The organism is Acidovorax sp. GW101-11A03 (genome assembly GCF_059424825.1).
This window is the reverse complement of the sequence record NZ_JBWKZU010000005.1, coordinates 55240-110742: the sequence shown is the minus strand read 5'-3', so window position 1 is coordinate 110742 and position 55503 is coordinate 55240. Positions and strand designations below refer to the sequence as shown.

52 protein-coding genes (2 of these 52 cut by a window edge) are annotated in these 55503 nt (G+C 66.8%); 25 read left to right on the top strand and 27 right to left on the bottom strand.

What is annotated here, in order from left to right:
* Both AC07Z7_RS04280 and AC07Z7_RS04275 read left to right on the top strand, forming a co-directional pair.
* On the top strand, positions 1-34 hold the 3' portion of the coding sequence (locus tag AC07Z7_RS04280; RefSeq protein ID WP_494765425.1) for a GyrI-like domain-containing protein. The gene continues 458 nt to the left of window position 1, outside the view; 34 of the gene's 492 nt are visible here — the last part of the coding sequence; the start codon falls outside the window, past its left edge; its stop codon occupies positions 32-34.
* 65 nt (positions 35-99) lie between these two features.
* Positions 100-834, top strand: a complete 735-nt coding sequence (locus AC07Z7_RS04275; protein ID WP_094290100.1) for a helix-turn-helix transcriptional regulator — start codon at positions 100-102, stop codon at positions 832-834.
* A gap of 10 nt (positions 835-844) precedes the next feature.
* Here AC07Z7_RS04275 and AC07Z7_RS04270 read toward each other — a convergent pair whose 3' ends face one another.
* On the bottom strand, positions 845-1816 hold the full coding sequence (locus AC07Z7_RS04270; RefSeq protein ID WP_494765424.1) for a LytTR family DNA-binding domain-containing protein: 972 nt from the start codon (positions 1814-1816) through the stop codon (positions 845-847).
* A gap of 166 nt (positions 1817-1982) precedes the next feature.
* Here AC07Z7_RS04270 and AC07Z7_RS04265 point away from each other — a divergent pair, with 166 nt between their 5' ends.
* The 7 genes from AC07Z7_RS04265 (at position 1983) to AC07Z7_RS04235 (ending at position 13375) form a co-directional block, all read left to right on the top strand.
* Positions 1983-3215, top strand: a complete 1233-nt coding sequence (locus AC07Z7_RS04265) for an acyltransferase family protein (protein ID WP_494765423.1) — start codon at positions 1983-1985, stop codon at positions 3213-3215.
* Positions 3216-3531: 316 nt separating this feature from the next.
* Positions 3532-6081: a type VI secretion system tip protein TssI/VgrG gene (gene tssI / locus AC07Z7_RS04260; protein WP_494765422.1), complete on the top strand. Its 2550-nt coding sequence runs from the start codon at positions 3532-3534 to the stop codon at positions 6079-6081.
* A 66-nt stretch (positions 6082-6147) separates the two neighbouring features.
* A complete protein-coding gene (locus AC07Z7_RS04255) occupies positions 6148-6579 on the top strand; it encodes a DcrB-related protein (RefSeq protein ID WP_422848388.1) in 432 nt (143 codons plus the stop codon).
* A gap of 143 nt (positions 6580-6722) precedes the next feature.
* Positions 6723-11540 carry an RHS repeat-associated core domain-containing protein gene (locus AC07Z7_RS04250; RefSeq protein ID WP_494765421.1) on the top strand — a complete coding sequence of 1606 codons (4818 nt, stop codon included), beginning with the start codon at positions 6723-6725 and terminating at the stop codon, positions 11538-11540.
* Positions 11533-12039, top strand: a complete 507-nt coding sequence (locus AC07Z7_RS04245; protein ID WP_494765420.1) for a hypothetical protein — start codon at positions 11533-11535, stop codon at positions 12037-12039. Before AC07Z7_RS04250 ends, AC07Z7_RS04245 begins: the two co-directional genes overlap by 8 nt.
* A 445-nt stretch (positions 12040-12484) precedes the next feature.
* Positions 12485-13039: an RHS repeat-associated core domain-containing protein gene (locus AC07Z7_RS04240; protein ID WP_494765419.1), complete on the top strand. Its 555-nt coding sequence runs from the start codon at positions 12485-12487 to the stop codon at positions 13037-13039.
* Positions 13040-13108: 69 nt separating this feature from the next.
* Positions 13109-13375, top strand: a complete 267-nt coding sequence (locus AC07Z7_RS04235) for a hypothetical protein (protein ID WP_494765418.1) — start codon at positions 13109-13111, stop codon at positions 13373-13375.
* A 417-nt stretch (positions 13376-13792) separates the two neighbouring features.
* On the opposite strand, the gene AC07Z7_RS04230 is transcribed toward AC07Z7_RS04235, so the two are convergent.
* The 6 genes from AC07Z7_RS04230 to lplT all read right to left on the bottom strand — a co-directional run bounded on the left by AC07Z7_RS04230 (position 13793) and on the right by lplT (position 18803).
* Positions 13793-14263 carry an OmpA family protein gene (locus AC07Z7_RS04230; RefSeq protein ID WP_494765417.1) on the bottom strand — a complete coding sequence of 157 codons (471 nt, stop codon included), beginning with the start codon at positions 14261-14263 and terminating at the stop codon, positions 13793-13795.
* 278 nt (positions 14264-14541) lie between these two features.
* Complete coding sequence (locus tag AC07Z7_RS04225; protein ID WP_494765416.1) at positions 14542-15042, bottom strand: hypothetical protein; 501 nt, start codon at positions 15040-15042, stop codon at positions 14542-14544.
* A complete protein-coding gene (locus AC07Z7_RS04220) occupies positions 15027-15587 on the bottom strand; it encodes a hypothetical protein (protein ID WP_494765415.1) in 561 nt (186 codons plus the stop codon). The genes AC07Z7_RS04225 and AC07Z7_RS04220 overlap by 16 nt, the downstream gene beginning before the upstream one ends.
* A 271-nt stretch (positions 15588-15858) precedes the next feature.
* Positions 15859-16344 carry a glutathione peroxidase gene (locus tag AC07Z7_RS04215; RefSeq protein WP_094290110.1) on the bottom strand — a complete coding sequence of 162 codons (486 nt, stop codon included), beginning with the start codon at positions 16342-16344 and terminating at the stop codon, positions 15859-15861.
* 67 nt (positions 16345-16411) lie between these two features.
* Positions 16412-17317 (bottom strand): DMT family transporter, encoded by a 906-nt coding sequence (locus tag AC07Z7_RS04210; RefSeq protein ID WP_494765414.1) that lies wholly within the window; start codon positions 17315-17317, stop codon positions 16412-16414.
* Positions 17318-17498: 181 nt separating this feature from the next.
* On the bottom strand, positions 17499-18803 hold the full coding sequence (gene lplT, locus AC07Z7_RS04205) for a lysophospholipid transporter LplT (protein WP_252660209.1): 1305 nt from the start codon (positions 18801-18803) through the stop codon (positions 17499-17501).
* A gap of 156 nt (positions 18804-18959) precedes the next feature.
* On the opposite strand from lplT, the gene alr reads away from it, so the two are divergent.
* Together alr and AC07Z7_RS04195 are read left to right on the top strand one after the other, a co-directional pair.
* Positions 18960-20075 (top strand): alanine racemase, encoded by a 1116-nt coding sequence (gene alr, locus AC07Z7_RS04200; RefSeq protein ID WP_494765413.1) that lies wholly within the window; start codon positions 18960-18962, stop codon positions 20073-20075.
* 126 nt (positions 20076-20201) lie between these two features.
* Complete coding sequence (locus AC07Z7_RS04195; RefSeq protein ID WP_494765412.1) at positions 20202-21068, top strand: hypothetical protein; 867 nt, start codon at positions 20202-20204, stop codon at positions 21066-21068.
* 95 nt (positions 21069-21163) lie between these two features.
* Here the strand turns inward: AC07Z7_RS04195 and AC07Z7_RS04190 are convergent, their stop codons facing one another.
* Positions 21164-21655: a MarR family winged helix-turn-helix transcriptional regulator gene (locus AC07Z7_RS04190; RefSeq protein WP_494765411.1), complete on the bottom strand. Its 492-nt coding sequence runs from the start codon at positions 21653-21655 to the stop codon at positions 21164-21166.
* A gap of 71 nt (positions 21656-21726) precedes the next feature.
* On the opposite strand from AC07Z7_RS04190, the gene AC07Z7_RS04185 reads away from it, so the two are divergent.
* Positions 21727-22536 carry a siderophore-interacting protein gene (locus AC07Z7_RS04185; RefSeq protein ID WP_494765410.1) on the top strand — a complete coding sequence of 270 codons (810 nt, stop codon included), beginning with the start codon at positions 21727-21729 and terminating at the stop codon, positions 22534-22536.
* Between the two features lie 33 nt (positions 22537-22569).
* On the opposite strand, the gene AC07Z7_RS04180 is transcribed toward AC07Z7_RS04185, so the two are convergent.
* Positions 22570-23457, bottom strand: a complete 888-nt coding sequence (locus AC07Z7_RS04180; RefSeq protein ID WP_494765409.1) for a LysR family transcriptional regulator ArgP — start codon at positions 23455-23457, stop codon at positions 22570-22572.
* Positions 23458-23534: 77 nt separating this feature from the next.
* Here AC07Z7_RS04180 and AC07Z7_RS04175 point away from each other — a divergent pair, with 77 nt between their 5' ends.
* Together AC07Z7_RS04175 and AC07Z7_RS04170 are read left to right on the top strand one after the other, a co-directional pair.
* A complete protein-coding gene (locus AC07Z7_RS04175) occupies positions 23535-24143 on the top strand; it encodes a LysE/ArgO family amino acid transporter (RefSeq protein WP_252660216.1) in 609 nt (202 codons plus the stop codon).
* 86 nt (positions 24144-24229) lie between these two features.
* Positions 24230-25810 carry an ABC transporter substrate-binding protein gene (locus AC07Z7_RS04170; protein ID WP_494765408.1) on the top strand — a complete coding sequence of 527 codons (1581 nt, stop codon included), beginning with the start codon at positions 24230-24232 and terminating at the stop codon, positions 25808-25810.
* A 76-nt stretch (positions 25811-25886) separates the two neighbouring features.
* Here the strand turns inward: AC07Z7_RS04170 and AC07Z7_RS04165 are convergent, their stop codons facing one another.
* From AC07Z7_RS04165 to AC07Z7_RS04155, 3 genes are all read right to left on the bottom strand, one after another.
* Positions 25887-26510 (bottom strand): glutathione S-transferase family protein, encoded by a 624-nt coding sequence (locus AC07Z7_RS04165; RefSeq protein WP_494765407.1) that lies wholly within the window; start codon positions 26508-26510, stop codon positions 25887-25889.
* Between the two features lie 75 nt (positions 26511-26585).
* Positions 26586-27563 (bottom strand): 2-dehydropantoate 2-reductase, encoded by a 978-nt coding sequence (locus tag AC07Z7_RS04160; RefSeq protein ID WP_494765406.1) that lies wholly within the window; start codon positions 27561-27563, stop codon positions 26586-26588.
* A gap of 47 nt (positions 27564-27610) precedes the next feature.
* Positions 27611-28444: an aldolase/citrate lyase family protein gene (locus tag AC07Z7_RS04155; protein ID WP_494765405.1), complete on the bottom strand. Its 834-nt coding sequence runs from the start codon at positions 28442-28444 to the stop codon at positions 27611-27613.
* 162 nt (positions 28445-28606) lie between these two features.
* Between AC07Z7_RS04155 and radA the strand changes: the two genes are divergently transcribed.
* The 7 genes from radA (at position 28607) to AC07Z7_RS04120 (ending at position 34960) form a co-directional block, all read left to right on the top strand.
* Positions 28607-29986 (top strand): DNA repair protein RadA, encoded by a 1380-nt coding sequence (radA, locus tag AC07Z7_RS04150; protein ID WP_494765404.1) that lies wholly within the window; start codon positions 28607-28609, stop codon positions 29984-29986.
* Positions 29987-30035: 49 nt separating this feature from the next.
* On the top strand, positions 30036-30455 hold the full coding sequence (locus AC07Z7_RS04145; protein ID WP_094290123.1) for a glycerate kinase: 420 nt from the start codon (positions 30036-30038) through the stop codon (positions 30453-30455).
* Between the two features lie 115 nt (positions 30456-30570).
* Positions 30571-31509 carry a branched-chain amino acid transaminase gene (locus tag AC07Z7_RS04140; RefSeq protein ID WP_094290124.1) on the top strand — a complete coding sequence of 313 codons (939 nt, stop codon included), beginning with the start codon at positions 30571-30573 and terminating at the stop codon, positions 31507-31509.
* 5 nt (positions 31510-31514) lie between these two features.
* A complete protein-coding gene (locus AC07Z7_RS04135; RefSeq protein ID WP_056057299.1) occupies positions 31515-31721 on the top strand; it encodes a zinc-finger domain-containing protein in 207 nt (68 codons plus the stop codon).
* Positions 31722-31724: 3 nt separating this feature from the next.
* On the top strand, positions 31725-32540 hold the full coding sequence (locus AC07Z7_RS04130; protein WP_094290226.1) for a glycosyltransferase family 2 protein: 816 nt from the start codon (positions 31725-31727) through the stop codon (positions 32538-32540).
* Complete coding sequence (locus tag AC07Z7_RS04125) at positions 32537-33793, top strand: O-antigen ligase family protein (protein WP_494765403.1); 1257 nt, start codon at positions 32537-32539, stop codon at positions 33791-33793. The genes AC07Z7_RS04130 and AC07Z7_RS04125 overlap by 4 nt, the downstream gene beginning before the upstream one ends.
* A gap of 192 nt (positions 33794-33985) precedes the next feature.
* On the top strand, positions 33986-34960 hold the full coding sequence (locus tag AC07Z7_RS04120) for a glycosyltransferase (protein ID WP_094290127.1): 975 nt from the start codon (positions 33986-33988) through the stop codon (positions 34958-34960).
* A gap of 84 nt (positions 34961-35044) precedes the next feature.
* On the opposite strand, the gene AC07Z7_RS04115 is transcribed toward AC07Z7_RS04120, so the two are convergent.
* Together AC07Z7_RS04115 and AC07Z7_RS04110 are read right to left on the bottom strand one after the other, a co-directional pair.
* The gene (locus AC07Z7_RS04115; RefSeq protein WP_494765402.1) at positions 35045-36142 is read right to left on the bottom strand and encodes an NAD(P)H-dependent flavin oxidoreductase; all 1098 of its coding nucleotides are present in this window, start codon (positions 36140-36142) and stop codon (positions 35045-35047) included.
* Positions 36143-36164: 22 nt separating this feature from the next.
* The gene (locus AC07Z7_RS04110; RefSeq protein ID WP_494765401.1) at positions 36165-37049 is read right to left on the bottom strand and encodes a LysR family transcriptional regulator; all 885 of its coding nucleotides are present in this window, start codon (positions 37047-37049) and stop codon (positions 36165-36167) included.
* 54 nt (positions 37050-37103) lie between these two features.
* Between AC07Z7_RS04110 and AC07Z7_RS04105 the strand changes: the two genes are divergently transcribed.
* On the top strand, positions 37104-38360 hold the full coding sequence (locus AC07Z7_RS04105) for a YbfB/YjiJ family MFS transporter (RefSeq protein WP_494765400.1): 1257 nt from the start codon (positions 37104-37106) through the stop codon (positions 38358-38360).
* Between the two features lie 22 nt (positions 38361-38382).
* Here AC07Z7_RS04105 and AC07Z7_RS04100 read toward each other — a convergent pair whose 3' ends face one another.
* From AC07Z7_RS04100 to AC07Z7_RS04090, 3 genes are all read right to left on the bottom strand, one after another.
* Positions 38383-39642: a HAMP domain-containing sensor histidine kinase gene (locus AC07Z7_RS04100; protein ID WP_494765399.1), complete on the bottom strand. Its 1260-nt coding sequence runs from the start codon at positions 39640-39642 to the stop codon at positions 38383-38385.
* Positions 39643-39646: 4 nt separating this feature from the next.
* On the bottom strand, positions 39647-40369 hold the full coding sequence (locus AC07Z7_RS04095; protein ID WP_094290132.1) for a response regulator: 723 nt from the start codon (positions 40367-40369) through the stop codon (positions 39647-39649).
* Between the two features lie 96 nt (positions 40370-40465).
* Positions 40466-41875, bottom strand: a complete 1410-nt coding sequence (locus tag AC07Z7_RS04090; RefSeq protein WP_494765398.1) for an AmpG family muropeptide MFS transporter — start codon at positions 41873-41875, stop codon at positions 40466-40468.
* Positions 41876-42010: 135 nt separating this feature from the next.
* Between AC07Z7_RS04090 and AC07Z7_RS04085 the strand changes: the two genes are divergently transcribed.
* Positions 42011-42862 (top strand): M48 family metallopeptidase, encoded by an 852-nt coding sequence (locus AC07Z7_RS04085; RefSeq protein ID WP_494765397.1) that lies wholly within the window; start codon positions 42011-42013, stop codon positions 42860-42862.
* 56 nt (positions 42863-42918) lie between these two features.
* On the opposite strand, the gene AC07Z7_RS04080 is transcribed toward AC07Z7_RS04085, so the two are convergent.
* The 6 genes from AC07Z7_RS04080 to AC07Z7_RS04055 form a co-directional block, all read right to left on the bottom strand.
* Positions 42919-44007: a GGDEF domain-containing protein gene (locus tag AC07Z7_RS04080; protein WP_494765396.1), complete on the bottom strand. Its 1089-nt coding sequence runs from the start codon at positions 44005-44007 to the stop codon at positions 42919-42921.
* Positions 44008-44174: 167 nt separating this feature from the next.
* The gene (locus AC07Z7_RS04075; protein ID WP_494765395.1) at positions 44175-44468 is read right to left on the bottom strand and encodes a DUF2218 domain-containing protein; all 294 of its coding nucleotides are present in this window, start codon (positions 44466-44468) and stop codon (positions 44175-44177) included.
* 35 nt (positions 44469-44503) lie between these two features.
* Positions 44504-45289: an ABC transporter ATP-binding protein gene (locus AC07Z7_RS04070; RefSeq protein ID WP_494765394.1), complete on the bottom strand. Its 786-nt coding sequence runs from the start codon at positions 45287-45289 to the stop codon at positions 44504-44506.
* Entirely contained in the window at positions 45289-46386 is a 1098-nt protein-coding gene (locus AC07Z7_RS04065; RefSeq protein WP_494765393.1) for a FecCD family ABC transporter permease, read from the bottom strand. Before AC07Z7_RS04065 ends, AC07Z7_RS04070 begins: the two co-directional genes overlap by 1 nt.
* Positions 46387-46408: 22 nt before the next feature.
* The gene (locus AC07Z7_RS04060) at positions 46409-47368 is read right to left on the bottom strand and encodes an alpha/beta hydrolase (protein ID WP_494765392.1); all 960 of its coding nucleotides are present in this window, start codon (positions 47366-47368) and stop codon (positions 46409-46411) included.
* Positions 47368-48543: an ABC transporter substrate-binding protein gene (locus AC07Z7_RS04055; RefSeq protein WP_494765391.1), complete on the bottom strand. Its 1176-nt coding sequence runs from the start codon at positions 48541-48543 to the stop codon at positions 47368-47370. Before AC07Z7_RS04055 ends, AC07Z7_RS04060 begins: the two co-directional genes overlap by 1 nt.
* Before the next feature lie 248 nt (positions 48544-48791).
* On the opposite strand from AC07Z7_RS04055, the gene AC07Z7_RS04050 reads away from it, so the two are divergent.
* Positions 48792-49787: a helix-turn-helix transcriptional regulator gene (locus AC07Z7_RS04050; protein WP_494765390.1), complete on the top strand. Its 996-nt coding sequence runs from the start codon at positions 48792-48794 to the stop codon at positions 49785-49787.
* Between the two features lie 448 nt (positions 49788-50235).
* Complete coding sequence (locus AC07Z7_RS04045; RefSeq protein ID WP_494765389.1) at positions 50236-52407, top strand: TonB-dependent receptor; 2172 nt, start codon at positions 50236-50238, stop codon at positions 52405-52407.
* Between the two features lie 166 nt (positions 52408-52573).
* Here the strand turns inward: AC07Z7_RS04045 and AC07Z7_RS04040 are convergent, their stop codons facing one another.
* From AC07Z7_RS04040 to AC07Z7_RS04025, 4 genes are all read right to left on the bottom strand, one after another.
* The gene (locus AC07Z7_RS04040) at positions 52574-53212 is read right to left on the bottom strand and encodes an MBL fold metallo-hydrolase (RefSeq protein ID WP_494765388.1); all 639 of its coding nucleotides are present in this window, start codon (positions 53210-53212) and stop codon (positions 52574-52576) included.
* A 99-nt stretch (positions 53213-53311) separates the two neighbouring features.
* A complete protein-coding gene (locus AC07Z7_RS04035) occupies positions 53312-53926 on the bottom strand; it encodes a hypothetical protein (protein ID WP_094290141.1) in 615 nt (204 codons plus the stop codon).
* A 1-nt stretch (position 53927) separates the two neighbouring features.
* Positions 53928-54290, bottom strand: a complete 363-nt coding sequence (locus tag AC07Z7_RS04030; protein WP_494765387.1) for a response regulator — start codon at positions 54288-54290, stop codon at positions 53928-53930.
* 23 nt (positions 54291-54313) lie between these two features.
* On the bottom strand, positions 54314-55503 hold the 3' portion of the coding sequence (locus tag AC07Z7_RS04025; RefSeq protein WP_494765386.1) for a sensor domain-containing diguanylate cyclase. 463 nt of this gene lie beyond the right edge of the window; 1190 of the gene's 1653 nt are visible here — the last part of the coding sequence; its start codon lies beyond the right edge, outside the window; the stop codon is at positions 54314-54316.

The window sequence follows — 55503 nt, the reverse complement described above, 5'->3', positions numbered from 1 at the left end:
CAGGGTGGCCATCCATGTGGGTGTTGTGCTATAAATAATATAGCTATAAGTGCTTGATGGACAGGCGGTAGAGCCTTAAAACACTGGTATTCTCCGCCTATGCGCCGTGCCGACCGCCTGTTCCAGATTGTTCAGCTCATCCGTGGGCGGCGCCTGTCCACGGCCGCCTTTCTGGCCGATCGGCTCGAAGTCTCGGCCCGCACCATCTACCGCGACGTGGCGGACCTCCAGCACCAGGGCGTGCCCATTGAGGGCGAGGCCGGTGTGGGCTACCGCCTGGGTGCGGGTTTCGAGCTGCCGCCGCTGATGTTCAGCCAGGGCGAGGCCAATGCGCTGGTGGCTGCCGCGCGGCTGGCCCAGGCCTGGCTCGACGCCGGGCTGGCGCGCGAGGTGGAGGGCGCCCTGGGCAAGATTCTGTCGGTGCTGCCCCCGGCCGCGCGTGTGGCGGCCGAGGCCCAGGCGCTTTATGCGCCGTCCGTGGGGCTGGACCCGCGCGCCCAGGCCACGCTGCAGGCGCTGCGTGAGGCGGTGCACAGCCGCCATGTGGTGCAGATCGACTACGCCGATGTGCACGGCCGCCCCAGCCTGCGCCGCCTGCGGCCGCTGGGCTGCTTCTACTGGGGCAAGGTCTGGACGCTGTCGGCCTGGTGCGAGCTGCGCAATGACTTCCGGGGCTTTCGCATCGACCGCATCGTGGACCTGGTGGTGCTCGAAGAGCAGTTCCGCCAGGAGCCCGGCAAGACGCTCGCCGACATGCTGCGCAAGGTGGAGGCCGAGATGGCCGCCTGCCCGCCCGAGTGGGCACCAGCGCGGACACCGGGTCTCACTGCCTGAGGGGCCGCTCTCAGCCCACGCGGGGCGCCAGCCCATCCCGATAGCGGCGGCTGCAGGGCACGGTGCTGCCGTCCTTCATCACCAGGCGCGCATCGCCGCTGTCCAGCGGCTCGATCATGGCGATGGCGTCCAGGTTGACGGCGTAGCTGCGGTGCACGCGCACGAAGCGCGCCGGGTCCAGCTGGGCCAGAAAATCGGTGAGCGTGGAGCGCAGCAGGTAGTCGTGCCCGTTCACATGCAGGCCCACGTAGTTGGCCTCGGCCTGCAGCCAGGCGATGTCGGCGGCAGCGATCAGGAATTCGCGCCGCAGCTTGCGTACCAGAAAGCGCTCGGGCCGTGCCGGGGTGGGCGGTGGCGCAGGGGGGATGTCCGGCTCTGGTGCAGCCGGGGCCACGGGCGGCGGCGCAGGCTGGGGCTCTGCAGGGCCTGGGGCGGTAGCGGCCAGGGCCGGGGCCGGTTCGGGCGCATCCAGCACGCGCGCCTCGCCCTGCAGGCGCAGCAGCAAGAAGCGGTAGCCCACCAGTGTGCTCACGATGAGCACATAGGTGCGCACGTCCTTGAGGTATTCATAGCCCCAGGCGGCCCACCAGGTCCCGGGGCGGTAGGGCGTGTCCAGCATGGCGTAGGCGGCGTGGCGCAGCGCCATCATCCCGGCCAGGTGCAGGGTGCAATAGACCACGCTGCCCAGCACATGCCAGGGCAGGTGGCGCGCCAGGGTATCCCCGTGCAGCCCAAAGCGCCGCTCGAACGCCACCACGGCCGGGATCAGAGCCGCCACCACGACCACGCTGGAGACCTCCCACACCCAGGGCTCCCAGGCCAGCACCTGCCGCCCGGCGCTGGCCAGGTCGAGTGAGGTCACCACCGCGTTGAACACCGCCTGCACCAGCAGCACCGTGGCCCAGAAGCCCACCTCGGCGCGACGGCGCAGCGCCGTGTTGCGCAGGTAGCGGTCGGGCCAGGTGGGTGCGGCAGAGGTCATGCCCTAGTGTAGGCAGCCGGGGTGGGGCGGACCCTAGTGGGCGCCGCCGCTCGTCCCGTGGGGCCACCGCTGGTCCCAGGCAGGGGTGGGGCCATCCCATCGCCGGGCCGCCCGCGCGGTGCCCGGCCCACCATGGCGCATCTTTTGTCCCGGAGCCCCTCATCCCATGTCCCCCCGCCGCCACGACATCGACGCCCTGCGCGCTCTGGCTTTTGCCCTGGTCATCCTGTACCACGTTGCCATGTTTTATGTGGCCGACTGGCACTGGCACCTCAAAAGCCCCCATGCGGCCGAGTGGCTGCAGGCGCCCATGCGCGCGCTCAACCTGTGGCGCATGGATCTGGTGTTCCTCATCTCCGGCCTGGCCTTCGGGCTGGTGGCCCGGGGGCAGACCCCGGCGGGCCTCATCCGTCAGCGCAGCCTGCGCCTGCTGCTGCCCCTGGCCTTTGGCATGGCCGTGGTGGTGCCCTACCAGGCCTATGCGCAGGGCGTGGCCAACGGCCTGATCGCGCCGGGGTTTGGCGCGTTTTTGCTGCGTTACCACCCCGGCAGCCGCTGGCCCGCCGGGGCGTTCGATGGCTGGGAGGTGGGCATCACCTGGAACCATCTCTGGTACCTGGCCTACCTCTGGGTCTACACCGTGGTGCTGGCGCTGCTGCTGCCCCTGGCCGAGTCCGGCGTCGGCCAGCGTCTGCGCCAGGCCTTCACCCGACTGCGGGGCGCGCGGCTGGTCGTGGTGCCCGTGCTGCCGCTGGCGCTGTACTCGGTGCTGCTGTGGCCGCATTTCCCGCCCACCCATGACTTGGTCCAGGATGCCTGGCTGCACGCCGTGTACTTCACCGTGTTCATCTATGGCTACTGGATCGGGCTGGATGCGGGCCTGTGGGCCGAGCTGGTGCGCCAGCGCTGGCGCACCCTGGGCCTGGCGCTGGGCTTGCTGGTGCTGTACCTGGGGCTGCTGGGCCTGGCGCAGCAACACAGCGTGCGCGCTGCACGCCTGCCGCTGCGTGTGCTGGCGGATGCCTACCTCTGGGCTGCGCTGCTGGCCATCCTGGGCTGGGCCCACCACCGGCTCAACCGCCCCTGGTCGTGGCTGCGCTGGGCGAACGCATCGGTCTACCCCTGGTACGTGCTGCACCAGACGGTGATCATCGTGCTGGTGGTGGTTTTTTCACCCTGGCACCTGGGTCCTGTGGCGGAGCCCGTGCTGCTGGTGGCGGGAACGGTGGCGCTGTGCTGGGGGATCACGGCGGTGGTGCAGCGCGTGGGGTGGCTGCGGCCGCTGTTCGGCTTGCCGCGCAACGTCCTGAGCCAGGCCCCTGTAAGCGTGCTGCAGGCACGGGTGGGTGAAGCCAGCGCAGCGATGCGGGTCAGCGCCGCTCGCACAACGAGTCCATGAACCTGCGCATCAGCGATCTGACGCTCTCTGTGGCGCTGCGCCCTGCTGTCTGCGTAGATCGGCCAGGAGCCGGTGCTGCGCTGCCAGGCGGATGGCCGGCGTGAACGAAATCGCTGGAACCTGGGCGCGTGCTGAATTCAGCGGTTCACCCGGCCGTATTAGTTGCAAATAGACTCTTTTATTCCAGCTTGGTTACCACGGTTACTTTTTGCGGTAATTTTGTGAATTTCACAGGAGGGCCTGACCACTGAAAATACTCCTTCGATAGCTATCATGCCCAGCCATCCAAACCAACGGGCTCGATAGTCAGCAGCACATGGAACGCCGCGTCACCATTCAAACGCCCTTGGGCGAACAACTCAAGTTCAGGCAGCTGCAAGGCACGGAGGAAATCAGCCAGCTGTTCGCTCTGGATGTGGATTTGCTGAGCGATAGCAAAAGCATCGATCCCAAGGCGCTGCTGGGCAAGAACGCCACGATCGTGGTCGAGACAGAAGGAGGGGGCAAGCGCCATATCGATGGCATCGTCACCCGGTTCGGCATGCAGGGCCAGGACCACCGGATGTATTCCTACCGCGCCCGCCTGAGCCCGTGGTTGTGGCTGGCTACCCGTAAAAGCGATTTCAAGATATTCCAGAACAAAACGGTTCCGGAAATTATTGAAGAGGTCCTGGGAAAATATGGGCAGCCATTCGATAAGAAATTGACGCGCACTTATCGCACTTGGGATTATTGCGTTCAATATAACGAAACAGATTGCCAGTTTGTGTCCCGGCTCATGGAGCACGAGGGAATCTATTACTACCACCAGCATTCCCCTGGGCAGCATGTGCTCACGCTGGCGGACGACATTGTTGCGTCGCACAGCGCCTTGCCCGGTGCCGCCACCATTCCCTTCTACCCGCCCGAAAAAGCCGCGATTTCTGACCGTGAATGCATCTTCGCGTGGGAGTCGGCGGAAGAGATCAAATCGGGTCGCCACTACAACGACGATTACGATTTCAAGAAGCCCAAAGCCGACCTGTCGAATATGCGCAAGATGCCGGCCGGCCACGCGCACGACAGCCACGAGATTTACGAGTGGCCCGGCGGCTACACCGAGTATGGCGATGGCGAGACGTATGTGCGTGTGCGCCTGCAGGAGAACCTCACCCGCGAGAGCGTCGTGCAAGGCAAGTCCAGTTGCCGCGCGCTGGTGCCCGGCTACACCTTCAGCCTGGAGAACTACCCGCGCGGCGACCAGAACCAGCAGTACCTCATCACGGCAGTCCAGTACCACTTTCAGGAAAATCCGGAAGTGAGCAGCGTTGCCAAACCGACGCCGAAAACCACCAAGGATGAGGTGGGCTCCATCCAGCGCTTCGTGCTGAAGGCTCAGCCCACCAGCATGGCCTTCACGCCGCCCCGTGTGACCCCAAAGCCTCGCAGCCAGGGCCCGCAAACTGCGGTGGTCGTGGGACCGCCGGGAGAGGAAATCTGGACCGACAAGTTCGGCCGCGTGAAGGTGCAGTTCCACTGGGACCGCATCGGAGCGATGGACGAGAACTCCAGCTGCTGGATCCGCGTGTCCCATCCCTGGGCGGGCGCGAAATACGGCGGCATCTTCACGCCACGCATTGGCCAGGAAGTGATGGTCGATTTCCTCAATGGCGACCCGGACTACCCCATCATCACCGGGCGTGTCTACAACGCGGACCAGATGCCGCCGTGGGAGCTGCCCCGGCACAAGACCCAGTCGGGCTTTCAAACCAACTGGAGCAAGGGCGGCGGCGGCAAGCATATGCTGCGGTTTGAAGACCAAAAGGGCATCGAGCACATCGAGCTCTCCACCGACCATGGCAATACGCACCTGCACATGGGTTACCTGATGAACCAAAGCACCGAGGCCAAGCGCAGCTACGGCTTTGAGCTGCGCACCAATGAGTGGGGTGCCATCCGGGCGGACAAGGGGCTGCTGATCACGACGTATACGCAGGATTTCAAGCAAAAGCTGGCGCACGACAACCCGGACGGTTTCGACGGCCTGGGTGAAGGCCTGGCCAACACGGCTTCGCTGATGGAGGAAGCAGGCGAGGCCGTCGCTGCCATGAACGGCGCCATCGAAGCCATCAATGGCCTCAAGACATCGCACATGATGGAGCTGAGTTCGGGAATCGCCGCGATGACCGGTGGCAAGGCTGCCATGGCCACCTTGTCGAAAGCGGCGGCTGCCATTGCTGCGCTCGCCGGCGACGGAGGAGGGGGGGGTGCAGGGGCCGAAACGCTCATGCCCACGAATACCGACCCGGCGATGCCGCAGTCGCAGGCGCTGCGAGAGCTTTCCAAGGACATCAGCAAGCCGGTGGTTTCGATCGTGAGCCCCGAAGGGCATTCGATGATCAGCCCCAAGCCCATCGTGATCAGCTCCGGGCAGAGCGCCTCCATGCATGCCAAACAGCACATCACGCTGTCCAGCGGCGCGCAGCTCACCCAACTGGCCAAGAGCGGCATGCTGACCCACGTGTCCGAAGGTGGTCAGCGCAACACCGTGTCCAAGGGCGACATTGCTTCGGAAGCCCAGACGGGCAACATGAACCTCACCGCCCAGCAGAACATCACCCTGGCTTCCAAGCAGGACACCGCCACCGTCGTCGGTGACCAGAACGTGAACATCCAGGCCACGAAGGATTCTGTGCTGGTGAAGGCGGCCAAGCACATCCGGTTGCAGGCGGGCGAGAGCATTACGCTGACCATCGGCGAGGGAGAAGGCGTCGCTTCGCTCAAGCTCACCGACAAAGGCGAAGTCGTCATCAAGGGCAAGAACGGCCTGATCAAGCTGAGCGAGTTGCTGGACGTTCACGGGGCGCCCATCCAGCTCAACTGCTGAATCACCCCCCCTACGCAGCGTACCTTTTCGCCAGCACGACAGCCATCTCCACCAAAGAACCTTCGCATGCAATTCCACCTCAACGAAGGCAGCTTCACGCTGCCCGACGGCCTTCGGGACAACAGCATGAACATGCTGCTGACGGGCCACAGTGGCCTGGACCTGAGCCTGATCATCACCCGGGACAGGCTGGAGCCTGGCGAATCCTTCGAGGCCTTCGTCGACCGCCAGATCAAGGCGGTGACGCTGCAGGTCAGCAAGTTTTCCATCCAGGAAAAACACGCGCAGAAGGCCCCCGACAGGGACCAAACCATTGCCGTGGAACTTGCCCAGCAGTTCACGCAGAACGGCCAAGTCATCTACCAGCGGCAACGCACGTGGCTGTTGCCGGACGCCGCCAGCGTGCTGGTGCTCACGGCGGCGTCTGCCGCGCCCATCACCGACGCGCAGAAGAATGCCTGGCTGGCCATCTGCGCAAGCTTCCAGCCGCGCCACTGAACCAGGCAGCGTCGGGTTGCGAGCCCGCGTCCCGGGAGCCGCTCCGACGCCCATCAACGGACCTCGGCACTCGTTGACGCCGCAGTTCCCCGTAGCGCAACCCGGCAGCCGCCTCACCCCTCGTTCCACGACCCCCTTCGCCCATGAGTCAGTTTCCACCCGCGGCCCGACTGGGCGACCCCATTGCCCACAGCAATGCCAACGCACGCCTGCTGGCCAAGGTGGTGGGCATAGCCGCAGGCGCTGCCGCGCTTGGTGCGCTGTGCGCTGGAACCATCGCGGCCGGGGTGACAGCTGGTGTTGCAGCCGTCGGCACCGTGGTCACGGGAGGGCTGGCGGCGCCGATCCTCGCGGGAGCCATCGTGCTGACCGGAGCGCTGGCCACCCTCGCTGTCAGCATGGCGGGGGGCGCCATCGGAGAAAAAATTGCCGATTGGCTGGTCCCTGAAACCTGGGATGTGACCGGGGCCATCACGACCGGCTCACCCGATGTGTTCGTCAACAGCATTCCCGCTGCGCGGGCCACCAACGCGGTACCCCTGGACGAAGTGGTTTGCGGCAAGCACACCATCACGCCCGTCAACCTGATCGCGCAGGGCGCGGCGGTCGGACCCAAGCAGACCGTCATCAATGAAGCCCTGGCTGCCCGCAAGGGCGACAAGGTCGTGTGCGGGGCCACCATTCATGCAGGCTCGCCCAACGTCTTTATTGGCGGGGCTCCTGAGACGGTGCGTGACTACGACGACGAGGTCAATCCACTGCTGCGGGCGGCACTATTCATTGCGGAGGCCCGAAATCTCCTGAAGAACATCAAATGTCTCTGGAAGCTGGTCAAGGATCCGAAGGCGCTCGTCAAAAACGCGGAATGCATGTTGAAGGCTGCGCAAGCCGCAGGCTCAGCGGCCATGACCATGCCGGCCATCCTGGGCAACCCTGTGCACATCGCCACGGGCGCCAAGCTCCTGGCCGATGGGAGCGACCTGGACTTCGTGCTGCCCGGCGTACTGCCGGTGGCGTGGCAGCGCATCTACAACAGCCTGGACGGGCGCAGCGACGGCCCGCTGGGCCGCGGCTGGAGCACACCCTACACGGTGCAGCTGCACCTGGACCACGATCCGGAGGGCCGGCCCGCCGTCACCTACTACGACGCGGATGGGCGCGACATACAGTTCAGCCGCCCGGCGCCGGGCCAAGGCTTGTTCAGCGTTGCCGAGGGGATCGGCGTGCTGTGCAGTGAAGGCGGCGACTACGTCGTCGTCACAGCTGAAGGCATGTACCAATGGTTCGGACAGGCGCCCGCCGGGAGCGTGGGTGATGCTGCGGCGGTGGGCGTATTGCACCTGCAGCGAATCGAGGACCGCAACGGCAACTACCACGCGTTGCGCTACGGTGACCACGGTGTGCTCACCCACGTGACAGACAGCGCAGGCCGGCTCCTGGAGTTTCTGTATGTTCCGGGCACCGCCCGGCTGCAGCAGATTCATCTGCGCGTGGGCGCGAGCGGTGAGGCTGCGCACGCGCTGGTGAACTACCGCTACGACGCCGAAGGCCAACTGGCCGAAGTGAGAGACCGCGCAGGGCAGACGACCCGCAGGTTCACCTATGCAGACGGCCGCATGGCGAGCCACCAGCTGCCCGGCGGCTTGCTGTGCAGTTACGAATGGCAGGAGTATGCCCAAGGCATCGGCAATCGCCCCGGCCCCCATGCGCGCGTGGTGCGGCACTGGACGGACGACGGCGAAGCGTATGCCTTTGAATACGGCCTGCATGGCGACGGCAGCGGAAGCACCCAAGTCACCGACGGCCTGGGCCGCCGTCAGCAGTGGCACTGGAATGCCGACCACGAAATCACCCGCTACACAGACGCTTTGGGCCACACCACCACGCAGGTGTGGGGCACCACCAAGCAGCTGCTGGGCCATACGGATGCGCTGGGGCGATCCACCACGTACACCTACGACGACGCTGGCAACCTCACCGCAGAAACGGACGCCCTGGGACGCACGCACCGCCAGCGCTGGAGCCCCGGCCCGGCCAGCCTGCTGGTCGCGACGGAAGACCCTGGCGGCGGAACCTGGCGCTACCAGTACGACGACCACGGCAATCTGGTGGCGGAGACTGACCCTCTGGGCCACGTGACCCGCTACGCGAACGACGACCGAGGCCTGCCCGTTCTGGTGACCGATGCCCACGGCGGGCGCAAGCAGCTGCGCTGGGATGCCAGGGGCCTGCTGACCGCCTACACCGATTGCAGCGGCAAGACCACCCGCTACACGTACGACGCGCAGGGCCACCTTCACCAGGAAATCGACGCCCTGGGCCAGTCCACCGTCTTCGAGCGCGACCCGCTGGGCCGGCTGTTGCAGCTGACCCTGCCGGACGGCGCGCAGCACCAGTACCGCTATGACGCGGCGGGCCAGTGCGTGATCGCGACCGACGCGCTGGGCCATACCACCAGCTACAGCTACAACCAGCGCGGCCAGCTGACAGGGCGCTCCAAAGCGGTTGGCGCACTCACCAGCAACATCCAGCTGGGGTATGACGCGGCACGGCGCTTGTCGGCGCTGGTCAATGAAAACCGCCAGGCGTACCGGTTCTCGTACGATGCGGCGGACCGCCTGGTGGCCGAGACCCGCATCGACGGCACCCGGCAAGTGCTGCACTACGATGCAGCCCACCAGGTCGTCGGCGTGACCGAACACCCCATGCCCCAGGGCCAGGGCGACGCCGTGCCGGGCCACGCCGAGGTGCAGCCCATCCACACCCAGTTGATGCGCGATGCCGCGGGCCAGCTGGTTCAGAAGAACGTCTACACACCCGGTGCGGCCGCGCAGGCGGGCGCAGCCGCAACTCAGGCGCCGCCCGAGCTGCAAGCCCGGATCGACTATGCATACAGCCCCACCGGCGACTTGTTGACGGCGCAACACAGCACGCCTCTTGGCGAAGTCGTTGCACAGCACACCTGGCAATACGACGCTTTGGGCCAGGTACTGCAGGAAACCGCCGGGCACGCCGTACAAGGTCAGCAGCGCAGCAGCGCGCTGCACCACCAATACGACGCATTGGGCAACCGCATCGGCACCAGGCTGCCGGACGGGCGCGCGCTGAACCACCTGTACTACGGCAGTGGCCACCTGCACCAGATCAACCTGGACGGTGCCGTCCTGGCCGACATCGAGCGCGACGACCTGCACCGCGAGGTGCTGCGCACGCAAGGCCGTCTGGCCAGCCGTTTTGCCTACGACAGTGTTGGTCGCAAAGCGGCGGCCTGGGTGCGGCCAGCCATGCTGCGGGTAGGGCGCGGCATCGGCACCGACCAAGGTGCCGATGGCCCCTGGAGCCCCCACAGCGCAGACTGGAGCCAGCGCTTGCAGCAGCGGCACAACGCCGAAGACGTGCTGCTCAAACGCTACAGCTACGACAGGAACGGAGAACTCATCAGCGTGGAGCACAGCCAGCAGGGGCATACCCTGCACCGCTACGACCAGGGCGGGCGCATCACGCAGACGCTGTCGAACCAGCCCGAGCGCAACGAACACTTCCACTACGACCTGGCGGGCAACCGTATCAGCGCGCTGGAGGAAAGCAGCCTCAGCAGCCAGGGCAGGGGCTGGGTACAAAACAACCGCGTCAAGGTGCTGCAGGACAAGCGCTACGACTACGACGGCTTCGGCCGGCTGATCAGAAAACGCATCGGCAGCCACACGGAGCAGCACTACCGCTACGACCACCAGCACAGGCTGACCCAGGTGGCGGTGGTGCGGGCGGGCAAAGACGGCCAGCCGCAAAGCCAGGTCTTCAGCTACCAGTACGACGCACTGGGCAGGCGCATCGCCAAGACTGACAGCTTTGGCACCACGCACTTCACCTGGGACGGAATGCGGCTGCTGCAGGAAAGCCGTGGCGGGCACACGAGCACCTACGTCTACGAGCCGGGCAGCTACGTGCCCCTGGCGCGCATCGACGGAAGCGGCGACATAGAGCCACACGCTGCGGCGGCGCATGCGCTGGGCGGAGGATCAGACAGTGCACAAGGCAAGCAGGCCAGCGTGCCCACGACCAACCCGGGCTGGAGCGACCGGTTCAACGTGGGGGCGGCTGCGAACGATGGGCTCACCAATGGCTTTGCCAGAGCGGATGCAAAGACCACAGCCGCAGCCGCAACTCCAACGGTGCAGGCAGCGCAGGTGTATTACTTCCACACCCAGCCCAACGGCCTGCCGGAAGAACTGAGCGACACCAGCGGCCACCTGGTGTGGACAGCGCAGTACAGCACATGGGGCAGTACGGTCCGGGAGGAATGGCAAAGCTACGACGAAGCGGGCAGGCCAGTTCAGCGGCCGCAACAGCAGTCAGCGAACCAGACAGTGCAGCTTCAGCAGAACCTGCGGATGCAGGGGCAGTACCTGGACAGGGAAACAGGGCTGCACTACAACACGTTCCGGTACTACGACGCGGACCTGGGGGCGTTTACGACGCCGGATCCGATTGGGCTCGGTGGTGGCATCAACCTGCATCAATATGCACCCAATCCGATCGCGTGGATTGATCCTTGGGGTTTAAGTCCCGTCTGTCGAATGACTGGCGTAGGCCACAGCAAAGCAAGCGATTTGCCTGTTGTTCGGCCTGGAACGAAGCAATGGGATGCTGCGGTGCAATCGCTAAAAAATGGCGGCAAGGGGGATATTCGAGTCGCGAATGCAGCAGATGCGAAAGCATTGCTTACGCAGGCACGAGGCAACATGGATCGAAGAAAAATGTATTCTAATGATGGAGATTACAGCAAGGGCTACCAAGTTCATAAACCTCAGCCAGGAGCTGATCGTGGCGGAAATCGACTGCCTGCGAAACAGCGTTGGAATAAGGGTGAGGTTGACGGTGGTGTAGGGAACGATCGACCTCACATAAAGTGGAAAGATCAAAGTGGGCGAGATCAAGGCCACATATTTTTTGATGACTGATATGCAGTTGCCTGGAGAATTAATCGAGATAGGACAGTCAGTCAGATTGCATAAAGTATTTCTCTATAAATTTTTTAGAGGATCTTATGTGACTAAGAAGAAGTGTTTCGACAGGGCTACTATGAGTCATTCAGGCAAAGAGACCTGGAGTTTTAATTTTTCTGGGCCGTATCTTTATGACAGCTCGATGCGGCTGGTCGGAGATCGCACAGTGCTCGATCAAAACTTTTTTCAAAAGGAAAATCAGGTATTCTTGTTCGAGGGGGGCAGATTTAATAGAAAAACTCCTCCTAAGTTTTATTGCACAAATCCAAAACAAGCCAGTGCCTTCCTGCGAGAAGAGCGTTCAATGGCTTGTTACAGCAGCGATGTGTTGTATGTGGTGGCAGGGAGTTTTGATTGGTTTATTCACGTTCGTGCCTCTTTGAGGGACGAACCGCTCGATGATTCGGATTACGTATATCACATTTGCACCAGAAAGCCGATAAATGTAGGGTGAAAATGTGCTGTTAATATCTGCTATTTGGCATGTAGTCATGTCAATTTAAAAGGCTTGTTTTGAGTCGCTGGCCTTGTGACATGGAGAGGGCAGAAAAAAAGTAGTACCCAACAAGAACGCACAGTAGGCAAATTAGTTCAACTTATCACTCTGTGAATGCAGTCGCTAACGCCGACCCAAACAGAGTGCGAAGTGAACGTGCGCAAGATAGCCGCGAAGCGAGACCGCCGGTACCGAAGTCGCCGGGCGCACAGGGGTACTACCTCCACACCCAGCCAAATACCCCTCGGAAGAGTTCAGCGATAACAACGACAACGTATTGTGGACGGCGCGGTACCCTACCTATGGCTGCACGGTCAGCGAGCAATGGCAAAGTTCTAACGCAGTAGGTGCGTCGCAATTTCAACCCGTAGGCCAGGCGATATCGCTGCAGCAGAACCTGCGGATGCAGGGGCAGTACCTGGACAGGGAAACGGGGCTGCACTACAACACGTTCCGGTACTACGACGCGGATCTGGGGGCGTTTACGACGCCGGATACGATTGGGCTGTCGGGCGGATTGAACCTGCACCAGTATGCGCCGAACCCTGTTGGCTGGATTGATCCTTGGGGTTGGAGTTGCTCTTTTGACTCAAAAGCTAATCGGTGGAGAAATAATGAAACAGGTCGTTTTTCTCAACGTCCCAGTAGTCCGGCTGATCTGGTGAAAAATGGTCGGCTAAATTATCCTGACGTTCAGGTTTGGGCGCGTCAAGGCGGATTGCCTAATATTTTCCATCCTAATCCAACAAAATTTCCCTCTGGTGGATTCAAGCACGAAAACGCGCCTTATGGTATTCATGGGTATGGCGCAAACCCTGTTGCTGCCGCGAATTTCCCGGGTTCAAATGCTGGCGCCGGCCCTGCTGCTAGCATTAAAGGTCCCGGTGGTAATAACTATAGAACTGACGGAACATGGGGCCATTTGGTGTCGATAAAAATGGTGCGCATATTCCTTTAGATGGCTCTCCTTTTTAGCTTGAGATAATTATGATTAATCTCAAAAAAGTACGCAAAATTTCCAACTATTATGGATTACAAGGATGAAATTGCGGCAATTAAAGATTTGATTGATATTGGTGCAATCAATTTGTTGCAGGATGAGGGGGCTGTTTTTGTTCTTCAAAAAATCGATGAAAGTCATCAGGATAACGGTGTTTTTGAATTCAAGCAGACTGATGGGGAGATATTTCGACAGTTTGTTAATTTGTTGCGTGAAATTAAGTCGCTTGACCCCAATGGAAATGTTAATATAGAAAATATGATTTCTACTTTTTTGCGTCCCGGTTTTGATTGAGGCAATTTAATTAAACGTACCGACCGTAGGAGCAATCAGCTAAGGCTGGGCATAGAACAGCGGCTTCGGTCGGCTGATCAGAAAACGCATAGGCAGCCACACGGAGCAGCACTACCGCTACGACCACCAGCACAGGCTGACCCAGGTGGCGGTGGTGCGGGCGGGCAAAGACGGCCAGCCGCAAAGCCAGGTCTTTAGTTACCAGTACGACGCACTGGGCAGGCGCATCGCCAAGACCGACAGCTTTGGAACCACGCACTTCACCTGAGACGAAATGCGGCTGCTGCAGGAAAGCCGTGGCGGGCAGACGGGCACCTACGTCTACGAGCCGGGCATGTGCGCGATCTGGAACAGCAGCGCAATTCAAGGCCGTCTGCGGCCCAGGCTTCATTTGGATCGAGTAGGAGATACCCTGCCCTAGTTCGAAATGATTTTCACCGCATGCAGTGCCTGCGTAGTGTTGAACTTCACCCGGATGGACTTGGCGGGCACGCCTTGCTTGACCAGTTCGTTGCGCACGGCCATGGCACGCATCAATGCGATCTCACGGGCATCGACCGGTGCGTCTTTGCGGTGGCAGTAGCCGGTGATCTCCAAGCGTTCTGTGGGTTCGCGGGTGGCGGCCAGGCGGGTCAGGATGGCCTGTGTCTCGGGCGACAGCTTGACTTGGGTAGCTTTGAACTGGGCCACCATGCCGTCCTCAGGCAGGCGCGGCTCCTCCGGCACCGGTGCGGGCGCGGGTTCAGCCGGGGGGGCGGGGGGTACAGGGGCGGGCGCGGCAGCCACTTCGGGCTCCGGCGGCGGGGGCGGCGTGTCGGCGCAACCTGCTAGCAGCAGTGCGGCGGCGGTCAGCAAACCAACGGGGGCGAAGCGTGTGTGAAAGAGCATGGACATCCCTTCGAGTTGAAAAAATAATGATGGAAACTTGCGCGCTGAAACGATGACTCTTTGAGCGGCCTGGAACTGCCAGTAGGTCCTCGCCAGTCCGCGCGGAGGCCCTCAGAGGGCCACTGGCGCGGCGGCCTGCTACCGGCGGGACACATTTCGCGGCCAGCCAGATAGCGACTGGCGGAGGCGTCACCTTGGTGGCGCAAATCCCGCCACAGACGATCGAAGACGAGACTCGGTGCCGTGGCGGTGGCAGAGCCGCACAGCGGCCCTGTCCGCTATTGCACCAGTTGCCAGAAGGTGACCAGCGCGAATTTGGCGTCGTTGGCCCAAGGGTCCCAGATGGTTTTGTCCCCCCGGCTTTTGGCACCTGGCCACGAGCCCAACGAGGTGGACATGGCCGGCGCGTAACTGCCCCGCGTGCGCAGGGTCTCTGCCTTGCCGTCGCGGGTATAGCTATAGCCGCCCGCCGTCGTGTCTGGCCCAGGGTAGACAACGATCACGTGCCCGTTGGTGGCCTCGGATTTGCCGCCCACCACCAGCACACCTTCGCGCGCCAGACGGCCCACCTGTCCTGCCGGGACGATCTTCCAGTGCGCCTGCCCGCGCATGTGTTCGACCAGTGCGTTGGCGCTCATCCAAGCCTGGTTGGGCAGGTACTGCTTGATCACATGCCAGACGGCATGGCTGCATGAGTTGGGATACAGCGCATAGGCAGCATCGCAAGCCTGCTTGAGCTTGCTGACGGACTGCGTGGTTTCGGCTACGTCTGTGGGCACGAGGTCTTGTCCTGTGAAGGGTTGGTGTTCTTGGGGGTATAGGTCCCCTTGCGAGGATTCCAGTGCAGGCTGGGCAGCGTGGAGTCACCGCCCACGGCAGGGGACTGCACCTTCAGGCGCAGTTCGTGCGGGACACCGCGCTGCCATCGCCCGGCGCTGATGGTCAACTCCTGCGGGGGATCGACTGGGAAGAGGTGCGGGATGCGGCCCAGGCAGCGGCCCGTTGCGTCAACGAGCATGGGCAGAGGAAAGTCGCGCCACGGCGCATCAGCGGGCAAGGTTTTGTAATAGTCGTCGGTGAACACGCTGAGCAGGCGCACACTGGCAGCAACCGGCACAGCCTTGGAAGGGGGCTGCTGTGCGATGGCACAAATACGCACTGCGGCACGGTAGGGCTCCATGTCGGCAGGCAGACCCACGCTGCGGTCCACCGGCACGCACAAGGCTGGTGGGATGTTCACAAAGTCATGGGCTTGAGCAGCGCAGGCGGCGACAAGAAATGACGCAGCGGCAAAGCACGCTCGCCATTCAGCGAAAGCAGACATGAAGAGGGGCCTCCCAAACAGCAGAAGATGCGGCCGAGTGGTCTCTGCCACTCTGAAACGACGCCGAGTGTCGCCGGTGTTTTCTGCTGTTTTGACGTCAATGCGTCTGTAGGCAACTGCTTGATTCAGCTTTCACAAATGCCTACATGGCGCATCAATTGGTAACGCCGGACATGCGTCCGGAGCGTGATGAGATCCGACAAGCCAACCGTCGTGTGTTACGGCACGGCGCAGTGGACGGTGCTGCCCGCACCGACCCCAGGTTGCAGGCTCAGGCCAACGCCGCCTCAATATCCCCCGCCAGCTTCTTCGGCGCATCCTGCGGCGCATAGCGGCGGATCACCTGGCCGTCCTTGCCGACCAGGAACTTGGTGAAGTTCCACTTGATGGCCTTGCTGCCCAGCAGGCCGGGGGCCTCGGCGGTGAGCCATTGATAGAGAGGAGAGGCATTGGCGCCGTTCACATCGATCTTGGCCATCATCGGGAAGCTCACGCCGTAGTTGAGCTGGCAGAAGCTGGCGATCTCGTCGTTGCTGCCGGGGTCCTGGGCGCCGAACTGGTTGCAGGGGAAGCCCAGCACAACAAGGCCCTGGTCGGCGTATTGCTTGTGCAGCTCTTCCAGCCCGCCGAACTGGGGGGTGAAGCCGCAGGCGCTGGCGGTGTTCACGATGAGCAATACCTTGCCCCGGTATTGCGACAGGGGCACGGACTGGCCGTTGATCTGCAGGGCTTCAAAGTCGTAGATGCTGGTGGGCATGCGGGTTCTCCGGGTGGGGATGACGGGCCATCGTAGCCCCAGCCGCCCATGCCTGTGCGCACGCGGGTCAATGACCCGCAGCACCCGGGCGGCGGAACTGCAGCGCCGCCAGCAGCGAGGCCAGCAGGATCAGCGTGCCGCCCAGCACGGTGCGCGTGCTCAGGGTGGAAGCGCCCAGCAGGGCCGAGGACACGCTGGCAAACATCACCTCCGACAGCATCACCAGCGCCGTGGTGCCCGCCGCCAGGCGGGCGGCGCCGAACTGCAGCGCCCAGTTGCCCAACATCAGCACGCCGGCCAGCAGAAGACCGGTGGTGAGCCAGGTGGCGTTCACGGCCGGGAACGGTTCCACCACGCCCACCTGCAGCCCCACGCAGGCCACGGCCAGTGCCATCAGCATGCAGCCACCGAACATCGAGAACATGCGCGCGGGCCCGGGCACGGCGTGCAGGCGGCGCAGCGTGACGTTGGTGAGCGCAAACATGAAGCCGCCCAGCAGCGCCAGCCCATCGGCCAGCGACAGGTTCTGCAGCAGGCGCGATGCGGGCGCGCCCTCGGGCAGCAGCACCAGCACCACGCCCGTGAAGGCCAGCGCCAGGCGCAGCAGCGCCGCCGGGGTGGGGCGCTCGCCCAGCACCTTCCAGGCCAGCAGCACGGCCCAGGCGGGCATCAGATAGAACAGCAGGATCACGCGCACCACGTCGCCAATGGTCACGGCCCAGTTGAAGGCCACGTTGTTCAGGCCCGAGGCCAGCGCCAGCAACCACAGCTCAGGGTGCGCCCGCACCTGCGCCAGGATCCTCGGCCGCCAGGCCAGCAGCGCCAGCAGCGCCAGCAGCACCACCGCATACATGAACGCCGTGGCCCACAGCGGGTGCAGCCCCGCCTGGTGCATGTGCTGGAACGGCCACCACGCCAGACCCCAGACAAAGGCGTTGAACAGCAGGGCGGCAAAGGGCAGGGGCGATTGCATGGAAGAAAAAATGGCCGCTACCGCGCAATAGATAAGCGCTGGTAGCTATGAAAATGATAGTAAATGGCGCAGCGCCAGAAACTGGCACACCGCCCTGCCAGCGCACCCGTGGAACTGGCTCTGCCAGGCCACCGGGTGCGTTCCCCTCCGGGGGAGGCGGCGCAGCCGCTCAGGGGGCTTCTCAGTGGTGTGTGTCGTGCCGCGCAATGTGCAGCAGGTGCTCCACCTCGTCGCGGTGCTGCACGCAGTTGTTCTGGTGCCAGCGCTGGATCAGCCACATCACGCCCGCCACCACCAGCCCGAAGGCCGTGATGGCGCCGAACACTGACAGGCCGAACTTGAGTGACAGGCTGTAGAACGCGCCCAGCGCCAGGATGCAGGCCTGCTCATTGAAGTTCTGCACGGCAATGGAGCGGCCTGCGCCCATGAGGTTGTGGCCCCGGTGCTGCAGCAGCGCGTTCATGGGCACGACCAGGTAGCCGCCCAGGCCGCCCAGGATGATGAGGAAGGGGATGGCCACCCAGATGTTGCTGATGAACACCATCAGGATCAGCAGCAGCCCCATGGCAATGCCCAGCGGGATCACCTTGGTGGCCATGTCCAGGCGCATGCGCATCGAGGCCACCACGGCGCCCACGGCCGTGCCGATGGCCACCACGCCCGTGAGGGCCGAGGCCTGCGTGGTGTTGTAGCCCAGCGCCACGGCGGCCCAGGCCAGCACGATGAACTTGAGGTTGCCGCCCGCACCCCAGAACAGCGTGGTGGTGGACAGCGAGATCTGGCCCAGCTTGTCGCGCCACAGGCGGCTGTTGCAGGCCCAGAAGTCGGGCAGCAGGCTCAATGTGTTGGAGACGATGCTGCGCGCAGGGTCGGCACGCAGCGGGCGCATTTCCACGCCGGTGTGCGGGATGCGGGTGTTGAACCAGGCGGCCACGGCATACACCACGATCAGCGCGGCAATCGCAGACTCGGCGGGCGTGTCCACGCCGGTGTTGATCATCGGGATGTCGATGCCCAGCAGCAGGGCCGACATGTGCTGCCCCACCAGCTGGCCGCCCAGCAGCACGCCCAGGATGATGGAGGCAATGGTGAGCCCCTCGATCCAGCCGTTGGCCTTGACCAGCTGCGACGCGGGCAGCAGCTCGGTCAGGATGCCGTACTTGGCGGGCGAGTAGGCCGCCGCGCCCAGGCCCACCACCGCGTAGGCAATCAGCGGGTGCGAGCCGAACAGCATCATCAGGCAGCCCACCACCTTGATGGCATTGCTGATGAACATCACCTTGCCCTTGGGCAGCGCATCGGCAAAGGCCCCGACAAAGGGCGCGAGCACCACATAGAACAGCGCAAACATGGGCACCAGGGCGGCGCGCTGCCATTCGGGGGCGCCCTCAGAGCGCAGGAGTTCCACGGCGGCCACGAAAAGTGCGTTGTCGGCCAGCGAGCTGAAAAACTGCGCCGACATGATGGTGTAGAAACCGCGCTTCATCGAATGGCTGGTGGTGCATCAGTTGGGCTGATGCACTGTTAATTGTGAGTAACCGTAGCAGGAGACAGGCGGTTATATCACGCGGATAAACGGCTGCAGTGCCAGAATCCTGCAGGTATTCCCCGGTAGATTTCCCCGCCCCAACTGCTTCGTTCCATGCCCCGTCCCATCACCGCCACCATCCACACCGCCGCTTTGCACAACAACCTCGCGCGCGTGCGCCAGTCGGTGCCCGACGCCAAGGTGTGGGCGGTGGTCAAGGCCAACGCCTATGGCCACGGCATCGAGCGCGTGTTTGAGGGCCTGCGCGCCGCCGACGGTTTTGCGCTGCTGGACCTGGCCGAAGCCGAACGCGTGCGCCACCTGGGCTGGCGCGGGCCCATCCTGCTGCTCGAAGGCGTGTTCGAGCCGCGCGACCTGGAGCTGTGCTCGCGCCTGGGCCTGTGGCATGCGGTGCACTGCGACGAGCAGATCGACATGCTGGCCGCGCACAAGACGCAGGTGCCGCACCGGGTGTTCCTCAAGATGAATTCGGGCATGAACCGCCTGGGCTTCGCGCCCGAGCGCTACCGCGCCGCGTGGGCCCGGCTCAATGCGCTGCCGCAGGTGGACGAGATTTCGTTCATGACCCACTTCAGCGACGCCGACGGCCCGCGTGGCATTGCGCACCAGATGGCCGCCTTCAACGCCGCCGCGCAGGACCTGCCCGGCGAGCGCAGCCTGAGCAACAGCGCCGCCACGCTGCGCCACGCGCAGGATGCGGGCGTGCGTGCCGACTGGGTGCGCGCTGGCATCGTGGTGTATGGCAGCGCCCCCGACTTCCCCGAGCACAACGCCAGCCACTGGGGGTTGCAACCCACCATGACGCTGTCCACCCGCCTCATTGCCACCCAGCAGCTGCAGGCGGGCGACACCGTGGGTTACGGATCGCGCTTCACGGCCGACGGCCCGCTCACCATCGGCATCGCCGCCTGTGGCTACGCAGACGGCTACCCGCGCCACTGCGACACTGGCACGCCGGTGCTGGTGAACGGTGTGCGCACGCGCCTGGTGGGGCGGGTGAGCATGGATATGGTGACCGTGGACCTCACGCCCCTGCAGCAGGCGGGTGTGGACGTGGGCTTTGGCAGCGAAGTCACGCTGTGGGGCCGGGCCAGCAACGGTGTGGTGTTGTCCATCGACGAGGTGGCGCAGGCGGCAGGCACCGTGGGCTACGAGCTGATGTGTGCCCTGGCGCAGCGCGTGCCGGTGGTGGTGGACGGCGTGGCCTGACGCCAACGCCTACGGCAGCGGTTCGCGCAGAAGTTCACGCAGCGGGGGCCGACTGCGCGAAGGGTGGCTTGAAACTGGTGTGAAATGGCGCCGTCTGTTTGCCACCACGCGCAGCGCGCTCCTTCCATGGCCACACCCCGCAGCAACTCCTCTGCCTCCAAGAAAAAAAGCAGCTCCACCTGGCGCTCGGTGCGCATGCCGCACCACGGCGCGGTGGCGCGCACCCTCCAGCAGCGCTACAGCCTGCGCTGGCACGGGTTGCTGATCGGCAGCTTCACGCTGCTGCTGATGTGGGCCACCTCGCACCTGCAGATGGTGCTGGGCGTGGATTCGCTGGCGCTGCGGTATCTGGTCACGCTGTCGGTGGGCTACATCGGCTATCTGCTGGTGCTGCGCGCGTGGGCGGCGCGGCTGGTGCGGCGGGACGCGCCATCGGGCGATGGCAGTCTGGATGTGCCCGACATCTCCTGGCCCAGCGGCAATGGCCCCTCCGGGGGCGGCCAGGTGCCCCTGCCGCGCACCGGTGGGGGCGACTTTGGCGGCGGTGGCGCATCGGGGGACTTTGGGGGCGGGTGGACGCAAGGCCTGTCCAGCGGGGGCTCCAGCAGCGACTCCAGTGTGCTGGGCGACATTGCCGGTGGCGCGGCCGATGCACTGGGCAGCGCCGACGAGGGCGCGGTGGTGGTCGTGCCCGTGGTGGCCATCTTTCTCATTGGCGCGGCGCTGATTCTGGGCGCGGGCTCGCTCGCCATGCTGTTCTTTGGCTGGGATGTGCTGCTCACGGTGGCGGTGGAGATCGCCTTCTCAGTGGCCACCGCCCGCGCCGCCGCGGGGGTGGAGCGCGAGGGCTGGCTCAGCGCCGCCGTGCGGCTGACCTGGAAGCCCCTGCTGGGCGCGCTGGTCTGCGCCGTGCTGCTGGGCGCCACCATCGACCATGTCCTGCCCCATGTGCATTCGCTGCCCGAGGCGCTTCGCGTGATCCAGGGGCGCTGATTTGCTCTCTATTTGATAGCTGTCAGGGCATATTGCACTAGCGCTTGGGGCAAAAATCCCTTGAAAAAAGCGTCGGAAGCGTCTCCGAGGGGCTCCTACCGGGAGGATCGACCCTTGCCGTGGCTGCAGTCCTCGCCAGTCTCCAGGGGGGCCAGCGCGTCCAGGTTGGCCCGCACCCGCGCCAGCAGCGCCAGCAGCTGCGCCTGGGTGGCGTCGTCGCAGCCCGCCAGCACCTGGGCCGACAGGGTCTGCCGCGCGGTCTGCAGCGCTTGATACAGCGCCTGGCCTTCGGCGCTCAGCGTGAGGCACAGGCTGCGCCGGTCCTCGGCGTGCGGCTGGCGCTCCAGCCAGCCCTTGTCCTGCAGCAGGCCCAGCATGCGCGCCACCTGGGCCTTGTCGGCGCCGCTGTGGCGCACCAGCTCTTTCTGCGTGGCGCCGGGGTGGCGGCCGATGAAGTTCAGCGCGCGCACTTCATTGAAGGTCAGGTCCGGATGCACGGAGGTCATCGCGCGCACCATGCGCGCCCGGTAGGCGTGCATCAGGTCGTGCAGGGCTTCAAACACATCGGGGCGGGTGCGTGGGGGCATGGCGTGGCTATCGGTTGACAAAGTCAACTGAATGGCGGATGATTTGGTTGATTAAATCAACATTTTACGCCATGAACGCACCTCTGCCCCTGGCCGCCACGGCCCCCTCTCTCGCCATCGAGCGCATTCGCCACCCTTTGCAGGGCCGCCACCTCCAGGTGGTGCGCCGCACCCAGGTCAGCCCTGGCTTTGTGCGGCTGACCCTGGCCGGCCCCGAGCTGGCAGGGTTTGTCAGCGCCGGGTTTGACGACCACCTCAAGCTCATCCTTCCTGCGCCCGGGCAGGACCGCCCCACCTTGCCCACGCTGCAGGACGGCCGCCCCGTGTTCGACGGCCCCCGCCCCGTGCTGCGCGACTACACCCCCGCGCGCTTTGACGCCGCTGCGGGCGAGCTGGACATTGAAGTGGCCCTGCACGACGCAGGCCCCGCCACCGACTGGGCCGCCAGCGCCGCCGTGGGCCAGTGGGTGGGCATTGCCGGGCCGCGCGGCAGCATGGTCGTGCCCACGGGCTTCGATTGGCACTGGCTGCTGGGCGACGAAACCGCGCTGCCCGCCATCGCCCGCCGCCTGGCCGAGCTGCCCGCCAGCGCGGTGGCCACCGTGCGCATCCAGCTGAGCAACCCGGCCGACCAGCGGGTGTTGACCAGCGCGGCGCAGGTGGATCTGCAGTGGGTGAGCGCGCTGCCTGCCGCTGTGGAGGCGTTGGCGCTCCCCACCGGCGCGGGCTTTGTCTGGGCCGCTGGCGAACACAGCGACATGGCCGCTGTGCGCCGCGCCATGCTGGCCAAGCCGGGCGTGGACCCGAAGCGCATGCGCATCTCCGCCTACTGGAAGCGCGGGGCGGCAGACCACCACGAGGACCTGGCGAACGCCGCGTAACTGGCGCTCGCGGCTTCACTCGCCGCCTTTCTTTCAGCGCAGCAGCGTCAGCGCCGCCGCCTTCTGCACTGCCTGCGTCATGTGCTGCAACGCCTGCACATTCAGGCGCCAGCATTGCCAGTAAAGCGGCACATCCACGGGCTTGTTCGCAATCAGCTCGACCAGGGCACCAGTCTTCAGGTCATCCTCGACCAGCGGGTCGGGCGTCATGCCCCAGCCCAGGCTGGCGCGCGTGGCTTTGACGAACGCATGCGCCTCAGGCAGCCAGTGCACGGGCGGTGCGAGCTTGCGGCGCGTGATGCGACCCACAAAACGCGCCTGCAGCGCATCCTTGCGGTTGAACACCAGCATGGGCGCCTGCGCCAGCGTGGTGGCGTTCACCCCTTGGGCAAAGTGGCGCTGCATGAACGTAGGGCTGGCCAACGCACGGTAGCGCAGCGTGCCCAGCGGCAGCACCTGGCAGCCCTGCACGGGCTGCGGGTCGGCCGTCACGGCGGCCATCACGCGGCCCTCGCGCAGCAGGTTGGCCGAATGGTCCTGGTCTTCCACATGGATGTCGAAGGTGATGGCCTGCCCCTCGGCCGCCTGCGCCATGGCGTGGGGGAACCAGGTGGCCAGCGAGTCGGCATTCACGCCAATCGCCAGCCGCGTGGTGCTGTGCTGCCCGCCACCAATGGTGGCCAGCGCGTCCGCCTCGCTCAGCGCCACCTCGCGCGCATGGCGGTACAGCGCCTGGCCCGCCTCGGTGGGCGTGCAGGGCGTGGCGCGGCGCACCAGCACCTGGCCCACGCGCTCTTCCAGCAGCTTGATGCGCTGCGACACCGCTGAGCGCGTGACATGCAGCACGGCCGCCGCCCGCTCGAAGCTGCCCTCATCGATCACCGTGGCAAAGGCGTTGAGCTGGGCGGAGTCGAGTTGCATAGGTGGTTAGCCATTCTAACGGATCGTTAAAAAGTATAGCTGGTGTCAACGCATGCGCTTGGCCAGAATCCGTGCCCATGGTCTCCACTGCCTTCGTTCACGGTTTCACATCCACCGCCATGCTCATCATGGCCATCGGCGCGCAAAACGCGTTTGTGCTGCGCCAGGGCCTGCGGCGCGAGCATGTGATGCCCGTGGTGCTGGTGTGTGCGCTGTCGGACGCGGTGCTGCTGCAGGTGGGCGTGTGGGGCATGGGCGGCGTGCTGCTGGCCCGGCCTGAGTGGGCGCAGTTCATGCGCTGGGCGGGCGCGCTGTTCCTGTTGATGTATGCGGCACAGACGGCCGCGCGGGCGCTGCGCCCCGGCCAGTTGCTGGTCGCCACCAGCGGCCCGGGCACCAGCCTGCGCAGCACGCTGGCCACGGTGGTGGCGCTCACCTGGCTCAACCCGCATGTGTACCTGGACACCGTGGTGCTGCTGGGCACCATGGCCACCCCATACCCGGCCTGGGGCCGCGCGCTGTTTGCCGCAGGCGGCTCGCTGGCCAGTGCGCTGTGGTTCTTGTTGATCGGCCTGGGTGCCCGCTGGCTGGCGCCGTTGTTTGCCACCCCGGCGGCGTGGCGCGTGCTGGACGGGGTGACGGCGACCACCATGCTGGTGTTGGCGGGGGTGATGGGTCTAAGCTAAGAACGATAAGTTCGTTCTCATCTCATGCGGCTTGGGGGATAGTGCGGCCATTCAGCATTTTTTGGCGTTATGCCTATCCCCCGTCCATGCGCTTCAAACACCTTCTCCTGGCCGCCGCCGTTGTTGCGGCCCTGCCCCTGGCCGCACAGGCCAAGACCTTCCGCTGGTCCCGCTCGGTGGACATTTCCACCTGGGACATCCACACCCAGAACGTGGGCGTGAACAACACCATGCACGGTGCGGTGTACGACACGCTGGTGGAATACAACAGCAAGACCTTCAAGCCCGAGCCGTCGCTCGCCACCGAGTGGAAGCTCATCAAGCCCACGCAACTGCGCCTGACTTTGCGCAAGGGCGTGAAGTTCAGCGACGGCAGCGAGTTCACGGCCGACGATGCCAAGTTCTCGCTGGAGCGGGCCAAGGCCAAGACTTCCAACTTCGCCGTCTACACGCAGGGCATTGACCGCGTGGAAAAGGTTGATGCCTACACCATCGACATCCACTCCGACCTGCCCAACCCCGTGCTGATGAACCAGCTCACCGAGCTGCGCATTCTGAGCAAGGCCTGGGCCGAGAAGAACAAGTCGGTGGAGCCCAAGGACATCAAGACCAAGGACGAAACCTTTGCCCACCGCAACGCGCTGGGCACCGGCCCCTACCAGCTCAAGCAGTGGACGCCCGACCAGCGCGTGGTGCTGGAGCCCAACCCCCACTGGTGGGGCAAGGGCAAGTACCCCACCAACCTGACCGAGATCGTCTACACCCCCATCAAGGCCGACGCCACACGCACGGCAGCGCTTCTGTCGGGTGAGGTGGACTTTGTGATCGACCCCAGTCTGCAGGACCTCGCACGCATCAAGCAGACGCCCACCCTGCAGGTGCTGGAAGGGCCGGAGTACCGCACCATCTTCCTGGGGCTGGACCAGTTCCGCGACGAGCTGCCCGGCTCGGACGTGAAGGGCAAGAACCCGCTCAAGGACCTGCGCGTGCGCAAGGCGCTGTACCAGGCCATCGACATCCAGTCCATCCAGCGTGTGGTGCTGCGTGGCCTGGCCCAGCCCACGGGCACACTCATCGCGAACCAGGTCAACGGCTGGACCAAGAAGGCTGACGTGCGCTACCCCTACGACCCCAAGGCCGCGCAGAAGCTGCTGGCCGATGCGGGCTACCCCAATGGGTTTGAAGTGGACTTTGCGTGCAGCGCGGGCCGCTACATCAACGACGAGCAGCTGTGCCAGGCCATCACCGCGCACTGGGCCAAGGTGGGTGTGAAGGCCAAGCTGCGCTCGCTGCCGTTTGCGACCTACTTCCCGATGATCCAGCGCAACGAGGCCAGCATCTACTTGCTGGGCTGGGGCGTGCCCACATTCGATGCGTTCTACAGCCTGCAGTCGCTGGTGCGCTCGCCCGGTGCGGGTGGAGATGGCAACTTCAACCTGGGCCGCTTCTCCGACCCGCAGATCGACGCGCTGGTCGAGCGCGTGAAGAAGGAAACGGACACAGCCACGCGCAACGGCCTGATCGAGCAGGCGCTGATCAAGGAGCATGAGCTGGTCTCGCACATCCCGCTGTACAACCAGGTGATCCCGTGGGCGGGGACGAAGAAGGTGGAGATCATCCACCGCGCGGACAACCGCATCGACTGGCGGTATCTCAAGGTGAACTGATCCAATTTGCCAACAAAAAGCCCCGGCGCTTCTGACCCGAAGCACCGGGGCTTTTTTTGCGTCCGCAGGCGGCGTATCAGGCCAGTGCGCGCTGCACGGCCGGGCGCTGCAGCATGCGCTGCGTGTGCGCGAACACCTTGGGGAACTGGGCAATGTCCACGCCATCGCTCTTCAGCCAGGTGCCGATGGTGAACAGGTAGCCGTCGGCCACCGTGTACTGCTCGCCCATCACCCAGGGGCCCTGTTCCGCCCGCGGCAGGTAGTGGCTTTCGATGAGGTTGAAGCACTCCGTCATGTTCTGCGGCACCTTGCGCTGCATCGCGGCCTGGGCCTCGGGCTCGTCGGCCCAGCGGCTGGCGCGGGGGCGGTGGGCGTGGGCAATGTGCACGGTGGACGCGAGGTAGCTGTGGAACTCCTGCAAACGCGCAAAGCCGTAGGCGTCGGCCGGGGCCAGGCGGGCTGCGGGAAAACTCTGCGCCACAAAGGCCAGCAGGGCCGAGGTTTCGGTCAGCGTGCCCTGCGGCGTGGCCAGCGCGGGCACGCGGCCCTTGGGGTTCACGGCCAGGTATTCGGGCGTGCGCTGCTGGCCTGCGGCGAAGTCCACGCGGACCAGTTCGTAGGCAGCGCCCGCTTCTTCCAAAGCGATGCGCACGGCCTGCGCGCATGTGCCGGGGGTGTAATACAGCGTGAGTGTGGTCATGGTTAGGTTGCTATTAAATGTGTAGCTTATAAGACAATAGGGTTGCGCGCAGACGGCCTTTTTGGCTTGAAGTTTTTAGTACAGGCCGCGCGTGCGCGCCATCAGGCGCACCAGGCCCAGCAGCGCGTCGGTGTGCGGGGTGGGCACGGCGGTGATCTGGCCCAGCTCGCGCACGGCGCCCACCAGGGCGTCGATCTCCATGGGCTTGTTCGCTTCCACGTCCTGCAGCATCGAGGTCTTGAACGCGCCCAGCTTGCGCGTGACGGCGTGGCGGTCCTCGGGCTGCTGGTCAATCGGCAGGCCCAGCTTTTCGCCAATCGCCTTGGCTTCGAGCATCACGTGTGACACAAACCCCCGCACCAGCTCGTCGTCCAGGATGCGGTCAGTGGTGGCGCCGGTGAGGGCGCTGATGGGGTTCATGGTGAGGTTGCCCCAGAGCTTGAACCAGATGTCCTTCTGGATGCAGTCGCTCACCTCCACGTCGATGCCGCCGCGCTGCAGCGTCTCGGCCAGGGCCTGCAGGCGTGCGCTGCGGTGGCCGCTCGGCTCGCCGACGATCAGGCGGTTGCCAAAGTGTTGCTTCACGAAGCCCGGGGCCTCCAGCGAGCAGCTGGTGTGCACCACGCTGCCCACCACATGGGGCGTGGGGATGGCGCTGGCGATCACACCGCCCGCGTCCACGGATTCGAGCGCACGGCCCTGCGCGGCGCCGCCAAAACCATCCAGAAACCACCAGGGCACTCCGTTCATGGCCGTGAGCACGATGGTGTCCGGCCCGATCAGTGGGGCCATGGCGCGCGCCACATCGGGCAGGCCGGGCGCTTTCACGGCCACCACCACCAGGTCCTGCACGCCCAGGGCCGCCGGGTCGGCTGCGGCCGTCACCGCCACCTGGGCCACCGAGCCGTCGGGGCGCCGCAGGCGCAGGCCGTCGGCCTGCAACGCTGCCAGCGTGGCGCCACGTGCGACCAGGCTCAACGGGCTGCCCGCCTGTGCCAGGGCCACGCCCAGCCAGCCGCCAATGGCGCCCGCGCCGTAGATACATGCTTTCATGCTTGTCGATCCTTGCTTGTTGTTGTGTCTTGTCTGGAAGAGAAGGGCTAGTAGCCTGCGGGCCGTGGTGCGGCAGCGGCATCCGTGCCGGTGCGAAAGCGCGCCAGCAGATTCTGCGCAGCGCTGGTCAGCAGCATGGTGTCCACGCCCACGGCCACAAACAGCGCACCGGCCGCCAGCCACTGGCGCGCCTGCGCCTCGTTGGTGGCCAGGATGCCCGGCGCCTTGCCCGCGCGCAGGATGCGCGTTATGCCGTCGTGGATGGCGGCTTGCACATCGGGGTGCGCCGGGTTGCCCGGGTGGCCCATCGAGGCCGACAGGTCGGCCGGGCCGATGAACACGCCGTCCACGCCGGGGGTGGCGGCAATCGCGTCGAGGTTCGCCATTGCTTCTACCGTCTCGGCCTGCACCAGCAGGCAGATCTGCTGGTTCGCCTCGTGCACGTACTGCGGGTACGCCTGCCAGCGCGACGAGCGGGCGAGCGCGCTGCCCATGCCACGCACGCCTTCGGGCGCATAGCGCGTGGCGCGCACCAGCTGCTGGGCCTGCTCGGGCGTGTCCACCATGGGCACCAGCAGGGTTTGTGCGCCGATGTCGAGGTACTGCTTGATGAGGGCGGTGTCGCCCACCGGCACCCGTGCAATGGCGTGGGGGGCGCGGGCCCCCGGCGGCAGGGCGCTGGTGGCGCTGGCAATGGCCTGCAGCTGGTGCAGGATGGAGCGCAGGTCGTTGGGCGCATGTTCGCCATCGACCAGCAGCCAGTCGTAGCCGGTGCCTGCGAGGATTTCTGCGGTGTAGGCATCGGCCAGGCCCAGCCACAGGCCGATTTGTGCCTCGCCCCGGGCCAGGGCCTGCTTGAAGGAATTGGTGGGTGTGTGCATGGCGTGCATTCTTGCCGAAGCCAGAGAACAAAGCGGATGGGGGGCCATCGTAGGGGCGCAGCGCCTGGGGTCTATAGGTGCTTGGTAGGGGGGCGCCGACTCCCGGGCCTGCGCCGCTATAGTCGGCCACCCACGCCTGTGCCCACCGACCATCCCCTTTCCATGGCCAAAGACAAAACCATCTTCACCTGCACCGAATGCGGCGGCACCAGCCCGCGCTGGCTGGGCAAGTGCCCGGCCTGCGGCGCCTGGAACACGCTGATCGAGCAGGTGGCCGAGGCCGGGCCGGGCAAGAACCGCCTGAGCGCGCCGCAAGGCTATGCAGGCCTGGCCCACGCGCAGCCCGTGATGCCGCTGGCCGCCATCGAGGCCCAGGACGTGGCCCGCACCCCCAGCGGCATCGACGAGCTGGACCGCGTGCTCGGCGGCGGCATTGTGGAAGGGGGCGTGGTGCTCATCGGGGGCGACCCGGGCATTGGCAAATCCACCCTGCTGCTGCAGGCCATGGACGCACTGCAGCGCGCGGGCCTGCCCACGCTGTATGTGACAGGCGAGGAAAGTGGTGCCCAGGTGGCGCTGCGCTCGCGCCGCCTGGGCATCGAGGGCAGCCAGGTGCAGCTGCTGGCCGAGATCCAGCTCGAAAAGATCCTGGCCACGGTCGAAGCTACCCAACCGGCCGTGGTCGTGATCGACTCCATCCAGACCACCTACTCCGACCAGCTCACCAGCGCGCCGGGTTCGGTCGCCCAGGTGCGTGAATGTGCGGCGCACCTCACGCGCATGGCCAAAGGCACGGGCATCGCCGTGATTCTGGTGGGCCATGTGACCAAGGAGGGCGCGCTGGCGGGCCCGCGCGTGCTGGAGCACATGGTGGACACGGTGCTGTACTTCGAAGGTGACACCCACAGCCAGTTCCGCCTGGTGCGCGCCATCAAGAACCGCTTTGGTGCCGTCAACGAAATCGGCGTTTTCGCCATGACCGAGAAGGGCCTCAAGGGCGTGAGCAACCCGAGCGCCATCTTCCTCTCCCAGCACAGCGAGCCGGTGCCCGGCAGCTGCGTGATGGTCACGCTGGAGGGCACGCGCCCCATGCTGGTCGAGATCCAGGCGCTGGTGGACAGCGGCGGCCCCAGCCCCCGGCGCCTGTCGGTGGGCCTGGACAAGGACCGCCTGGCCATGCTGCTGGCCGTGCTGCACCGCCACGCCGGTGTGGCCTGCATGGACCAGGACGTGTTTGTGAACGCCGTGGGCGGTGTGCGCATCAGCGAGCCCGCCGCCGATCTGGCGGTGATGCTGTCCATCACCTCCAGCCTGCGGGGCAAGGCATTGCCGCGTGGCTTCATCGCGTTTGGCGAAGTGGGCCTGGCGGGCGAGGTGCGCCCTGCACCGCGTGGTCAGGAACGCCTGAAGGAGGCCGCCAAGCTCGGCTTCAGCGTGGCCGTGGTGCCCAAGGCCAACGCGCCCAAGAAGCCCATCGAGGGCCTCACCATCCACGCGGTGGAGCGGGTGGAGGAGGCGATGAACGTGGTGCGGGGCTTGTAAGCAATGCCCACAGCCACACACGGTTGAGGCCGTAAGACAATCCCAGCCTATGAATCTGCGCAATATCCTGGTGCCCCTGGGGGCGGTGGCCCTGGTCGGGTTTGGTTTTACGGCCTACGGCTGGGCCGGTGTGGCGGCGGTGGTGGGCGGGCTGGTCATGTGGGCCCTGCTGCATTTCACGCGGCTGGTGAATGTGATGAAGAAGGCCGCCAAGCGGCCCATCGGCTATGTGGGCAGTGCGGTCATGCTCAATGCCCGGCTGGCCGAGGGCGTGAATCTGATGCATGTGGTGGCCATGACGCAGGCGCTGGGCGAGCTGCGGTCTGCCGAAGGCGCGGACCCGGAGATTTACCGCTGGACCGATGGCACGCGCTCGCATGTGACCTGCGAATTCCGGCAGGGCAAGCTGGTGAAGTGGACGCTGGAGCGGCCTGGGGCGGATGCCGACACGCCGCCGCAGGCCGGATGACATACCGGCCCTGATCGGGCAGATTTGCTGCACTGCACCCTCGTGCGGCGCTTCCCGGTGGGCTGGGGGCCCGTAAAATCCCGGTTTTGCGACCCACAGCAACCAAAGGATTCCCATGAGCCCCGTAGTTCCCTCGATGGCCGACCGTGACGGCAAGATCTGGATGGACGGCCAGATGGTCGATTGGCGCGACGCCAAGATCCATGTGCTGACCCACACCCTGCACTACGGCTGCGGCGCCTTCGAAGGCGTGCGCGCCTACAACACCGCCAACGGCACGGCCATTTTCCGCCTCGAAGAGCACACCGACCGCCTCTTCAACAGCGCCAAGATCCTGCGCATGAAGATCCCGTTCACCAAGGAAGAAGTGAACGAGGCCCAGAAGGCCGTGGTGCGTGAGAACAAGCTCGAATCCTGCTATCTGCGCCCATTGACCTGGATCGGCTCGCAAAAGCTGGGTGTTTCGCCCAAGGGCAACCAGATCCACCTGATGGTCGCGGCCTGGGCCTGGGGCGCCTACCTGGGCGAGGAAGGCCTCAAGCGCGGCATCCGTGTCAAGACCAGCAGCTACACCCGCCACCACGTCAACATCACGATGACGCAGGCCAAGGCGGTGAGCAACTACACCAACTCCATCCTGGCCAACATGGAAGCCACGGACGACGGCTACGACGAAGCCCTGCTGCTGGACAGCTCGGGTTTTGTGTCCGAAGGCGCGGGCGAGAACATTTTTGTCATCAAGAACGGCGTGATCTACACGCCCGACCTCTCGGCTGGTGCCCTCAACGGCATTACCCGCAACACGGTGTTCCACATCGCCAAGGACCTGGGCCTGGAGATCGTGCAAAAGCGCATCACGCGCGACGAGGTCTACATCGCCGACGAAGCCTTCTTCACCGGCACGGCCGCTGAAGTCACGCCCATCCGGGAACTCGACCGGATCGAGCTGGGCAGCGGATCGCGCGGCCCGATCACCGAAAAAATCCAGAGCGCCTTCTTCGACATCGTCGGCGGCCGCAATCCCAAATACGCCCACTGGCTCACCAAGGTCTGAAGAACATGTCGCAAGCAACCGTTGAACTCCTGGCCAAGGACCTGAACGCCCAGGGCGGCGTTTTCTGCCCCAGCCCCAAGGCCGACATGAAGCTCTGGAACAGCCACCCCAAGGTGTACCTGGACGTGGCCCGTACCGGCGAGGCCAAGTGCCCGTACTGCGGCACGGTGTACCGCCTGAAGGCTGGTGAGCACGTACACGCTGGTCATTGATTGATGCCCGCAGGAACCGGCGGCGCATCGGCGCCGCCTACGTTGACCGTGGCGGTGTTGACCCACAACGAGGCGCACCGCATTGAGGCCTGCCTGAAAAGCGCCGCGTTTGCCGACCAGCTCCTGGTGGTGGACAGCGGCAGCACGGACAACACCGTGGCCCTTGCCCGGGGCCTGGGTGCGGAAGTCCACAGCCACCCCGACTGGCAGGGTTTTGCCGTGCAGCGCAACCGGCTGCTTGCGCATTCACGCGGCGACTACGTGTTTTTTCTCGACGCCGACGAGGTGATGACGCCTGCGTTCGCCCAGGAGCTGCAGGCCATCGTGCGCTCGGGCGAACAGGCTGTCTGGAGCATCCGCTGGCGCATGGTGGCCTACGGGCACGAACTGAAGTATTTCCGCTCGCAGTCGCAGATCGAGCGCCTGTTCGTGCGCGCGCTGGTCAAGGAGTTCACCGGGGTGGTGCACGAGCAGGCAGAACTGCTCCCGCTGCCCGGCGGCGGGGCGGTGCCGCGTCGCTTGATCCGGGCGCGGCTGCTGCATTACTCCCGCACCACGGTGCGGGGCAGCCTGGAAAAGCTCACGCAGTACGTGATGCTGGGCGCCGCCAAGCGCGCCGAGAAGGGCCAGCGCGGCGGCGTGCTGCGTGGCCTGGCGTCGGGGCTCTCCATGTTCCTGCGGCTGTATGTGTTCCGCCTCGGGTTTCTGTGTGGCGGGGCCGGGTTTCTGTATTGCCTGTTTGTGGCGCTGGAGGGCTTCTTTCGCTACGCCGCCCTGCACTATGACCGTGACAGCCTGACCGACAAGGTGATCCGTTGAAGGGTGCACAACACTGGTGGGGGCGCTGCGCGAGCATCGGGGCTTTCTTGGTCCCGGGCCTGGCGCTGTGTGTGCCCTCGGGGTATTCGTACGGCGCAGCCCTGCTGCTGCTGGCCGCGCTGGCGAGCGCCCCGGTGTGGTGGCGTCGCCCGGCACCGCGCACCGCATGGTGGCTCACGGCCGCGTTTTCCTGCATGGCAGCGCTGTGGCTGCTGGACGTGGGGGCCGCCTGGGGCTGGGGCAGCATGGACCGGCCGGTCAAGTACCTGCTGGCCCTGCCCTGCATTTTTTATCTGATGACCTTCCAGCCCCGTGCTGCCTGGCTGTGGATGGGCATTGCGGTGGGGGCCGTGGGCAGCGGGCTCGTGGGGCTCTACCAGACCTATGTCATGGGCCTGCCGCGCGCCAACGGTTTCACCAACGCCATCCAGTACGGCAACCTGAGCATGCTGCTGGCCGTGATGAGCGGCCTGCTGCTGGTGGCGCAGTGGCGGCGCTGGGTGCTGTGGCAGCGCCTGTTGCTGGCCAGCGCCATCGCGCTGGGGGTGGCCGGATCGGTGCTGTCGCAGTCGCGCGGTGGCTGGCTGGCGCTGGTGCTGCTGCTGCCAGCGTGCGCCTGGCTGCTGGTGCGCACCACCGGGCAGCGCCGGGTGTACTGGGGCCTGTGTGCGCTGTTCGTGGCGGCGGCAGCGTTGTCGCAGGTGCCGGCGGTGGAATTGCGGGTGGACGAAGCACGCCAGGAAATGCAGACCTACCAGCAGCATGGCGATGGCCGCAGTTCGGTGGGCCAGCGCCTGGCGCACTGGGGCCTGGCCTGGCAGATGGGCTGGGACCGCCCCCTCACCGGCTGGGGCCGGGCGGGCTACGCTGAAGAGAAGGCCCGGCGCGTGGCGGCCGGGCAAGCGCACCCCGTGGTGCTCGAATTTGGCCACGCACACAACGAAATCCTGGACCTGTTTGCCAAGCGCGGCCTGCCCGGCGTGCTGCTGCTGATGGCTTTTTATGGCATTCCGCTGGCGATGTTCTGGCCCACGGCGCAGCGCATCCGCGATGCCCAGGGCAAGATGGACCGCGAATCGCTGTCGCTGTGCCTGGTGGGTGTGCTGCTGCCGCTGTCGTACATCGGCTTTGGCCTCACGCAGGTGTTCCTGGCCCACAACAGCGGCAACATGTTCTACCTGTTCATGTGCCCCCTGGTGCTGGCGGCGCTGCACCAGCGCCGCGCCCGCCTGGGCTGCCCCCGTCCTCTGTGAGATGAAGCGACACCCCCCTGAGCCGCTTCGCGCCTTCCCCCCGCTCTCGCATTGCTGCGCAATGCGGGCAGGGGGACGCAGCCCTCGCTGCGGGGCGGACCTTGGCTTGCTGCCCTGGCTTGGTGCGCGCCAGTTTCATGGGCGGCGGATAGCGGGCAGCGCCCTGGAATACCCAGACGAGAGGTCTTTTTGATGCACATCCTGCTGGTCAACAACTCCCCCATCCCCGTCTACGGCTACGGCGGCACAGAGCGCGTGATCTGGGACCTGGGCAAGACCCTGGTGCAGCAGGGCCACCGCGTGAGCTACCTGGTGCCCGAGGGCTCGACTTGCGACTTTGGCCAGGTGCTGCCCATCCGGCCCGACGAACCCTGGGAGGGCCAGATCCCGGCCGACGTGGACATCACGCATTTCCAGTTCAACCCGCGCACCGAGCTGGCCAAGCCTTACCTGGTGACCGAACATGGCAATGCGCGCAAGCCCAAGCCGCTGCCGCGCAACACGGTGTTCCTCTCGCGCGACCATGCGGCGCGGTATGGCTCCAGCGAGTTTGTTTACAACGGGCTGGACTGGTCGGGCTACGGCCCGGTCGATTTCAGCCTGCCGCGCCCGCGCTACCACTTCCTGGGCAAGGCGGCCTGGGGCGTGAAGAACGTGCGCGGCGCCATCAAGGTGGCCAAGCTCGCGGGCGTGGAGCTGGACGTGCTGGGCGGCGACCGCATCAACTTCAAGCGCGGCTTCCGCTGGACGCTGTCGCGCAAGATCCACTTCCACGGCATGGTGGGCGGCACGCAGAAGACGGGCCTGCTCAACGCCTCGCGCGGGCTGATCTTTCCCGTGCGCTGGCACGAGCCTTTCGGGCTGGCGGTGATCGAGAGCCTGTACTTCGGCTGCCCGGTGTTCTCCACGCCTTACGGGGCGCTGCCCGAGCTGGTGCCCCTGCACTGCGGCGTGCTGTCGGCCGAAGCAGCCGTGCTGGCCGAGGCGGTGCGCAACAACCGCTTTGATGCCCGCGCCTGCCACCAGCATGTGGTGGAGCACTTTGGCGCCGAGCGCATGGCGCGCAACTACCTGCGCATGTACGAGCGCGTGCTGGCGGGCGAAACCCTGAATGCCCAGGCACCGGTCATTCAGGGGCCCGCACGCGAGCTGCCCTGGAAGAACTGACGGGACAGGGCCAAAAATCGTGGTCAAAATGGCCGTTTGCGCGCAATGGATAAGCGCAAACAGCTATTAAACATATAGCAAATCTCAGGCGCTGGCTGCCTGCAGCTCCTGCGCCAGCACCGCCACCAGCTCGGCCGCAGGCATGGGCCGCACCTGGGCCACGCCCTGGCCCGCCCACAGCGACAAATGATCGGCCCGGCCTGCCTGGGCGGCGGCGCGGCGCAGTGCGCCCGTGAGCGCGTTCTGCACGGGGTAGGGGGGCACGCTGCGCTCGTCGGCCCGCAGGGCATCCATCATGGTGTTGACGATGCCCCGCGCGGGCCGTCCCGAAAAGATGCGCGTGGTGCGGGTGTCCGTGGGCCCCGCCTGCGTCAGCGCCTGGCGGTAGGCGGGGCCGATGCCCGACTCGGGGCAGGTCAGAAACGCCGTGCCCATCTGCACCGCCTGGGCGCCCAGGGCCAGCGCACCGGCAATGCCGCGCCCGTCCATGATGCCGCCCGCCGCGATGATGGGCGTGGACGGCAGCGCGGCCACACACTGGCGCACCAGCGTCAGCGTGCCCAGCATGCTGGCCTCGAAGTCGTCCACCGACGGCCCGCCCGCTGGCGGTATGTCGTGCCCGGGTGACAAGAAGGTGCCCCGGTGCCCGCCCGATTCCATGCCCGAGGCGCAGACCGCATCCGCCCCCACGGCGGCCCAGGCGCGGGCCTCGGCCACGGTGGTGGCTGTGCCGACGACGTAGCTGCCCACGGCCTGCAGCCGCGCCACCTGCGCGGCCGAGAGGATGCCGAAGGTGAAGCTGGCCACCGCCGGGCGTGCGGCCACCAGGGCCTCGAACTGCGCGCCGAAGTCCTCGCACCACTGCGCGGGCCGCTCGGGTACCAGTCCGAATTCGGCATAAAACGGCGCCAGGCGCTGCAGCGCGGCCAGCACCGTGGCCTCGTCGGGGGTGGGCGTGGCCTGCACGAACAGGTTCATGCCAAAGGGCCGGTCGGTGCGGCGGCGCACCTCGGCGGCGGCCTCGGCCACGGCGGCGGGCGAGCGCATGCCGCAGCCCAGCATGCCCAGGCCGCCAGCCTGCGACACGGCAGCCGCGAGTGCAGGCGTGTCCGAGCCCGTCATGGGCCCCTGGATGATGGGCAGGGCAAGGCCCAGGCGGGTGGTGAGAGGGAACGAAGGCATGGGCAACTCCTGGTGAGATGGTTCAGGCGATGGAAGGGGCAGGGCGGGCTGCGCTGGCCAACAGCGCCGCCCGCAGGGCCTGCAGCGCGGGTGACTGGTAGCCACGCCGCGTGACCAGCACCGTGTCGCAACGGCCCAGCGGCACCCACCGCAGTGCGGGCGGCTCGCGCATCAGGTCGATCACGGCCTGCGGCACCACGCCCGCGCAGCGCCCGGCAGCCACACAGGCCAGGATGGCGTGGTACGAGGCCAGCTCCAGCACGCGGGGCGGACTGCCGCTTTTTTGCTGCAGGAAGGACTCGCCCATGCGGCGGTAGGTGCAGCCGTTGCTGAACGCGGCCAGGGTGTCCAGTTGCAGATCCTGCGGCGTGTGCACGGGCGGGTGGTCGGCGGGCAGGGCCAGCAGCAGGGGTTCGGTGAACATGGCGGTGTGTTCCAACGGGGCGTCGGCATCGATGCCCGGCGGCGGCCAGGCCACCAGCGCACAGTCGATCTGGTGGGCCAGCACCTGCTCCACCAGTTGGCGCGAGGGCGCGGTGGACAGCTCCAGCACCAGCCCCGGCCACTGCGCGTGCAGCTGCGCCAGCGGCTGGGGCAGGCGCGCGGCGGCCGTGCTTTCCATGGCGCCCAGGCGCAGTCGGCCGCCGGGTTCATGGGGGTGCACCGACTGGCGGGCCTCTTCGGCCAGTGCCAGCAGGCGGTCGGCATAACCGCGCAGCGATTCCCCCGCAGGCGTGGGCATCATGCGCTTGCCCTCGCGCAGGAACAGCGTGGCACCCAGCTGTTCTTCGAGCTGCTGCACGCGCGTGGTCACGTTGGACTGCACCCGGCCCAGCCGCTCGGCCGCGCGGGTCACGCTGCCTTCCTGCGCCACGGCGCGGAAAATCTCCAGGGCGGTGAGGTCCATGAATATTCTCTTTGTGAGATGATTTAAAGAAAATATATCTCAAAAAAGAATCGTATGCACGAACCTGACCGCCTGGAACCCCCCACCGCCTTGCCCCTGCCGCAGCGCCCGCTGGCGGTGGCGCTGGCGGGCATGGCCGCGTTGGCCGTGGCCATGGGCATCGGGCGGTTTGCATTCACGCCGCTGCTGCCCATGATGCTGCACGATGGTGTGGTGACGCTCGCGGGCGGCAGCTGGCTGGCCACGGCCAACTACCTGGGCTACCTGATCGGCGCGCTGGCCTGCATGGCTCTGCCCTGGGTAGCGCCGCGTGCGCGGCAGCGGTGGCATGCGGTGCGGCTGGCGCGCTGGGGGCTGGCCGCCACGGTGCTGCTCACGCTGGGCATGGCACTGCCGTTGCCGGGCGCCTGGCCCGCGCTGCGCTTTGCGGCGGGCGTGGCCAGTGCGCTGGTGTTCCTCAATGTCTCGGTGTGGTGCATGGTGCGGCTGGTGGCGCTGGGCCAGGCGGCACTGGGCGGCCTGATCTTTTGCGGGCCCGGGCTGGGCATTGTGCTCACGGGGCTGTCGGCCAGTGCCATGGTGGCGCTGGGCTGGCCCGCCGCCGCCGGGTGGGCCGTGTTTGGCGTGCTGAGCGTGGGCCTGTGCGCCGCCATCTGGCCCGTGCTGCAGGGCCTGGCCTTGCCAGCCCCTGCGGCTGCAGCGCAGACATCAGGCGTTGCGCTGCCGGGCCAGGGCCCGCTGGCGCGCACGGGGCTCACGCTGGCGTATGGACTGGCAGGGCTGGGCTACATCGTCACGGCCACTTTTCTGCCTGTGATTGCGCGCGCCGCGCTGCCTGCGGGGTCGCCCTGGCCCGACCTGTTCTGGCCGCTGTTTGGCGCGGGTGTGGCGCTGGGGGCGTTGCTATCCACGCGCACGCCCGCTGCGTGGGACCGGCGCTGGCTGCTCATGGCAGCCTATGCGGTGCAGGCCGGGGCTATCGCGCTCAGCCTGGTGTGGCCGGGGCCGCTGGGTTTTGCGCTGGGCAGCCTGCTGCTGGGCCTCCCGTTCACGGCTATCACCTTCTATGCGTTGCAGGAGGCGCGGCGGGTGTGGCCCGCAGCGGGCGACAGTTTTCCGGGCCTGCTCACCGCCGCCTATGGCATCGGCCAGATCGTGGGCCCGCCCATGGTGGCCTGGATGTTGCACCACGCGGCGACGCAGGGCCAGGGGTTTGTGTACGGGCTGGCCGTGGCGGCGGTGGCGCTGGGGGTGGGCGCAGTGGTGTACGCGGCCATGGCCTGGCGGTGGCCATTGCCCACGCTGCGCTGAACACGCCCAGAGCCTGCGTACGTCAGTGGGCGCCAGGCGCCAGTGGCAGGGTCAGCACAAAACAGGCGCCGTGATCGCCATCGGGCCGGTCCTGGCAGTGCACGGTGCCCTGGTGGCGCCCGGCAATCGAGCGCACCAGCGCCAGCCCCAGGCCCACGCCGCCTGCGCGTTCGCTGGCGCCCGGCAGGCGGTAGAAGGGCTCGAAGATGCGCTCGCGCTGGCTGGGCGGCACGCCCGGGCCGTGGTCGCACACATGCACCTCGGCGCGGCCCTGGCGGCGGTGCACCACCACGGTGATCTCGCCGGTGCTGTAGCGGCGTGCGTTCTCCAGCAGGTTGCGGATGGCCCGGCGCAGCAGCTTGGCCACACCGCGCACCTCCAGCGAATCGGGGCTCGCGCTCACGTCCAGGTCGGCGTCCACGCGGGCGCATTCCTCGGCGGCCAGGCCAATCAGGTCCACCAGCTCCACCGTGCCCACATCGGCCTCGCGCGCATCGAGGCGGCTGGCCAGCAGGATCTCGTCCACCAGCTGGTCCAGCTCGGCGATGTTGCGCAAGATCTCGGCGCGGAATGCGGGCGAGGGCTGCTGGCCACCCATCAGCTCCAGCCCCATGCGGATGCGGGTGAGCGGCGAGCGCAGCTCGTGCGAGGCATTGGCCAGCAGCGACTTGTGCGACTTGACCAGGTTTTCCACCCGCTCGGCGGCGGCGTTGAACTGGCGCGCCAGGTCGGCCACTTCGTCCTGCCCCTGCTCGGGCACCCGCACCGAGAGGTCGCCCTCGCCAAACTTCTGCACGCTGCGCTGCAGTGCTTCGAGCCGCTGCGTGAGGCGGCGGATGATGGGGTACACCCCCACCGCCACTGCCAGGCTCACGATGCCCAGGAGCCACAAGAAACCAAACGGCGGGCGCGTCCAGAACGCGGCCCAGCCCTGGTTGGGCCCGCCGCCCTGCCGCCCGCCTGCCCATTCGCCGCGCGGCTGGCGGGGCGCCATCTGCAGGGTGAAGGTCTGGCCGGTGTCGGATTCGATGCGGAATTCCACGCCCTCCCCGGGTTCGGCGGGCTGGCGCGTGGCCATGCCGCGGAGCAGCAGTTTGCCCGAGGGGTCGCGCAGCGCCATCTCGCGCGAAGGGGGCACAAAAGGCTGGTTGGTCTGTGCCTTCTGCTCCTCCGCCATGCGCCAGGCCCAGCCCACGGTGAGGGTCAGCACCGCAATGCCGCCGACCACAGCCAGCCAGATGCGCAGGTACAGGCGGCGGGAGAAGGGGGTGGACAGGGACACCCGGCTAGTCCTGCTGTTTGGCAAAGACATAACCGACGCCGCGCACCGTGAGGATGCGCCGGGGGTTCTTGGCGTCCTGCTCGATGGCTGCACGGATGCGGCCCATGTGCACGTCGATGCTGCGGTCAAACGCCTCCAGCTCGCGGCCGCGCACGGCCTCCATGATCTGGTCGCGCGTGAGCACGCGGCCCGCGCGTTCGGCCAGGGCCACCAGCAGGTCGAACTGGTAGGAGGTCAGGTCGGCCGGTTCGCCCGCTACCGTGACCGTGCGTGCGTCGCGGTCGATCTCCAGCGTGCCGAAGCGAAGCACCTGCGTGGCCGCCGCTGCACTGCCGCCATCGGTGCGGCGGCGCAGGATGGCGCGGATGCGGGCCAGCAGCTCGCGCGGTTCAAAAGGCTTGGGCAGGTAGTCGTCGGCGCCCAGTTCCAGGCCAATGATGCGGTCCATGGGGTCGCCCTTGGCAGTGAGCATGAGCACCGGCACCTGCGCCGCATGGCCCTGCAGCGAGCGGATGCGGCGGCACACCTCCAGCCCGTCCATGTCGGGCAGCATCAGGTCCAGGATCACCAGATCAGGCAACGGCCCGGCATCGGGCCCCTGCAACTGCGCCAGGCCACTTTTGCCGTCCGCACGGTGCGTGACCTGCAGGCCCGACTGGCCCAGGTACTCGCCCACCATCTGCGCGAGGCGGGCATCGTCTTCGATCATCAGCAGTTGGGAACTCATGGATTCATGCTCTCCGTGGGGCGTCTCGCCGTGTTGTCGCTTCCGTAAAGTTTGGGTAAACGGATTGCTTCAAAATTGATAGCTATAAGCGCTTGGTCATGGCGCGGAGGAGGCTATTTTGACTCTGGACGCCAGCCACACCAGCACCAGCACAGGCAGCCCCAGCAGCGCCGTTGATATGAAGAAGTGCGCGTAGCCAAACGCATCCACGTAGTCGCCCGAGAAGCCCGCCACAAACTTCGGCAGCAGCAGCATCATGGAGCTGAACAGCGCGTACTGCGTGGCCGAGTAGCTCACATTGGTCAGGCTCGACAGGTAGGCGATGAACGCGGCCGAGGCGATGCCGCTGGCCAGGTTGTCGGCCGAGACCACGGCAATCAGCGCCGTCACGTCGTGCCCGTGGCCCGCCAGCCACGCAAACAGCAGGTTGCTGCCCGCGCTCAGGACCGCGCCCAGCATCAGGATGCGCATCACGCCGAAGCGCATCGACAACACGCCGCCCACAAAGGCGCCTGCCAACGTCATGATCACGCCGTAGACCTTGGTCACGGCGGCCACCTCGTCCTTGGTGAAGCCCATGTCCACATAGAACGGGTTGGCCATGATGCCCATGACCACATCGCTGATGCGGTAGACGGCGATGAGGGCGAGGATCAGTGCCGCATGCCAGCCGTAGCGGCGCAGAAAATCGGCAAATGGCGCCACCAGCGCGCCCTGGATCCACTCGGCGGCGTTCTTGGCCGGGGGCAGTGCCACCGGCGCGGGCTCGCGCGAAAACAGCACGGTGACCACGCCCACGGCCATGGACGCCGCCATCACCAGATAGGCGGCTTGCCAGGCGCCGTTCTGGTACGCCACGGCGCCTTGTGCCGCGCCCTGTACAACGCCCTGCAGCACGGCCTGGCCCACGGCGGGCGCAACCTCGGCGCGGGCCGCGATCCACAGCACCCCCGCTCCGGCCCAGATCATCGCCAGCCGGTAGCCCGTCTGGTACGAGGCCGCCAGCGCCGCCTGGTGGTTGGCGTCGGCCGATTCGATGCGAAAGGCGTCGAGTGCAATATCCTGTGTGGCCGAGCCAAACGCCACGGCCAGCGCGCACCACACGATGGGCCCGAGCGTGTGGCGCGGGTCGGCCAGCGCCATGCCCACCAGGCCCGCCACGATCACCAGCTGCGCCAGCAGCAGCCAGCTGCGCCGCCGCCCCAGCGTGGGTGTGAGCAGGGGGATGGGCATGCGGTCCACCAGCGGCGCCCACACCCACTTGAAGCCGTAGGCCAGGCCTACCCAGCTGAGGTAGCCGATGGTGCTGCGGTCGATGCCCGCCTCGCGCAGGCGGAACGAGAGCGTGCCCAGCACCAGCAGCAGCGGCAGCCCGGCCGAGAACCCGAGCGTGAGCATGCGCAGGCTGGCGGGCTCCAGGTACACGCGCAGCGTTTGCAGCCAGGGGGTGCGGGCGGGTTTTTCGGGCGAAATGCTGAGGGAGGAGGAAGTGGAGGTGTCTGACATGGGCGGGCGGGGGTTTTGTCTATCATCGCCGACACCCTTGTCGCCCAGCCCCGTTGCCTCCATCTGGGTGGCAGACGCCGCTGCAAACCACAGGGTCGGTCAGCGCCGCCCATTATTCCTTCAGGTGTTCCTGGTATGTGCCTCTTTTGCCCCACCCCTTCTGCCGCGCCCTCGTCCCCCTGGTCCGCACGCCGGGCCTTTTTGCTGGCGGCGGGTGCTGCCGCCGCCACGCCGGTGATGGCGCAGGTGGACGTGGGCTCGTCCTCCAGCCTGCGCAAGCTGGTGCCCGCCGAGACGCTCGAAAACTCCGCCGCCCAGCAGTACCGCCAGATGCTGGAGCAGGCCCGCGCCAAGCGCGCGCTGGCCCCCGACAACCACCCCCAGCTGCAGCGCCTGCACGCCATCGCCAAGCGGCTGATCCCGTTCACCACGCCGTGGAACGACCGCGCCAAACAGTGGCGCTGGGAGGTCAACCTCATCGGCAGCCAGCAGATCAATGCGTTTTGCATGCCCGGCGGCAAGATCGCGTTCTATACCGGCATCCTTGACCAGCTCAAGCTCACCGACGACGAGGCCGCGATGATCATGGGCCACGAAATGGCCCATGCGCTGCGCGAACACGCGCGCGAGCGCATTGCCAAGACGCAGGGCACCAACCTGGCACTGCGCCTGGGCTCGCAGCTGCTGGGCCTGGGCGACCTGGGCCAGGCGGCGGCCGGGCTGGGCGGGCAACTGCTCACGCTGCAGTTCAGCCGCTCGGACGAGAGCGAGGCCGACCTGGTGGGCCTGGAGCTGGCCGCGCGCGGCGGCTACCAGCCGTCGGCGGCCGTCAGCCTGTGGCAGAAGATGGGCAACGCCACCGGCAGCAAGCAGGGGGGGCTGGCGTTCCTGTCCACCCACCCCTCGGGGCCTGCGCGCATCAAGGAACTGGAGCAGAACGTGCCCAAGGTGCAGGGGCTGTACGAAGCGGCACGCAGGAACGGCTGACCCAGGATCGGCGGCTCCGCAGGCGCAGGCCGGCGCGCATTGCCCGCCACCGGGCGTCAGCCCACCGTGACGCGGTTGCGGCCGCCGTGTTTGCTTTGGTACAGCGCCTTGTCGGCCCGTGCAATGGCGGCCTGCAGGTCGTCGCCGCTGGCCACCTGCACCACCCCGAAAGACATGGTCAGCGGCACCGGGTTGCTCTGGTGGTACACGGTGGTCTGTTCGATGGCCACCCGGATGCGCTCTGCCACCTCCAGCGCAGAGGCCAGGGGGCTGGCAGGCATCAGCGCCAGAAATTCCTCGCCGCCCCAGCGGGCGATCACATCGCTCTCGCGCAGGTTGCGGGAGAGCACCCCCGCCACCGTCACCAGCACCTGGTCGCCCGTGGCATGGCCATGGCGGTCGTTGACCTGCTTGAAGTGGTCGATGTCGCACAGCAGCAGCGCGACCGGCTCGCCCGTGCGCTGGATGCGCGCCAGCGTATGCCCTGCCAGGGTGTAGAAATGGGCGCGGTTGTTCAGCCCGGTCAGGGCATCCAGCGTGGCCTGTTTGAGCAAGCGGTTTTCGGCGATGAGGATGGTGCGGCGGTAGAACGCGGCCAGCGCCGCAAACATGCCAAACACCACGCAGACGTGGATGGCGTTGACGATCTGCTGCCCCTTGCCCGCCAGCGGCGCCAGGGCGCCCCAGTGGTCGCAGGCCCAGCGCAGGCCCAGGTAATAGGCCAGCAACGCCAGCACGATCGGCGCGGCATAGCGGCCAGAGTTGGCAATCACGACGGCCGGGATGAACAGCAGCAGGTAGTAGTGAAAACCGCTGTCCCAACCCACCAGCAGCGAACCCAGCGCCGAATGGGCAACCACCTCCAGCCAGATCAGCAGGATGCCCGCCGTGTTGTGCCGCCGCTGGATGAGCGCATGCGCGACCAGGTACATCGCGATGCTGCCCAGGTTGACCAGCGCCAGCGGCAGCGATCCCAGCCAGAGGAAAAGCGCGATGTACCCACAGTCGATGGCCGCTGCCGTCAAGGCCACCCTTTGCGCCATGGCCCAGTAGGCCTTGCCAGCCACGCTGGAGCCGCGCTGTGGAACGGCAAAGGGGCGCGGCGGGTGGGCTGTGGGGGCGGTGGTGCTTGCGGAGGATGCCATGGCGTGACGGGGCCCGGTGCGCTCCTTTGCACGCGGGTTATTAACAAAATGTCACATCCTAGAAAGCTGGCGGGTTGGCCATCTGCCGATCTGGCAGGTCAAAGCCTGCCATTTGCGGTATCGGGCCACCCCAGGCCGCCCTTCGGACCCGAAGGCCCGGCGCATGGCTACCCGGCCTGCACGGGCTGCCAGTCCACGGCCACAGGGCTCTTGCGCGAGAACAGCTCCACATGCGAGTCGATGGCGAACTGCACCCGCGCCAGGCTGGCATCGTCCTCGGCGCTGCAGTCGAAGTGCAGCGCTTCGCTGTCGGCGCGCAGCACACACAGGCCCCAGGGGAAGTGGGCCTCGCCCCGGTGCTCGTCGTAGTCCACGCGGATCTTGCGGGTGAAGTGGTAGCACAGGCGCTGCAGGTAGCGGCTGGCCTCGGGGGTGGGCACATGGCCCTGGCGTTTCATCATGGGTGGGTGTCGTTGTTGTGCGGAAAATGAAGGGGCTACTGCGGCAGCGCCGCATCGGCCAGCACCAGCAGATGGCCCTCGGAACAGCGCTCTACGCGGGCCCGTACGCCATAGGCGCGCTGCAGCAGCGCGGGGGTGAGCACCTCGGCCGGGTCGCCTGCCGCCAGCACGCTGCCGCCGCCCAGCACCAGCACATGCTGGCAAAACCGCAGGGCCAGGTTCAGGTCGTGCACGGCCACCAGGCCGATGGCGCCCTGTTGCCGCACCAGGGCGCGCACGGCCTGCAGCACCTGCAACTGCCAGCGCAGGTCGAGCGCGCTGGTGGGTTCGTCCAGCAGCAAGAGGCGCGGCGCACGCACGATGACCTGGGCCAGGCCCACCATCTGGCGCTGCCCGCCCGAGAGTTCGTCCAGCCGCCGCAGCGCCAGCGCCTGCAGGCCCAGCGTGGCCACCACTGACTCGATGGCCGCCTCGCGCTGGGCGGTGCTCCATTCGTTGCGGCTGGCGCGCAGCGCGCTCTGCCAGGTTTCGTAGGCCACGAGCGAGGTGCTCTGCGGCAGCGCCTGGGGCAGGTAGCCCACGCGGTGCAGGCGCTCGCGCGGCGCGAGCGTGGCCAGGTCGGTGCCTTCCAGCCACACGCGGCCCTGCGCAGGCCGCAGCCCGGCCACGGCCTTGAGCAGCGTGGACTTGCCCACGGCATTGGGGCCCAGGACCGCCACCAGCGTGCCAGCGGGCACGCCGGGCAGGGTCACGCCCTGCAGCACGGGGCGGCTGGGGTAGCCTGCGGTGAGTTGTTCAAGGGCAAAGCCGGTCGTGCTCATCACGCAGTCCTTCTTTGGCGCAGAACGAGCACCATGAACAGCGGCACGCCCACCAGCGCGGTGATGATGCCAATCGGCAGCACCACGCCGGGCACCAGCGCCTTGCTCAGGATGGACGCGAGCGAAAGCATCAGCGCCCCGGCCAGCGCGCTGCCGGGCAGGTAGTAGCGGTGGTCTTCGCCCAGCAGCATGCGCGCGATGTGCGGCCCCACCAGGCCCACGAAGCCGATGGTGCCCACAAACGACAGGGCGGTGGCGGCCAACAGGCTCACGCGCAGCAGCGTCAGCAGCCGCAGCCGTTCCACCGCGATACCGAAGCTGCGCGCCTGGTCCTCGCCCGCGCGCAGCGCCGTGAGCGCCCAGGCCTGGCGCGCCGACCACAGCAGGCACAGCGAGAGCACCGTGCCCACGATGCCGATCTTGGTCCACGTGGCGCGGCCCAGGCTGCCCATGGTCCAGAACACGATCTGCTGCAGCGCGTTGCTGTCCGCGATGAACTGCAGCAGCCACAGCAGGGCCTCGAAGCTGAACAACAGCGCAATACCGAACAGCACCACCGTGTCCACCGTGGCTCCCTGGCGCCAGGCCAGCAGCTGGATCAGCGCCGTGGCGCAGGCCGCGCCCACAAAGGCGCACAGCGGCACGGCCAGGTTCTCGCCCCAGGCCAGCAGCGTGAAGCCGCTGACCACGGCGGCCGATGCGCCCACGGCAGCAGCGGCCGACACGCCCAGGGTGAACGGGCTGGCCAGCGGGTTGTTCAGTGCGGTCTGCATCTCGGCTCCCGCCAGGCCCAGGCTGGCGCCCACCAGCACGGCCATCACCGCATAGGGCAGGCGCACCTCCCACAGGATCACCTGCTGCGCCTGCGGCAGCGCGCCGGGCGTGAACAGGCCGCGCAGCACATCGGCAAACGCGAAGGTGGAGGGCCCCAGCGCAATGTCGGCCACCACGCTGGCGCACAGCACTGCCAGCAGCGCGGCCAGCAGCAGCAGGCGCCTGCGCACGAAGTGCCGGTAGCGCTGTGCGAGCGGGCCAGCGGGCTGCGGGGTGGTGGAGGGCGGGGCCAAGGCGGTTGCGGAATCAGGCACGGCAGACATTGCAAAAAGAGGGGTGAAAGGCTCAGCGTGCCTGCTGCGCCAGGGCCAGGGCATCGACCAGGCTGGGTAGCATCACGCTGCCATGGTCCAGGCCGGGCAACACGGCCATCTGCACATGCAGCTCGGGCCATGCCAGGGTGGTGAGCTGGTTTGCCAGCGTTGTGGTGCGGTCCAGCAGGCGGCGCTCGGCCTGCACGGCGGCGCGCGCGGGCGTAGCGGCCGTTTGTGCATGCTCCAGGCTGCCCACGCGCAACTGCAGCCGGGCGCTGAAGGCGCGGGGCGCTTTGGCATGCGCCTGCATGAACTGCTGGGCCGTCTGCAGCACCTGGCCCTGGTTCCACCATACCGATGGGCTGGTGGCTGCGTAGCGGGTGAACAACGCCGGGCGCGTGAACAGTGCGTGCAGCACACAGAGGCCCCCGAAGGAATGGCCGGTGATCGTCTGGCGCTGGGCATCGACGGGAAAAGCCTGTGCAACGCGCGGCTGCAGCTCGCGCGCGATGAAGTCGAGCAGCCGGTCGGCGCCGCCCGCCTGGGGCGTGGCGCTGCCGCCCGGCGGCGGTGGGGTGTAGTCGCGCTGGCGCTCGGCGGGGTGGATCACCGCGTCGCCGGGGTGGCCAATGCCCACCACGATGGCCGCATCCGGCCGCAACTCGGGCGGGCGTGTGGCGTCGTTGCGGGTCAGCTGCGCGGCCAGCGCAAAGGCGGCGTTGCCGTCCAGCACATACAACACCGGGTGGCCCGTGGCGGGCGCGGGGCCTGCGGGGCGCTGCACCCAGATGCGCCAGGTGTGGCCGCTGGCCGGGTCGCGCAGGTCCTGATGGTGGGTGCCGGGCAGTGCGGCGGCGGGGGCCTGCAGCAGCTGCGCAGGCACCGCCGGGCTGCCGGTGGCGCAACCACCCAGCAGGCCCAGGCTGGTGCCAGCACCGGCGGCGAGCAGCGCGCGGCGCGTGCTGCCCTGCGCGGGGTGGGGCGCGGGCATCAGAGGCTGGTCCAGTACACGCCGGTCAGCGGGATCGGCTGGAACTGGGTGAACATCGTCTGCAGCGTGGCGCGCGGGTCCAGGTCGGCAAACAGTTCGGGGTGCAGCCATTTGGCAAACACCTGCACGGCCACCACGTTGAACGGCGAGTTGTAGTAGTGGTGCCAGATGGCGTGTGCGCGGCCGGGCTGTTGCACGGCCTGCAGCTGGGCGATGCCCCGGCGCTGCGTGGCGCGCAGCAGCGAGGCGCGGGCCGCCTCGGGTGTGGCGTCGGCGCCCAGCACGATGCGCAGGGGCGACTTCTCGGCCGTGGCCATGCTGCCAATGCCGGTGCCGATGTACAGCCGGGGCTGCGTGGCGATCAGGAACTCCGGGTTCAGCGTGCCATGCTCGCCGGGGACGCGCCCGCGTGCCACGTTGTCGGCGCCCGCAGCATCCAGCAGCACGCCCACCAGGCCCACCATGGTGGCGCAGCAGTCGTCGGCCAGGCCCACGCGGTTTTCCAGGAACACGCTGGGCTGGCGGGTGCCCGCAGGCAGGGTACGCAGGCGCGATGTGACGCGCTCAAGCTGGGCGCGCCAGAAGGTGTTGAAGGCGGCGGCCTCCTGGCGCTTGCCCAGCACGGCGCCCAGCAGCTCCATGCTGCGGGGGGTGTTCTTGAGCGGGTCGTGGCGGAAGTCCACAAACACCACGGCCACACCCGCCGCTTCCAGGCGGGCCAGGGTCTCGCGGTCGTTCTTGCTGGGCCCATGGCCGCCCGCCAGGCCCAGGACGGCCACCTGCGGGCGCAGCGCAATGGCCTGCTCGTCGCTGAAGCTGCTCGCATTGTTGCGGCCCACGCGCGGTACCTTGTCCAGCTGCGGGAAGCGGCTGCGCCACTGGGCGTAGCCTGCGGCGTCCAGGGTTTCGTAGTCACCCATCATGCCCACCAGGCGGCGGGCTACATCGTCCCGCTCGAACACGCCCAGCGCGGGCAGCAGGCGGCCCTCGCCGAGCAGGATGCGGTCCACTTGAGCGGGCAGGTTCACGGTGCGCCCGGCCAGGTCGGTCACGGTGTGGGTGGTGGTTTGCGCTTGCGCGGGGGCGGTGGCCGCAGCGGCCAGGGCGCACAGGAACGTGGCCAATACGCGGCGGGCTGCCTGGGTGGGCCGCCAGCGGGAAAGGGTCAAGGTCATGGATGGCAGGGTGCTTGCAGCCCAGCCCGATGGCGGACCGGATAAAAAGCACTATTGAGAATCATTTGCATTTATTATCGCAAGTTGCTAGCATCCCACGGGCCGGTGCCTGCCGTGTTTGCTGGGTGGAGAAAAACCTTTGCGCCACCGCCTGCTGCGGCCAGTACCTACCCGTCTCCATCCTCCGGCGCCATCGAAGCCCCGCCGCTCTGCCACCGTCGTCTGCCGAAACGCCTGTCTGCCTTCCCATGTCCGTTGTCAGCCCCTTGAACGTCCAACCCTCGGCCCCGCCGACGGAAGGCATGCAGGCGTCGCTGCAGCGCCATCTGCAGCGCGTGCGGGTGCTGCGCCCCGGGCTGCACCTGCATGCCGACGACACGGCCGACGTGCAGGACTTCACCGCCAGCGGCGAGATGGAGGCGGGCCTGCGCATCGTGCTGCTGCTGGAGGGCTCGGTGGACGTGAGCTATGGCCCGCGCCGCGTGGCCTTGTCGTCCGGCGCCGTCAGCCAGCGTGCGCGCGGGCCCGGCCTGCCGCGTGCACTGCTGGTGTCGGTGGCCGAGCCTGAACGGTTTGAGCGGCGCGGCCGCCGGGGCGCCTATGCGCGCCGGGTGAGCGTGGGCCTGGGCGGTGAATGGCTGGAGCAGGTGGCGGGCACGTCGGCGTCGGACGCCATGGAGGCCTTTCGCCGACAGCACCTGGCCATGCACCACTGGCAGCCCTCGGCCCGCATTGCGGCCGTGGCCGAGCAGATCACCCGCGCGCCCGATCTGAGCCCGCTGCTGCTGCATCTGTACCTGGAAAGCCGCGCGCTGGAACTGGTGGGCGAGGCGCTGACCAGCCTGTCGCAGCACGCGCCCGGGCCTGCACCGGCGCCCGCCCCGGCACTGGCCCCCGCTGCCGCCGCGCTGCGCCTGCTGCCCCATGAACACCAGCGCATGCGCGCACTGCACGCCTTTTTGCAGACCGATGGCGCCATGGACATGTCCCTGGACGCCCTGGCGCGCCAGGCGGGCACCAATGCCAACACGCTGCAGCGCCACTTCCGCGCCGTGTACGGCACCACGGTGTTCGACTTTGTGCGCGAGCATCGCCTGCAGCGAGCGCGCCATGCGCTGGAGCAGGACGGGCTGACCGTGGGGCAGGCGGCGCTGGTGGCGGGCTACAACAGCGCCGCCAACTTTGCGACGGCGTACCGCAAGCGGTTCGGGATGCCGCCGAAGCTGGCCCGAGCGAGGATCTGAAGCCCCCCTGAGCCCCCTTGCGGCTTCCCCCCTCAAGGGGGACGCCACCCGTGGCCTGGCAGAGCCAGCTCCACGGTGGCACTGGCGGGGGCGTGCCCATTGCGGGCGCTTAGGGAGATTGGACGCTCCCGATTCCTTTGCGGCGCGTTTCCCCCGGGAAGGCGCCTCCAACGTAGCCTGGTGGTGCGCTCTTTGCGGGCGGCGCAGGTGCTGCAAACATCTTTGTTTGCCGTGCAAACACAGGCCCATGGGCCGCGTGGAACCATCGCTGCATGCCGGATGAACGCGTCGGCACGCCTCGCAGCACATCCTGGGCGCCGCTTTTGCGCAGCTCCGTCAAGGAGCGGGTTTGCGTCTTGTATGGAATCGCACTCATTCTTGTTTGTAATCCGTTGACGGGGCGGCTTTCCCATTTCTTTCCTCCCGCTTTTGATTCAGGACTTTCTCTATGCAGACTCGCCGCCCATCCCGGGGTGCCACCCCGGCCCATCCTTTTGCCCTGCGCCAGATCGCCCAGGCCTGTGCGTGGACCTTGCTGGCCGGGGCTGGCGCGGCACTGGCACAAAGCCCGGCCGCCCCGGTGGCGCTGAAGGAGGTGACCGTGAATGCAGCGGCCGAAACGCCCGAGAGCCTGCCCGCCGCAGCGCCCGGTGGCAAGGTGGCCCAGGGCACGCGCCTGGGGGTGCTGGGCAATGTGGGCGTGATGGACACGCCATTCAACATGACGGGCTACACCGCCGAAGGCATTGCCGACCAGCAGGCGCAGACGGTGGGCGCGGTGCTCAAGAACGACCCCTCGGTGCGCACCACCACCAATGAGGGTCATATCGTCGAGAACTTCATCATTCGTGGCTTCGGGGTCTCTGCCAACTCGTTGGCCATCAACGGAGCGTTTGGCTTGGCGCCCGAGCAGAACACGCCCACCGAGCTCTTCGAGCGGGTGGAAGTGCTCAAGGGCCCCGGCGCCATGATGCTGGGGTTGCCACCTGCGGGCGATGTGGGCGGCGCCATCAACCTCGTGCCCAAGCGCGCGGGCAAGACGCCGCTCACGCGCGTGACCACCACGTACTCGTCCCAATCCAACCTGGGCGTGCATGCCGACATGGCGCGCCGTTTTGGCGCGGACCAGCGCCTGGGCGTGCGGGTCAACGGCGTGCTGTCGGGCGGCGAAACCTGGCTCAACCACCAGACCAAGGCGCGCGAGATCGGCCACCTGGCGCTCGACTACCAGGGCGAGGGCTGGAACATTGAGGCCGACGCCTATTCGCTGAAAAACAAGGTGCGCAAGGGCTCGCCCATGCAGCCCATCCTCACCGGCTGGACCACCGTGCCCAAGGCACCCGACGGCTCCACCAACTTCTTCTACGGCGAGGGCGTGTACAGCAACACGCAGACGCAGGGCCTCATCGTGCGTGGCCAGGCCCAGCTCAGTGCGGGCTGGACGGCGTTTGCATCGGCGGGCAGGGCCGAGCACGCGTACGACGGCTTTATCTTCGGCACCCGGCCCGTGTGGACCCCGGCCAATGCCGCCACCGGCAATGCCACGGGCACGGCCTACAACTCCTGGGGCGAGTACACCACCACCACGGCCGAGCTGGGCCTGCGCGGCCAGTTCAGCACCGGCGCCGTGGCCCACAAGCTCACCCTGGCCGCCAATGTGATGAGCTACGAAGGCGGCAGCCGCGCCAACGGCACGGCCGCCATCAACAGCAACATCTACCACCCCCGGCCCATCACCATGCCGGCGGGTGGTGCCGCATCCACCTACAACAAGCTCAACGACGACGTGATGACGGCGCTGAGCGTGGCGGACACCCTCGCGTTTGCCGATGACAGGCTGCAGCTCACGCTGGGCCTGCGCGCGCAGCAGGTAGAGCAAAAGCTCAACAGGTACAAGGAAAGCGCCGTGACCCCCCTGGTGGGCCTGGTCGCCAAGCCCTGGGGCGAGAACGTCTCGCTCTATGGCAACTACGTGGAAGGCCTGAGCGCGGGCACCACCGTGAAGGCACCCTATGCCAACGAGGGCGAAACCTTCAAGCCCTATAAAAGCAAACAGATGGAGGTGGGCGTGAAGTGGGTGCGCGGCAGCCTCACGCAAACGGTGAGCCTGTTCCAGATCAGCAAGCCTGCCCTTATCGAGGCCAACAACCGCCAGGTGCTGGATGGCGAGCAGCGCAACCGGGGCGTGGAGTGGAATGTGTTCGGCCAGCTGACCCCGGCGCTCAGCCTGTTGGGCGGCGTGGCCTACACCGAGGCCGAGCAGACCCAAACCACCAAGGGCGTGAACCAGGGCCGTGCGCAGTTTGGCGTGCCCAAGCTCACGCTGAACCTGGGCGCCGACTGGGCCATCCCCGGTGTGCAGGGCCTGTCGGTCAACGGCCGGGTGAACCACACGGGCGCCCAGTGGCTCACGGGCGACAACAGCGTCAAGCTGCCCGCCTGGACCACGCTGGACGTGGGTGCGCGCTACGCCACGCGCTTTGGCACACAGCCGGTGGTGCTGCGCGCTACCGTCACCAACCTGGCCAACCGCGCGTACTTCGACAGCATCTGGGGCGCGGGCCGGGTGAACGTGGGCGCGCCGCGTGCTGTGCGCCTGTCGGCCGCATTTGACTTTTAAGGCGCCGCGAGAGCGAGGACCCAGCCACGAAGACCGGCGCGCGACCTGGTGGGCGCGCCGGGCTTCAGGGTAGGGGTTATTGCTTCAAATTTGATAGCTATTACGGCTTATCCAGTGGGCGGAAACGGCCAAAAAAGCACAAATTTCAGCGTGCAGGCACACCGCCTCAGGTGCCGCCCACATAGGGATTGCTCTTGCGCTCGCGGCCAAAGCTGCTCTCCGGCCCATGCCCGGGGATGAACACCGTCTGGTCGCCCATGGGCCACAGGCGCTGGGTGATGCTGTCGATCAAATCCTGGTGGTTGCCCATCGGGAAATCCGTGCGCCCGATGCTGCCCGCAAACAGCACATCGCCCACAAAGGCCCGGTCGATCTGCGGCGCATGGAACACCACATGCCCCGGCGTGTGCCCGGGGCAGTGGCGCACGGCCAGCGTCTCATTGCCAATCTGTACCTGGTCGCCATCCGCCAGCCAGCGCGTGGGCGTGAAGTGCTGCGCGGGCGGAAACCCGAACATCGCGCTTTGCTGCGGCAGGCCATCAATCCAGAACTGGTCGCCCGGGTGCGGCCCCACGATGGGCAGCCCCAAACGCGTGGCCAGCTCGCCCGTGCCCCCCGCATGGTCGATGTGTGCGTGCGTGAGCCAGATCTGCGACAGCGTGAGGCCCAGCCGCTGGACTTCAGCCAGCAGCACATCCAGATCGCCCCCGGGGTCGATCACGGCGGCCTGGCGAGTGGTATCACACCAGACGAGGGAGCAGTTCTGTTGGAACGCGGTCACGGGGACGGTGAGGTAACGGAGCATGCGGGGCGGGAGGTGGAGTCCAGGGCGCGCCAGCCGCAATGGGGTGGCGCAACGGAGGTGGCGGCGAGTGTCGCACAGCGCGCCGCGCGGGCCTCGGCGTCAGTCCATCTCCGCCGGCCGCCCCAGCAGCCGGTTCACCGCCGCACGCAGGCCTTCCAGCGAGGTGGTGTTGAGCACAAACACCACAAACCCCTCGATCTGGCTGCTCAGCAGCTCGAAGCGGATGTGCAGGAAGACCACCAGGTGGTTCTGGATGCGGGTGCCCAGGATGGTGCGGCTGTCGCCCACGTCGATGCTGGGGGGGCTGAGCTGGAATTCGTTGCCCAGCAGGTCGGACAGCGCGGCGATGCAGGCGTTGAGCATCACGTTGCCCACCTCGGTCATCGCATCCTGCTCAATGGCGCTGAGGTCTTCGCCGGGCACGCTCTGGCCTGCGACGATGCGCACGATCTCCAGGCTCTTGTGGCCGGGGAAGATCAGCAGGGCGTCGCCGTTGAAGGTGCCGCGAAAAGGCTGGCGCACGCCGTACATGGTGCTGCCTGCGGCCCCCAGCTGCTGGGCGGCTTCGCTCACGGTGAAGATGCTCACATGGGGCACCGACAGCAGCACTTCGTCGTGCATGAGTGCGCCCATGGCGGCGGCGGCCTTGCCTACGCCGATGTTGAAGATCTCGCTGAGCGCGTCGATTTGTTCGGCATCTAGCTGCACCGTCATGTCAGGCTCCTGCCAGTGCTGCGAGCTGGGCGGCTGCGCTGGCGGTAATGGGCTTGGCGATGAACACCATGCCGGCTTCCTCGATGCGTCCCTGCACGGCAGTCTGCACGTTGGCCGTGAGGATGGCAATCGGCACGGCGGGCAGGATCTCGCGCAGCGCAAGGGCGGCTTCCAGGCCGTTCATGCCTGCCATGTTGAAGTCCATGGACACCAGGTCCACGGGGTTTTCGCGCACCAGCTGCAGGGCTTCTTCGCCGCTGCTGGCATGCACGATGGTCCATTGGGGGTGGGTCTGCAGGATCAGGCCCTGCAGGATCAGGCGCGACATGCGGCTGTCGTCAACGATCATTAGGCGCAGGCTCATGGTGTGTGGGGCAGGCGGTGGGGTCAAGATTGTCCGATAGCGACTTCGTAGGCAAGCACTTTGTTGCGGCCTGTGGCCTTGGCGCGATACAGCGCCTGGTCGGCATCCACCAGCAGGGGCTCGATGCCCGCATGGTGCGCCGCCATTTCGGCCACGCCGATCGAGATGGTGAACGAGAGCGGCTGGCCCTGGGGCGACACGATGTTCATCTGGGCCATGCCGCTGCGGATGCGTTCGGCCACCACCATCGCGCTGTCGGCCGTGGCGTGGGGCAGCAGCACGGCAAATTCTTCGCCCCCCAGGCGGCCCAGCAGGTCGGCGTCGCGCAGGGCGTGGCCAATGGCCTCGGCGCAGGTGCGGATGGCCACGTCGCCCATCTGGTGGCCGTGCCGGTCGTTGATGCGTTTGAAGTGGTCGATGTCGATCATCAGCACGGCGCAGGGCTGGCCGTGGCGGCGGCAATGGTCGAACAGGGCGGTGCTGCGCTCCAGGAACGCCCGCCGGTTGAGCAGTCCGCTGAGCGCGTCGCGGGTGGCCAGCTCGCGCAGCTGGCCTTCCAGCGCCTTGTGGGCGCTGATGTCAAAGCCCCACAGCAGGTGCGCCAGTTGCCCCTCCACCTCGATCAGACGGGCCGACAGCGAACTCCAGCAGGGGTCATGTTCGCCAATCAGCGCTTCCATGGCATCGACCTGGCCATACCGGTCCAGGGCCTGGGTGAAGCGCTCGCGGGTTTCGGGGTCGTGCAGCAGCTCGGGCAGGAACAGGGTCTCGGGTGCGGCCTTGAGCCCCAGGCGCTCGGTGAGGCGGCGGTTGATGAAATGCACGCGGCCGCTTTCGACCTCGGCCAGCACCACGTCGCTCGGGCTGGTGTCCAGGATGAAGCTCAGCAGCGCGCGGCCTTCTTCGATCTTGCGGGTGCGGCTGGCCACCCGCACTTCGAGCTGACGGTTGGCCTGCACCAGCTGCTGCGACGCGGCGCGGGCGAGACGGGTGTCGCGCACCAGCTTGGCAATCAGCAGGGCCGTGCCCAGCAGCAGCCCACCCAGCACGGCACTGAGCAACAAAAAGCGCTGGGACAGCTGCTGGCGCGCCTGGCTGGCCTCCTGGGCGCTGAAGAGGTGGACAGTGGCAACCACCTTGCGAAGGCGGTCCAGCAGGGCGTCGGACTGCCGCACGATGTCGGCGGTGATGGCGGCGGCAGCCTTGGCGCTGC

Excerpts from the sequence above, each read along its gene's own strand:
- AC07Z7_RS04080 (WP_494765396.1), bottom strand. The coding sequence starts at position 44,007 with ATGGCATCCTCCGCAAGCACCACCGCCCCCACAGCCCACCCGCCGCGC.
- AC07Z7_RS04105 (WP_494765400.1), top strand. The coding sequence starts at position 37,104 with ATGCACGAACCTGACCGCCTGGAACCCCCCACCGCCTTGCCCCTGCCG.
- AC07Z7_RS04190 (WP_494765411.1), bottom strand. The coding sequence starts at position 21,655 with ATGCCCCCACGCACCCGCCCCGATGTGTTTGAAGCCCTGCACGACCTG.
- AC07Z7_RS04240 (WP_494765419.1), top strand. The coding sequence starts at position 12,485 with ATGCAGGGGCAGTACCTGGACAGGGAAACGGGGCTGCACTACAACACG.
- AC07Z7_RS04250 (WP_494765421.1), top strand. The coding sequence starts at position 6,723 with ATGAGTCAGTTTCCACCCGCGGCCCGACTGGGCGACCCCATTGCCCAC.
- radA (WP_494765404.1), top strand. The coding sequence starts at position 28,607 with ATGGCCAAAGACAAAACCATCTTCACCTGCACCGAATGCGGCGGCACC.
- AC07Z7_RS04065 (WP_494765393.1), bottom strand. The coding sequence starts at position 46,386 with ATGTCTGCCGTGCCTGATTCCGCAACCGCCTTGGCCCCGCCCTCCACC.
- alr (WP_494765413.1), top strand. The coding sequence starts at position 18,960 with ATGCCCCGTCCCATCACCGCCACCATCCACACCGCCGCTTTGCACAAC.
- AC07Z7_RS04120 (WP_094290127.1), top strand. The coding sequence starts at position 33,986 with ATGCACATCCTGCTGGTCAACAACTCCCCCATCCCCGTCTACGGCTAC.
- AC07Z7_RS04070 (WP_494765394.1), bottom strand. The coding sequence starts at position 45,289 with ATGAGCACGACCGGCTTTGCCCTTGAACAACTCACCGCAGGCTACCCC.
- AC07Z7_RS04055 (WP_494765391.1), bottom strand. The coding sequence starts at position 48,543 with ATGACCTTGACCCTTTCCCGCTGGCGGCCCACCCAGGCAGCCCGCCGC.
- AC07Z7_RS04230 (WP_494765417.1), bottom strand. The coding sequence starts at position 14,263 with ATGCTCTTTCACACACGCTTCGCCCCCGTTGGTTTGCTGACCGCCGCC.
- AC07Z7_RS04220 (WP_494765415.1), bottom strand. The coding sequence starts at position 15,587 with ATGTCTGCTTTCGCTGAATGGCGAGCGTGCTTTGCCGCTGCGTCATTT.
- AC07Z7_RS04270 (WP_494765424.1), bottom strand. The coding sequence starts at position 1,816 with ATGACCTCTGCCGCACCCACCTGGCCCGACCGCTACCTGCGCAACACG.
- AC07Z7_RS04195 (WP_494765412.1), top strand. The coding sequence starts at position 20,202 with ATGGCCACACCCCGCAGCAACTCCTCTGCCTCCAAGAAAAAAAGCAGC.
- AC07Z7_RS04255 (WP_422848388.1), top strand. The coding sequence starts at position 6,148 with ATGCAATTCCACCTCAACGAAGGCAGCTTCACGCTGCCCGACGGCCTT.
- AC07Z7_RS04030 (WP_494765387.1), bottom strand. The coding sequence starts at position 54,290 with ATGAGCCTGCGCCTAATGATCGTTGACGACAGCCGCATGTCGCGCCTG.
- AC07Z7_RS04175 (WP_252660216.1), top strand. The coding sequence starts at position 23,535 with ATGGTCTCCACTGCCTTCGTTCACGGTTTCACATCCACCGCCATGCTC.
- AC07Z7_RS04180 (WP_494765409.1), bottom strand. The coding sequence starts at position 23,457 with ATGCAACTCGACTCCGCCCAGCTCAACGCCTTTGCCACGGTGATCGAT.
- AC07Z7_RS04170 (WP_494765408.1), top strand. The coding sequence starts at position 24,230 with ATGCGCTTCAAACACCTTCTCCTGGCCGCCGCCGTTGTTGCGGCCCTG.
- AC07Z7_RS04085 (WP_494765397.1), top strand. The coding sequence starts at position 42,011 with ATGTGCCTCTTTTGCCCCACCCCTTCTGCCGCGCCCTCGTCCCCCTGG.
- AC07Z7_RS04275 (WP_094290100.1), top strand. The coding sequence starts at position 100 with ATGCGCCGTGCCGACCGCCTGTTCCAGATTGTTCAGCTCATCCGTGGG.
- AC07Z7_RS04185 (WP_494765410.1), top strand. The coding sequence starts at position 21,727 with ATGAACGCACCTCTGCCCCTGGCCGCCACGGCCCCCTCTCTCGCCATC.
- AC07Z7_RS04075 (WP_494765395.1), bottom strand. The coding sequence starts at position 44,468 with ATGATGAAACGCCAGGGCCATGTGCCCACCCCCGAGGCCAGCCGCTAC.
- AC07Z7_RS04215 (WP_094290110.1), bottom strand. The coding sequence starts at position 16,344 with ATGCCCACCAGCATCTACGACTTTGAAGCCCTGCAGATCAACGGCCAG.
- AC07Z7_RS04210 (WP_494765414.1), bottom strand. The coding sequence starts at position 17,317 with ATGCAATCGCCCCTGCCCTTTGCCGCCCTGCTGTTCAACGCCTTTGTC.
- AC07Z7_RS04035 (WP_094290141.1), bottom strand. The coding sequence starts at position 53,926 with ATGACGGTGCAGCTAGATGCCGAACAAATCGACGCGCTCAGCGAGATC.
- AC07Z7_RS04115 (WP_494765402.1), bottom strand. The coding sequence starts at position 36,142 with ATGCCTTCGTTCCCTCTCACCACCCGCCTGGGCCTTGCCCTGCCCATC.
- AC07Z7_RS04245 (WP_494765420.1), top strand. The coding sequence starts at position 11,533 with ATGACTGATATGCAGTTGCCTGGAGAATTAATCGAGATAGGACAGTCA.
- AC07Z7_RS04235 (WP_494765418.1), top strand. The coding sequence starts at position 13,109 with ATGGATTACAAGGATGAAATTGCGGCAATTAAAGATTTGATTGATATT.
- AC07Z7_RS04045 (WP_494765389.1), top strand. The coding sequence starts at position 50,236 with ATGCAGACTCGCCGCCCATCCCGGGGTGCCACCCCGGCCCATCCTTTT.
- AC07Z7_RS04265 (WP_494765423.1), top strand. The coding sequence starts at position 1,983 with ATGTCCCCCCGCCGCCACGACATCGACGCCCTGCGCGCTCTGGCTTTT.
- AC07Z7_RS04140 (WP_094290124.1), top strand. The coding sequence starts at position 30,571 with ATGAGCCCCGTAGTTCCCTCGATGGCCGACCGTGACGGCAAGATCTGG.
- AC07Z7_RS04160 (WP_494765406.1), bottom strand. The coding sequence starts at position 27,563 with ATGAAAGCATGTATCTACGGCGCGGGCGCCATTGGCGGCTGGCTGGGC.
- AC07Z7_RS04095 (WP_094290132.1), bottom strand. The coding sequence starts at position 40,369 with ATGAGTTCCCAACTGCTGATGATCGAAGACGATGCCCGCCTCGCGCAG.
- AC07Z7_RS04155 (WP_494765405.1), bottom strand. The coding sequence starts at position 28,444 with ATGCACACACCCACCAATTCCTTCAAGCAGGCCCTGGCCCGGGGCGAG.
- AC07Z7_RS04145 (WP_094290123.1), top strand. The coding sequence starts at position 30,036 with ATGAATCTGCGCAATATCCTGGTGCCCCTGGGGGCGGTGGCCCTGGTC.
- AC07Z7_RS04110 (WP_494765401.1), bottom strand. The coding sequence starts at position 37,049 with ATGGACCTCACCGCCCTGGAGATTTTCCGCGCCGTGGCGCAGGAAGGC.
- tssI (WP_494765422.1), top strand. The coding sequence starts at position 3,532 with ATGGAACGCCGCGTCACCATTCAAACGCCCTTGGGCGAACAACTCAAG.
- AC07Z7_RS04130 (WP_094290226.1), top strand. The coding sequence starts at position 31,725 with ATGCCCGCAGGAACCGGCGGCGCATCGGCGCCGCCTACGTTGACCGTG.
- AC07Z7_RS04135 (WP_056057299.1), top strand. The coding sequence starts at position 31,515 with ATGTCGCAAGCAACCGTTGAACTCCTGGCCAAGGACCTGAACGCCCAG.
- AC07Z7_RS04090 (WP_494765398.1), bottom strand. The coding sequence starts at position 41,875 with ATGTCAGACACCTCCACTTCCTCCTCCCTCAGCATTTCGCCCGAAAAA.
- AC07Z7_RS04040 (WP_494765388.1), bottom strand. The coding sequence starts at position 53,212 with ATGCTCCGTTACCTCACCGTCCCCGTGACCGCGTTCCAACAGAACTGC.
- AC07Z7_RS04050 (WP_494765390.1), top strand. The coding sequence starts at position 48,792 with ATGTCCGTTGTCAGCCCCTTGAACGTCCAACCCTCGGCCCCGCCGACG.
- lplT (WP_252660209.1), bottom strand. The coding sequence starts at position 18,803 with ATGAAGCGCGGTTTCTACACCATCATGTCGGCGCAGTTTTTCAGCTCG.
- AC07Z7_RS04060 (WP_494765392.1), bottom strand. The coding sequence starts at position 47,368 with ATGCCCGCGCCCCACCCCGCGCAGGGCAGCACGCGCCGCGCGCTGCTC.
- AC07Z7_RS04165 (WP_494765407.1), bottom strand. The coding sequence starts at position 26,510 with ATGACCACACTCACGCTGTATTACACCCCCGGCACATGCGCGCAGGCC.